The organism is Pseudaminobacter sp. Soil_N_29, assembly GCF_057656055.1.
Window position 1 is genome coordinate 148878 of sequence record NZ_JBDGLC010000004.1, and the last position, 55287, is coordinate 204164.

At 62.1% G+C, this 55287-nt stretch carries 55 protein-coding genes and 1 tRNA gene (1 of these 56 cut by a window edge); 39 read left to right on the plus strand and 17 right to left on the minus strand.

Features of this window, described 5'->3' with window-relative positions:
• The first annotated feature begins 81 nt into the window (after positions 1 to 81).
• Positions 82 to 1461 carry an Nramp family divalent metal transporter gene (locus AC3A4H_RS11425; RefSeq protein WP_487766797.1) on the plus strand — a complete coding sequence of 460 codons (1380 nt, stop codon included), beginning with the start codon at positions 82 to 84 and terminating at the stop codon, positions 1459 to 1461.
• 51 nt (positions 1462 to 1512) lie between these two features.
• Here AC3A4H_RS11425 and AC3A4H_RS11430 read toward each other — a convergent pair whose 3' ends face one another.
• The gene (locus AC3A4H_RS11430; RefSeq protein ID WP_487766798.1) at positions 1513 to 2925 is read right to left on the minus strand and encodes a UDP-glucose dehydrogenase family protein; all 1413 of its coding nucleotides are present in this window, start codon (positions 2923 to 2925) and stop codon (positions 1513 to 1515) included.
• 176 nt (positions 2926 to 3101) lie between these two features.
• Here AC3A4H_RS11430 and AC3A4H_RS11435 point away from each other — a divergent pair, with 176 nt between their 5' ends.
• From AC3A4H_RS11435 to AC3A4H_RS11470, 8 genes are read left to right on the plus strand one after another with little or no spacing between them, the layout of a single operon-like run.
• Positions 3102 to 4199, plus strand: a complete 1098-nt coding sequence (locus tag AC3A4H_RS11435; protein ID WP_487766799.1) for an NAD-dependent epimerase/dehydratase family protein — start codon at positions 3102 to 3104, stop codon at positions 4197 to 4199.
• Positions 4196 to 5296: an SDR family NAD(P)-dependent oxidoreductase gene (locus tag AC3A4H_RS11440; RefSeq protein ID WP_487766800.1), complete on the plus strand. Its 1101-nt coding sequence runs from the start codon at positions 4196 to 4198 to the stop codon at positions 5294 to 5296. The genes AC3A4H_RS11435 and AC3A4H_RS11440 overlap by 4 nt, the downstream gene beginning before the upstream one ends.
• The gene (locus AC3A4H_RS11445; RefSeq protein ID WP_487766801.1) at positions 5293 to 6594 is read left to right on the plus strand and encodes a TIGR04295 family B12-binding domain-containing radical SAM protein; all 1302 of its coding nucleotides are present in this window, start codon (positions 5293 to 5295) and stop codon (positions 6592 to 6594) included. Before AC3A4H_RS11440 ends, AC3A4H_RS11445 begins: the two co-directional genes overlap by 4 nt.
• Positions 6595 to 6614: 20 nt before the next feature.
• Positions 6615 to 7700 carry a glycosyltransferase family 4 protein gene (locus tag AC3A4H_RS11450; RefSeq protein ID WP_487766802.1) on the plus strand — a complete coding sequence of 362 codons (1086 nt, stop codon included), beginning with the start codon at positions 6615 to 6617 and terminating at the stop codon, positions 7698 to 7700.
• Positions 7697 to 8827: a CgeB family protein gene (locus AC3A4H_RS11455; protein ID WP_487766803.1), complete on the plus strand. Its 1131-nt coding sequence runs from the start codon at positions 7697 to 7699 to the stop codon at positions 8825 to 8827. The genes AC3A4H_RS11450 and AC3A4H_RS11455 overlap by 4 nt, the downstream gene beginning before the upstream one ends.
• The gene (locus AC3A4H_RS11460) at positions 8824 to 9918 is read left to right on the plus strand and encodes a CgeB family protein (RefSeq protein WP_487766804.1); all 1095 of its coding nucleotides are present in this window, start codon (positions 8824 to 8826) and stop codon (positions 9916 to 9918) included. The genes AC3A4H_RS11455 and AC3A4H_RS11460 overlap by 4 nt, the downstream gene beginning before the upstream one ends.
• The gene (locus tag AC3A4H_RS11465) at positions 9915 to 11057 is read left to right on the plus strand and encodes a CgeB family protein (RefSeq protein ID WP_487766805.1); all 1143 of its coding nucleotides are present in this window, start codon (positions 9915 to 9917) and stop codon (positions 11055 to 11057) included. The genes AC3A4H_RS11460 and AC3A4H_RS11465 overlap by 4 nt, the downstream gene beginning before the upstream one ends.
• Positions 11029 to 12060 carry a UDP-glucuronic acid decarboxylase family protein gene (locus AC3A4H_RS11470; RefSeq protein WP_487766806.1) on the plus strand — a complete coding sequence of 344 codons (1032 nt, stop codon included), beginning with the start codon at positions 11029 to 11031 and terminating at the stop codon, positions 12058 to 12060. Before AC3A4H_RS11465 ends, AC3A4H_RS11470 begins: the two co-directional genes overlap by 29 nt.
• Here AC3A4H_RS11470 and AC3A4H_RS11475 read toward each other — a convergent pair.
• Positions 12057 to 12260, minus strand: coding sequence for a hypothetical protein (locus AC3A4H_RS11475; RefSeq protein ID WP_487766807.1), 204 nt, complete (start codon positions 12258 to 12260; stop codon positions 12057 to 12059). The genes AC3A4H_RS11470 and AC3A4H_RS11475 overlap by 4 nt on opposite strands.
• 540 nt (positions 12261 to 12800) lie before the next feature.
• Between AC3A4H_RS11475 and AC3A4H_RS11480 the strand changes: the two genes are divergently transcribed.
• The 4 genes from AC3A4H_RS11480 (at position 12801) to AC3A4H_RS11495 (ending at position 17298) form a co-directional block, all read left to right on the plus strand.
• Positions 12801 to 13361, plus strand: a complete 561-nt coding sequence (locus tag AC3A4H_RS11480) for a (2Fe-2S)-binding protein (protein WP_487766979.1) — start codon at positions 12801 to 12803, stop codon at positions 13359 to 13361.
• Positions 13362 to 14390 carry an FAD binding domain-containing protein gene (locus tag AC3A4H_RS11485; protein WP_487766808.1) on the plus strand — a complete coding sequence of 343 codons (1029 nt, stop codon included), beginning with the start codon at positions 13362 to 13364 and terminating at the stop codon, positions 14388 to 14390.
• Positions 14387 to 16660, plus strand: coding sequence for a xanthine dehydrogenase family protein molybdopterin-binding subunit (locus tag AC3A4H_RS11490; protein ID WP_487766809.1), 2274 nt, complete (start codon positions 14387 to 14389; stop codon positions 16658 to 16660). The genes AC3A4H_RS11485 and AC3A4H_RS11490 overlap by 4 nt, the downstream gene beginning before the upstream one ends.
• Positions 16661 to 16821: 161 nt before the next feature.
• The gene (locus tag AC3A4H_RS11495; protein WP_348779385.1) at positions 16822 to 17298 is read left to right on the plus strand and encodes a hypothetical protein; all 477 of its coding nucleotides are present in this window, start codon (positions 16822 to 16824) and stop codon (positions 17296 to 17298) included.
• 121 nt (positions 17299 to 17419) lie between these two features.
• Here AC3A4H_RS11495 and ku read toward each other — a convergent pair whose 3' ends face one another.
• From ku to AC3A4H_RS11510, 3 genes are all read right to left on the minus strand, one after another.
• The gene (gene ku, locus AC3A4H_RS11500; protein ID WP_487766810.1) at positions 17420 to 18235 is read right to left on the minus strand and encodes a non-homologous end joining protein Ku; all 816 of its coding nucleotides are present in this window, start codon (positions 18233 to 18235) and stop codon (positions 17420 to 17422) included.
• A gap of 60 nt (positions 18236 to 18295) precedes the next feature.
• Positions 18296 to 18380 (minus strand) — tRNA-Leu (locus tag AC3A4H_RS11505).
• Positions 18381 to 18486: 106 nt separating this feature from the next.
• Positions 18487 to 19338, minus strand: coding sequence for an alpha/beta fold hydrolase (locus tag AC3A4H_RS11510; RefSeq protein WP_487766811.1), 852 nt, complete (start codon positions 19336 to 19338; stop codon positions 18487 to 18489).
• A 267-nt stretch (positions 19339 to 19605) separates the two neighbouring features.
• Here AC3A4H_RS11510 and ade point away from each other — a divergent pair, with 267 nt between their 5' ends.
• Positions 19606 to 21417 (plus strand): adenine deaminase, encoded by a 1812-nt coding sequence (gene ade / locus AC3A4H_RS11515; protein ID WP_487766812.1) that lies wholly within the window; start codon positions 19606 to 19608, stop codon positions 21415 to 21417.
• Between the two features lie 33 nt (positions 21418 to 21450).
• Here ade and AC3A4H_RS11520 read toward each other — a convergent pair whose 3' ends face one another.
• Positions 21451 to 22629 carry an alpha/beta hydrolase gene (locus AC3A4H_RS11520; protein WP_487766813.1) on the minus strand — a complete coding sequence of 393 codons (1179 nt, stop codon included), beginning with the start codon at positions 22627 to 22629 and terminating at the stop codon, positions 21451 to 21453.
• Between the two features lie 116 nt (positions 22630 to 22745).
• Positions 22746 to 24203 (minus strand): TrkH family potassium uptake protein, encoded by a 1458-nt coding sequence (locus AC3A4H_RS11525; protein ID WP_487766814.1) that lies wholly within the window; start codon positions 24201 to 24203, stop codon positions 22746 to 22748.
• A gap of 229 nt (positions 24204 to 24432) precedes the next feature.
• Between AC3A4H_RS11525 and ilvA the strand changes: the two genes are divergently transcribed.
• Both ilvA and AC3A4H_RS11535 read left to right on the plus strand, forming a co-directional pair.
• Complete coding sequence (ilvA, locus tag AC3A4H_RS11530) at positions 24433 to 25689, plus strand: threonine ammonia-lyase IlvA (RefSeq protein ID WP_487766815.1); 1257 nt, start codon at positions 24433 to 24435, stop codon at positions 25687 to 25689.
• Positions 25690 to 26030: 341 nt separating this feature from the next.
• A complete protein-coding gene (locus tag AC3A4H_RS11535; protein ID WP_487766816.1) occupies positions 26031 to 27407 on the plus strand; it encodes a DEAD/DEAH box helicase in 1377 nt (458 codons plus the stop codon).
• A gap of 83 nt (positions 27408 to 27490) precedes the next feature.
• Here AC3A4H_RS11535 and AC3A4H_RS11540 read toward each other — a convergent pair whose 3' ends face one another.
• Positions 27491 to 28465, minus strand: coding sequence for an alpha/beta hydrolase (locus tag AC3A4H_RS11540; RefSeq protein WP_487766817.1), 975 nt, complete (start codon positions 28463 to 28465; stop codon positions 27491 to 27493).
• A gap of 118 nt (positions 28466 to 28583) precedes the next feature.
• Complete coding sequence (locus AC3A4H_RS11545) at positions 28584 to 29405, minus strand: SDR family NAD(P)-dependent oxidoreductase (RefSeq protein ID WP_487766818.1); 822 nt, start codon at positions 29403 to 29405, stop codon at positions 28584 to 28586.
• Positions 29406 to 29627: 222 nt separating this feature from the next.
• On the opposite strand from AC3A4H_RS11545, the gene AC3A4H_RS11550 reads away from it, so the two are divergent.
• From AC3A4H_RS11550 to AC3A4H_RS11575, 6 genes are all read left to right on the plus strand, one after another.
• Positions 29628 to 30662, plus strand: a complete 1035-nt coding sequence (locus AC3A4H_RS11550; protein WP_487766819.1) for a cysteine synthase A — start codon at positions 29628 to 29630, stop codon at positions 30660 to 30662.
• Complete coding sequence (locus AC3A4H_RS11555) at positions 30662 to 31405, plus strand: alanyl-tRNA editing protein (protein WP_487766820.1); 744 nt, start codon at positions 30662 to 30664, stop codon at positions 31403 to 31405. The genes AC3A4H_RS11550 and AC3A4H_RS11555 overlap by 1 nt, the downstream gene beginning before the upstream one ends.
• Before the next feature lie 256 nt (positions 31406 to 31661).
• Positions 31662 to 32513, plus strand: a complete 852-nt coding sequence (sseA, locus tag AC3A4H_RS11560; protein WP_487766821.1) for a 3-mercaptopyruvate sulfurtransferase — start codon at positions 31662 to 31664, stop codon at positions 32511 to 32513.
• Positions 32514 to 32515: 2 nt separating this feature from the next.
• Positions 32516 to 33082, plus strand: coding sequence for a GNAT family N-acetyltransferase (locus tag AC3A4H_RS11565; RefSeq protein ID WP_487766822.1), 567 nt, complete (start codon positions 32516 to 32518; stop codon positions 33080 to 33082).
• Positions 33083 to 33208: 126 nt separating this feature from the next.
• Positions 33209 to 33766, plus strand: a complete 558-nt coding sequence (locus AC3A4H_RS11570; protein WP_487766823.1) for an OmpA family protein — start codon at positions 33209 to 33211, stop codon at positions 33764 to 33766.
• Positions 33767 to 34116: 350 nt separating this feature from the next.
• Positions 34117 to 34386 (plus strand): hypothetical protein, encoded by a 270-nt coding sequence (locus AC3A4H_RS11575; RefSeq protein ID WP_487766824.1) that lies wholly within the window; start codon positions 34117 to 34119, stop codon positions 34384 to 34386.
• A gap of 125 nt (positions 34387 to 34511) precedes the next feature.
• Here the strand turns inward: AC3A4H_RS11575 and ald are convergent, their stop codons facing one another.
• A complete protein-coding gene (gene ald / locus AC3A4H_RS11580; RefSeq protein WP_487766825.1) occupies positions 34512 to 35627 on the minus strand; it encodes an alanine dehydrogenase in 1116 nt (371 codons plus the stop codon).
• 148 nt (positions 35628 to 35775) lie between these two features.
• Between ald and AC3A4H_RS11585 the strand changes: the two genes are divergently transcribed.
• Together AC3A4H_RS11585 and AC3A4H_RS11590 are read left to right on the plus strand one after the other, a co-directional pair.
• Positions 35776 to 36249, plus strand: coding sequence for an Lrp/AsnC family transcriptional regulator (locus tag AC3A4H_RS11585; RefSeq protein WP_348779403.1), 474 nt, complete (start codon positions 35776 to 35778; stop codon positions 36247 to 36249).
• Between the two features lie 234 nt (positions 36250 to 36483).
• The gene (locus AC3A4H_RS11590) at positions 36484 to 38463 is read left to right on the plus strand and encodes a bifunctional 2',3'-cyclic-nucleotide 2'-phosphodiesterase/3'-nucleotidase (protein ID WP_487766826.1); all 1980 of its coding nucleotides are present in this window, start codon (positions 36484 to 36486) and stop codon (positions 38461 to 38463) included.
• 84 nt (positions 38464 to 38547) lie between these two features.
• Here the strand turns inward: AC3A4H_RS11590 and AC3A4H_RS11595 are convergent, their stop codons facing one another.
• Positions 38548 to 38910, minus strand: a complete 363-nt coding sequence (locus tag AC3A4H_RS11595) for a hypothetical protein (RefSeq protein WP_348779405.1) — start codon at positions 38908 to 38910, stop codon at positions 38548 to 38550.
• Positions 38911 to 39167: 257 nt separating this feature from the next.
• Here AC3A4H_RS11595 and AC3A4H_RS11600 point away from each other — a divergent pair, with 257 nt between their 5' ends.
• The 3 genes from AC3A4H_RS11600 (at position 39168) to AC3A4H_RS11610 (ending at position 40564) form a co-directional block, all read left to right on the plus strand.
• Positions 39168 to 39461 carry a Dabb family protein gene (locus tag AC3A4H_RS11600; protein ID WP_487766827.1) on the plus strand — a complete coding sequence of 98 codons (294 nt, stop codon included), beginning with the start codon at positions 39168 to 39170 and terminating at the stop codon, positions 39459 to 39461.
• A 401-nt stretch (positions 39462 to 39862) separates the two neighbouring features.
• The gene (locus tag AC3A4H_RS11605; RefSeq protein ID WP_348779407.1) at positions 39863 to 40111 is read left to right on the plus strand and encodes a ParB N-terminal domain-containing protein; all 249 of its coding nucleotides are present in this window, start codon (positions 39863 to 39865) and stop codon (positions 40109 to 40111) included.
• 90 nt (positions 40112 to 40201) lie between these two features.
• The gene (locus AC3A4H_RS11610; protein WP_487766828.1) at positions 40202 to 40564 is read left to right on the plus strand and encodes a hypothetical protein; all 363 of its coding nucleotides are present in this window, start codon (positions 40202 to 40204) and stop codon (positions 40562 to 40564) included.
• 43 nt (positions 40565 to 40607) lie between these two features.
• Here AC3A4H_RS11610 and AC3A4H_RS11615 read toward each other — a convergent pair whose 3' ends face one another.
• Together AC3A4H_RS11615 and AC3A4H_RS11620 are read right to left on the minus strand one after the other, a co-directional pair.
• Positions 40608 to 42140 (minus strand): acyl-CoA carboxylase subunit beta, encoded by a 1533-nt coding sequence (locus tag AC3A4H_RS11615; RefSeq protein ID WP_487766829.1) that lies wholly within the window; start codon positions 42138 to 42140, stop codon positions 40608 to 40610.
• Between the two features lie 137 nt (positions 42141 to 42277).
• Positions 42278 to 42718, minus strand: coding sequence for a VOC family protein (locus AC3A4H_RS11620; protein WP_487766830.1), 441 nt, complete (start codon positions 42716 to 42718; stop codon positions 42278 to 42280).
• Between the two features lie 217 nt (positions 42719 to 42935).
• Between AC3A4H_RS11620 and AC3A4H_RS11625 the strand changes: the two genes are divergently transcribed.
• The 6 genes from AC3A4H_RS11625 (at position 42936) to AC3A4H_RS11650 (ending at position 47209) form a co-directional block, all read left to right on the plus strand.
• The gene (locus AC3A4H_RS11625; protein ID WP_487766831.1) at positions 42936 to 43529 is read left to right on the plus strand and encodes a cold-shock protein; all 594 of its coding nucleotides are present in this window, start codon (positions 42936 to 42938) and stop codon (positions 43527 to 43529) included.
• A gap of 131 nt (positions 43530 to 43660) precedes the next feature.
• A complete protein-coding gene (locus tag AC3A4H_RS11630; protein WP_487766832.1) occupies positions 43661 to 44167 on the plus strand; it encodes a DUF192 domain-containing protein in 507 nt (168 codons plus the stop codon).
• A gap of 34 nt (positions 44168 to 44201) precedes the next feature.
• Complete coding sequence (locus tag AC3A4H_RS11635; protein WP_487766833.1) at positions 44202 to 44972, plus strand: alpha/beta fold hydrolase; 771 nt, start codon at positions 44202 to 44204, stop codon at positions 44970 to 44972.
• A gap of 320 nt (positions 44973 to 45292) precedes the next feature.
• Entirely contained in the window at positions 45293 to 45784 is a 492-nt protein-coding gene (locus AC3A4H_RS11640) for a Spy/CpxP family protein refolding chaperone (protein WP_487766834.1), read from the plus strand.
• 237 nt (positions 45785 to 46021) lie between these two features.
• On the plus strand, positions 46022 to 46870 hold the full coding sequence (gene cysE, locus AC3A4H_RS11645; RefSeq protein ID WP_348779415.1) for a serine O-acetyltransferase: 849 nt from the start codon (positions 46022 to 46024) through the stop codon (positions 46868 to 46870).
• 135 nt (positions 46871 to 47005) lie between these two features.
• Positions 47006 to 47209 carry a DUF3126 family protein gene (locus tag AC3A4H_RS11650; protein WP_348779416.1) on the plus strand — a complete coding sequence of 68 codons (204 nt, stop codon included), beginning with the start codon at positions 47006 to 47008 and terminating at the stop codon, positions 47207 to 47209.
• Positions 47210 to 47229: 20 nt separating this feature from the next.
• On the opposite strand, the gene AC3A4H_RS11655 is transcribed toward AC3A4H_RS11650, so the two are convergent.
• Complete coding sequence (locus AC3A4H_RS11655) at positions 47230 to 47964, minus strand: hypothetical protein (RefSeq protein WP_487766835.1); 735 nt, start codon at positions 47962 to 47964, stop codon at positions 47230 to 47232.
• Between the two features lie 163 nt (positions 47965 to 48127).
• Here AC3A4H_RS11655 and AC3A4H_RS11660 point away from each other — a divergent pair, with 163 nt between their 5' ends.
• Complete coding sequence (locus AC3A4H_RS11660) at positions 48128 to 48655, plus strand: gamma carbonic anhydrase family protein (RefSeq protein WP_487766836.1); 528 nt, start codon at positions 48128 to 48130, stop codon at positions 48653 to 48655.
• A gap of 120 nt (positions 48656 to 48775) precedes the next feature.
• On the opposite strand, the gene AC3A4H_RS11665 is transcribed toward AC3A4H_RS11660, so the two are convergent.
• Positions 48776 to 49399, minus strand: coding sequence for a transglutaminase-like cysteine peptidase (locus tag AC3A4H_RS11665; protein WP_487766837.1), 624 nt, complete (start codon positions 49397 to 49399; stop codon positions 48776 to 48778).
• Between the two features lie 304 nt (positions 49400 to 49703).
• Between AC3A4H_RS11665 and AC3A4H_RS11670 the strand changes: the two genes are divergently transcribed.
• Positions 49704 to 50174 (plus strand): nuclear transport factor 2 family protein, encoded by a 471-nt coding sequence (locus AC3A4H_RS11670; RefSeq protein WP_487766838.1) that lies wholly within the window; start codon positions 49704 to 49706, stop codon positions 50172 to 50174.
• Between the two features lie 9 nt (positions 50175 to 50183).
• Here the strand turns inward: AC3A4H_RS11670 and AC3A4H_RS11675 are convergent, their stop codons facing one another.
• Together AC3A4H_RS11675 and AC3A4H_RS11680 are read right to left on the minus strand one after the other, a co-directional pair.
• On the minus strand, positions 50184 to 50789 hold the full coding sequence (locus AC3A4H_RS11675) for a PilZ domain-containing protein (protein ID WP_487766839.1): 606 nt from the start codon (positions 50787 to 50789) through the stop codon (positions 50184 to 50186).
• A gap of 109 nt (positions 50790 to 50898) precedes the next feature.
• Complete coding sequence (locus tag AC3A4H_RS11680; RefSeq protein ID WP_487766840.1) at positions 50899 to 51534, minus strand: PAS domain-containing protein; 636 nt, start codon at positions 51532 to 51534, stop codon at positions 50899 to 50901.
• A 348-nt stretch (positions 51535 to 51882) separates the two neighbouring features.
• Between AC3A4H_RS11680 and AC3A4H_RS11685 the strand changes: the two genes are divergently transcribed.
• The 4 genes from AC3A4H_RS11685 to AC3A4H_RS11700 all read left to right on the plus strand — a co-directional run.
• Positions 51883 to 52617, plus strand: coding sequence for a rhomboid family intramembrane serine protease (locus AC3A4H_RS11685; protein ID WP_487766841.1), 735 nt, complete (start codon positions 51883 to 51885; stop codon positions 52615 to 52617).
• A gap of 107 nt (positions 52618 to 52724) precedes the next feature.
• Positions 52725 to 53156: a CBS domain-containing protein gene (locus AC3A4H_RS11690; RefSeq protein WP_487766842.1), complete on the plus strand. Its 432-nt coding sequence runs from the start codon at positions 52725 to 52727 to the stop codon at positions 53154 to 53156.
• A 237-nt stretch (positions 53157 to 53393) separates the two neighbouring features.
• Positions 53394 to 54896, plus strand: coding sequence for an Asp-tRNA(Asn)/Glu-tRNA(Gln) amidotransferase subunit GatB (gatB, locus tag AC3A4H_RS11695; RefSeq protein ID WP_348779424.1), 1503 nt, complete (start codon positions 53394 to 53396; stop codon positions 54894 to 54896).
• 2 nt (positions 54897 to 54898) lie between these two features.
• Positions 54899 to 55287: the 5' portion of a GNAT family N-acetyltransferase gene (locus tag AC3A4H_RS11700; RefSeq protein ID WP_348779425.1), read on the plus strand. Its footprint extends 103 nt past the window's final position; the window shows 389 of its 492 coding nt (coding positions 1-389); it begins with the start codon at positions 54899 to 54901; its stop codon lies beyond the right edge, outside the window.

Sequence of the window (55287 nt, forward strand, 5' to 3'; positions counted from 1 at the left end):
TCCATCGAGCTTTGCGGATTTTTTCACTCTCCATGCAACCGGTCTCCCAGGTTGAAAGGGAGCTTCCAGGAGCCGGAACCATTGGTCGGGCGGCAGGTTTTTCTCCTCGATCCTATTCCGCCCACACCGGCGGCTTTGGCGGCGGATCGGCCTGGCAAGAGCCCTACGTTAATGACCCGGAAGCTGGACAACCGACCGGCAGTCTCATCCAAGCCCGGATTGCTCGGTGCCTTGGGGCCGGGCCTGATCACCGGCGCTTCGAACGACGACCCCAGCAGCATTGCGACCTATTCCCAGACTGGCGCGCAATTCGGCTATCTCCCAACCTGGGCGCTCCTGGTCTCCTTTCCCTTAATGGTTTCCGTGCAGATCGTAAGCGCACGGCTGGGCCGGGCGACAGGAAAGGGCATCGCCGGCAACCTGCGGAAGCACTATCCGGTCTGGCTGGCGTATGGATGCGTCTCGCTGCTGCTGATCGCAAACACGATCAATCTCGGGGCAGACATAGGTGCGATGGCCGATGCCGTTCGCGTCATCATCGGAGGCCCGCAGCTCGGTTACGTTCTTTTCTTCGGCTGCTTTTGTGTGATCATGCCGGTCTACATACCTTACCGGCGTTATGTGAACGTCTTGAAGACGCTCAGCTTTGCTGTCCTGGCATATGTCGCGACCTTTTTCATGGTCGAGGTCGATTGGCGGGCGCTGGCAAGTGGAGCCCTGCTTCCGCACATTGCCCTCGAAAAGGATTATCTCGTCGCGATAGTCGCCATATTCGGCACGGCAATAAGCCCATACCTGTTCTTCTGGCAGTCTTCGCAGGAAGTGGAGGACATTCGAACCATCGCAGATCGCAAACCCTTGGTACAGGCGCCCGAACAGGCCCGGAAGGCGAATTCCCGCATCACCCAGGATACTTTGGTCGGAATGGGAGTATCGAACATCGTTGCGCTGGCCATCATGGTTACGGCTGCCGCGACGCTCCACGTCAGCGGCGTGACGACTGTCCAAAGCTCGTCACAGGCCGCAGAAGCGCTCAAGCCAATGGCGGGTTTCATGGCGGGAACGATCTTTGCGCTGGGCATAGTGGGCACCGGCCTCATGGCGGTACCGGCACTTGCTGGATCCGCAGCTTACGCGGTGGGCGAAACCCTGCACTGGCCCACGGGCCTGGACCGCAAGCCCAGGCAGGCGAAGGCGTTTTACGGCACTATCGCAGTCGCAACGGCGGTAGGCATCGTGCTGAATTTCAGCCCTGTCAGTCCCATCGAAGCGCTCTACTGGAGCGCGGTGATCAACGGCGTGGCCGCTGTTCCGATATTGGCAGTCATGATGCTGATGTCTTCGGATCGACGCGTAATGGGCGATGCTCCGATCGGCCCCTGGCTCAAACTGCTCGGATGGATCTCGACAGCGGTCATGGGATTGGTCGCGTCGGCCATGATCCTGGCGATGCTCCTTTAGCGACTGTTTCCCAGCAGAGGCAGCCAGCCGCCGATCTTAGACGAACGTAGATCAGGTGGTTGGTGGTTGAACCGTTTCGTCCGCGGGGCCAATAGGGGAAAGCCGGTCCAAAGCAGGAATGGCACCGGATTTCCTTGGTTGAAAGCCGTTCACCGAGCCATGGAGGGGGGCTCGTCCGAGGCACACATACTTCAAGCCTGCGCGCGCCACCTCGGGCAGAGAAAACAGATTTCGATAGTCCACCAACGTCGCGCCGCGCATAAGCTGCGCCAGGCGCTTCAGGTCGAGACCTCTGTATTCCTGCCATTCGGTTAGAACCAAGGTAAGATCGGCTCCATGTACCGCCGAATAGGGCGTGTCGAAAAAGCGGACCCCTGGCAAGCATGATCGAGCCGAGCCAATGGCCTTCGGGTCATGGGCTCGTATCCTGATGCCTGCGCTCTGCAGAATGGGGATGATGGTCAGTGCCGGCGCTTCGCGCACATCGTCTGTATTTGCCTTGAAGGCCAACCCCAGGACCGCGACGCAGGTGCCCGGGCCATGATGCTCGATCTCTGAAAAAACCCGCTCGGCAAGCATTACCTTCCGGTGCTCGTTTCGTTGAATGAGCGTCTCGACAAGGGCTTGGGGCGCGGCATTCTTCCTGCCGATGGCTGCGAAGGCTCTTGTGTCCTTCGGAAAGCAAGAACCGCCAAATCCAGGTCCCGGGGCGAGAAAGCGGGCGCCGATGCGGCTGTCCAGACCGAGCGCATGAGCCACAGTCTCCACTTCTGCGCCGAGTTGTTCGCAGAGATTGGCCACGTCGTTGATGAAGCCGATTTTCAACGCGAGGAATGCATTGGACGCAAACTTGACGAGCTCGGCGTTGACCGTGCTCGTTTCCACCAGCGGAACGCCCCGGAGGGTCAAGGGTTCGTAGAGATTGCGCAAGCAGGCCGCGGCTCTCGGGTCGTCGGCTCCGACGATGATCCGGTCCGGCCGAAAAAAGTCTTCGACAGCGGTGCCTTCCCGCAGGAATTCCGGATTTGAGCCGACCGAGAAGTCAAGGCGCGCGCGGGTCTTGGCTATGATTTTCTGAACGCGGCGACAGGTACCGATGTCTACGGTGGATTTGATGATCACGACGGCGCCGGATTTGAGTTGCCGTGCAAGCTGTCTCGCCGCGTTCTCCACGAAACCGTGGTTGATATTCCCGTTGGAGTGGGAGGGTGTGCCCACGGTGATGAAAACCGCGTCGGCGCGATCGATCCCATCATAGCTGTCGGAAAAGTCGAGTTGGCCGAGCTCGATGTTGCGGGAAATCAGTTCGTGCAGGCCGGGTTCGAATATCGGCAGCCGTCCCTGCCGCAAGGTCTCCAGCTTGCGTTTATCGAGGTCGACGCACGTGATCAAGTGCCCCAGTTCGGCAAAGCATGCACTCGCAGTAAGCCCCACATAGCCGCCGCCGATCATCGTGAGTCTCATGGCATTTCCCATCCCAACAGCTCGCAGCCGGCAAAAAACGGCAGTCTAACTTCCGGAGGGCGCGTCTGTTCCGTCCGAGCATCAACAAAGCTTCCCGGGAACAAAGAAGCTGCTCATGTGTTGGGGGGACGATCCCATATCAAGAGCGGCCCATATCAAGAGCGGCAGGCGAGACAGTGAAAAAGGTTCTGGTCACGGGTGGGAGCGGCTTCATCGGACGCTACGTCGTCCGGGAGCTTCTATCCGCCGGATACGAAGTTCTCGTTTTGGACAATCTCATCGAACAGGTGCATGGCGATCGGCCCGAAGACCAGCAAACGGAAATCCTCAAGGCCGACATCCGCGATGAAGACGCGGTGCGCCGGGCCGTGAGCGGTCAGGACGCTGTAATTCATCTCGCCGCCGAGGTGGGCGTCGGCCAATCCATGTACGAGATCGCGCGCTATGTGGGCACGAATGATCTCGGCACGGCCGTGCTGCTGGAAGCCTTGATCGAAAGCTCTGTGCAACGGATCGTCGTGGCCTCGTCGATGAGCGTCTATGGCGAAGGCTCGTACAGGGACAGTGCCGGCAACCAGATCAATGCCAGGCGCTCGCAACAGAGAATTGGAATTGGCCTTTGGGACCCCATCGGGAGCGACGGGCAGCCACTGAGGCCGGTGCCGACCGATGAGAACAAGGCGGTCGATCTGGCCTCCATTTATGCCCTCACCAAATACATGCAGGAGCAGGCTGTCCTGATCTTTGGGCGGACCTATGGGATCGGCGCGGTCGCGCTAAGGCTGTTCAATGTGTTCGGACCCGGCCAGGCGCTGTCCAATCCCTACACTGGTGTTCTCGCCAATTTCGGTGCGCGCCTCATCAATGGCTATGCCCCGACGATATTCGAAGACGGTCTGCAGCGTCGCGATTTCGTGCATGTCAGGGATGTCGCACGCGCCTTCAGGCTCGCGTTGGAGCGCCCCACTGCGGCGGGGCAGACCTTCAACATCGGAAGCGGACGCGCCTATACAATCCGTGACGTGGCGACGCTTTTGGCCGGGGCCATGGGCAAGAACTCTCTAGAGCCCGAAATCCTCGGCAGGGCCAGGGCCGGCGACATAAGGCACTGCTTCGCCGATATCGGTCGCGCCCGGAATGTCCTCGGCTACGAACCCCTCCAGAAACTGGAAGACTCGCTCGAAGAACTGGTTGATTGGCTTTCTGCCTCAGAAGCCAGTGACAGCAGTTCCGAAATGAGACAGCAGCTCAGTTCAAGGGGGCTGATCTCATGAGGCCCACCCCGCCGAAGGCTTCTGTGCTTTCCCGCCGACCCTCCACTGTTCTCATTACCGGCGGGAGCGGGTTCATCGGGTCCAATCTCGCATACAGCTTCCTGTGCGAGGGGCGGTCCGTAGTGATAGTGGACAATCTGAGCCGCCCGGGCGTTGCAGAGAACCTGGCCTGGCTGAAGGATCATTTTCCCGATAGGGTCAAGTTCCTGCAGGCAGACGTTCGCGATCGCGCGGCGATAGCGCCTGCCTTCGAAGAGGCTGACGCGGTCTTCCATCTGGCGGCACAAACCGCCGTCACGACCAGCCTGAAAGCCCCGCTTGATGATTTCATGGTCAATGCGCTGGGCACGCTGAATGTGCTTGATATCGTGAGGTGCGGCGGGCGGCGCATTCCCGTCATCTTTGCCAGCACCAACAAGGTATATGGAGATCTCTCCGATCTTGAGCTCATGCGATCGCCGGGCGGCTACGTCCCACGCGACGCAGCCATCCGGAGCAGGGGCATCGACGAGGCAGCCGGGCTGAGCTTTTGCAGCCCCTATGGTTGCTCGAAGGGGGTTGCCGATCAGTATGTGCTGGACTTCGCAAAATCATACGAGATCCCGACTGCCGTCCTGCGCATGAGCTGCATATTCGGTCCTCGCCAGTTCGGAACCGAGGATCAGGGATGGGTGGCTCACTTCATCCTGCGCGTGTTGAGCGGAGAACCGGTGGTCATCTTCGGCGATGGCGAGCAGGTGCGCGATATCCTCTATGTCGGCGATGCGATCAGCGCCTACAGGGCGGTTCTGGATGCAATCGATCGCCTTCAGGGGCAGGCCTTCAATCTTGGCGGCGGCCCTCAAAATGCGATCAGCCTCAATCTCCTGCTGCAGGAACTGGCTTCAATCACCGGGGTCGAGGCCGAGGTTAGGTACAGCGAACAGAGACGGGGCGACCAGCTCTATTTCGTGGCGGATACGCGAAAGCTGCAGGCCGCAGTGGGGTGGGAAGCCAAGGTCGGTTGGAGGGAAGGGGTCCGGCAACTCACACAGTGGCTTTCGGCGCACCGCGTCCCCGCAGGCTTGTCGAGACGCCTGAAAAAGGTGACGGCATGAAAGTCGCGCTCGTGAACCCCTGCTGGAGTTATGAAGGCAGCATCTATTTCGGCTGCCGCCAGGAGCATCTTCCCCTTGAGCTTGGTTATGCGGCCGCGATGCTGAAAACCGACGGGCATCAGGTTCGCTTGCTTGACGGGCAGCTCCAGCAGCTCAGCAACGCCGAACTCGCGAAAGCGACGGCGGGCTTTTGCCCGGATTTCGTCGTGGTAACCACGGCCCCCACCTATTTGTTCTGGCGATGCGCTCCGCCGGAACTCCGGATCCCGGCTGATTTTCTGAACGCCCTTGCAGCCAGCGGCTTTGAAGGAAGGACAGTGGCTGTGGGTCCCCACGCCTCTGCGACCCCCAAGGCGACGCTGCGCAAGCTGGGCACTGACATCGTCATCCGCGGCGAGTGCGAGGAGATCATCCTGGCGCTGGCTTCCGGCGAGGACTGGTCGTCTGTGAGTTCCACCGCGCGCCTGGAGGGTGGTGAACTCATCCTCAACGGGACAAATCACGCCAGCCCGTTCGTCGAACATCCTCCGCTAGAATGGCCAGATGAGTGGATAGGCGCGCATCGCCATCACCATCACCGTTTCGATGAAAAGAACCCGGCGGTTCCGGGTGCCGAGGTCGAAGCGTCTCGCGGCTGCCCCTACAACTGCAGCTTCTGCGCAAAGATCGACTTTCGCGACGGCTACAGGCGCCGCAAGCTTGACCTGCTGCTGACCGAAATAGATCGCCTGATCGACCAAGGCGTTGGTTATATCTACTTCATCGACGAGATTTTCCTGCCGCAGAAGGCGCTGTTGGAGGCGCTCGCCGATCGCGACGTGCGGTTCGGCGTTCAGACGCGCATAGATCTGTGGAAGCCCGAGCTGCTCGCGCTTCTGGGTGAGGCCGGATGCGTTTCCATCGAAGCGGGATTGGAAAGCCTCACTGTCGAAGGTCGCGAGATGCTCGCGAAGCGCTGCCGGCTCGACACCGAAGAACTGGTGCAGCTTTTGATCACTGCGCGCCGGCATGTGCCTTTCGTGCAGGCAAATCTGATCGGTGTCCCCTCCGACAGCCCGGAAATGATTGCCTACTGGCGCCAGCGACTCATCAGCAGCGGCATATGGGCCAATGAGCCGGTTCCGCTTTATCCCTATCCCAGCTCGCCGGAATACCGGAAGCTCTGGGGTGAGCCCGATGAGCGCGCCTGGGAGAGGGCGCATGAACATTACCTGGCGTCTTTCAAGAATTTCAGCGACCTGCAGGACCAGGCACCGCTGCCTCTGGCCGTGCTGGAGGAAACATGCTCCAGCACTTGAGAACGCCGCAGAAGATACTGATGACGATCGATGCCGTAGGCGGGGTGTGGCGCTACGGGCTGGACATGGCAGAAGGCCTCAAGCAGGCTGGTGTCGAAACGGTGCTGGTTTGCCTTGGCCCGGGCCCTTCATGGGGGCAGATGGAGGAAGCCCGCCGTATCGGCAAGATCATCTGTCTGGATGAACCGCTCGACTGGACTGCCCAAACCGAGCACGACCTCCTGCCTCTTTCCGACGCGCTGGAGGCTCTGGCCAGCACGGAGAGCGTCGATCTTCTGCACCTGAATGCGCCGTCTCAAGCATGGCGGCTGAGATGCAGGCGACCGGTGGTTACCGTATCCCATTCATGCCTGCCGAGTTGGCACCACTGCGTGCTTCGATCGCCTGTGCCGGAGCACCTCGCTTGGCATGGAAAGATCAACCGCGAGGGGATCTCTCTCGCGGATGCGGTGGTCACACCTAGCGAAAGCCATGCCGCCAACTTGCAGGCCTGCTACGGAACCATCTCGAATCTCCATGTCGTGCCAAACGCGGTGCGGCCCGTGCCGCAAGATGCGGCGAAGAAGCCTTTCGTCCTGGCGGTCGGCCGCTGGTGGGACAAAGGCAAGAACGGCCGCGCCATTGATGAAGCGGCAATCGGCACGGCGTGGCCAGTGAAACTGGCGGGTGCAACTGTCTCGCCCAGTGGCGATACCTTCACAGCCTCCCATGCGGAACAGTTGGGGGAACTGCCTTATGCGCGGCTGCGCGAACTGATATCTGCGGCCGGAATTTTCGTGTCGCCGTCCCTGTACGAGCCTTTTGGACTGGCGGCGCTCGAGGCCGCGCATTCGAGAGCGGCCCTGGTGCTTTCCGACATTCCAACCTATCGCGAACTCTGGGAAGGAGCTGCGTTGTTTGCGCAGCCGGATTGTCCCGGCGCATTTGCGCAGGCCATCAATCGGCTCATCTCAGAGCCGCGGTTGAGACGGCGGCTCGTTCAACGAGCTCACGAGAAAGCGCAGTCGCTGTCGCCTGAACGGCAGGTCGCGAGCATGTTGAAGGTCTATTCGGCCGCGACGTCAGCGGCCGTCGACCGCAGGCTGACCACCATGGTGGAGCAATGAGGTTTCTGTTCTACACGCAGTCGCTGATTTCCGATTGGAACCATGGTAACGCGCATTTCCTGCGCGGCATCATGCGTGAACTCATCGCCAGGGGGCACGAGGCGCTTGCGCTCGAACCCGAGGCATCATGGAGCCGGCGCAACCTGATCGCCCAGTGCGGCCGAGCTGCAATAGATCGCTTCCGCAGGGATTTCCCCGAACTGCGGACAATGATCTATGACGACGATTTCGCCCATGAAGAGCTGATCGCCGAAGCCGACGTCGTTCTCGTCCACGAATGGAACGAGCCCTCGCTGGTGGAACGCATCGGCCGCGCCCGCCGCCTGGGCGGCAGGTTCACTCTTCTTTTCCACGACACCCACCACCGCGCCGTCTCCGCGGCGCAGGATATCGCCAGTTTTCCCCTCGATGACTTCGACGGCGTCCTTGCCTTTGGCGCAACCTTGCGGGAGCGCTACGATCGCGCCGGCTGGGGGCGCCGCGCGTTCACCTGGCATGAGGCGGCGGATGATCGGCTATTCCGGCCTCTTGAAGGAACCGATCCGCCGGGCAAGCTGGTGTGGATCGGCAACTGGGGCGACGAAGAGCGAACGGAGGAACTTGAAACCTTTCTGATCGAGCCGGTTCGGCGGCTTTCCCTGGACGGAAACGTGTATGGCGTGCGTTACCCGCCTTCCGCCATCGCCAAGCTCGAAAGAAGCGGGCTGCAATATCGCGGCTGGATTGCAAATGCGGATGTTCCACGAGAATTCGCACGGCACAGGGTGACGGTTCACGTGCCCCGACGACCCTACGTGACTTCGTTGCCAGGGATCCCGACGATACGTGTCTTTGAAGCATTGGCATGCGGAATACCGCTCGTTTCATCGCCGTGGAGCGACGACGAAGGCCTGTTTCGTGCCGGCCGCGATTTTCTCGTTGCCCGAGATGGCCAGGAGATGGCCGACTATCTTACGCAAGTGCTCAGCGATAAAGACTTTTCTGCCGAACTCTCAGCGGCCGGCCTGGAAACCGTCAGGAAGCGGCACACGTGCCGGCACAGGGTGTCCGAGCTCTTTTCCATACTGGATGAAGTTGGCGCCTATCTTCCGTCCGATCACGCCCGGTCAAGGGAGGCTGCGGGATGAACATTGCGTTCTACGGTTCAAGCCTGCTTTCGTCCTACTGGAATGGCGCGGCGACCTACTATCGCGGGCTGCTGCGTGCACTGGCGGCGCGCGGCTACGAAATCACCTTCTTCGAACCCGACGTCTACGATCGTCAGCAGAACCGCGACATCGACCCTCCGGACTGGTGCGAGGTCGTGGTTTACGATGGAACGCTGGCAGGGCTGGCGATGGTGGCGGATCGTGCCGCTCATTTCGATGTCGTGATCAAGGCAAGCGGCGTGGGGTTCGAAGACGATGCCCTGATGGAGCGGGTGTTCGCCGCAGCGCGCCCATCGGCATTGAAAATCTACTGGGACGTCGATGCACCGGCGACGCTTGCGCAATTGCGCAGCAGTCCGGACCACCCGTTGCGCCAAGCGCTGCCGATGCTCGATCTGGTGCTCACCTACGGCGGCGGAGAGCCGGTTGTGAAGGCCTATCGCGCACTCGGTGCGAGCGCTTGCGTGCCCATCTACAACGCGTTGGACGCCAAAACGCATCATCGGGTTGCCGAAGATCCGTTTTTCGCGGCGGAACTGGCCTTCCTCGGCAATCGCCTTCCCGACAGGGAACGCCGCGTCGAGGACTTCTTTCTCCGCCCGGCTGGCCTGTTGCCGCAAGCTGCATTCCTGATCGGCGGGGCCGGCTGGTCGGAAAAGCCGATGCCCGACAATGTCCGCAACATCGGCCATGTGTCCACGCGCGATCACAACGCGTTCAATTCAACCCCCAAGGCCGTGCTCAACATCAGCCGCGACAGTATGGCCGAGACGGGCTTTTCGCCGGCGACCCGCGTTTTCGAAGCGGCAGGAGCCGGCGCGTGCATCATCACCGACGCGTGGGAAGGCCTGGACCTGTTCCTCCACGAGAACAGCGAGGTTCTGGTCGCACGAGACGGCAAGGACGTTGCCGATGTATTGTCAGGGTTGAGCGACGAAAGGGCCCGGGAGATCGGTGAAGCCGCGCGCGAGCGTGTGCTGCGCGAGCATACATACGAGCTTCGCGCCGCCGAGGTCGACAAGCTGCTCCGAGCACAGTTGCAGCGTCGTTCCATGGAGGCTGCAGAATGAACGCCGGAGGCCTTCACATCGTCGTTCTAGGGCTTTCGTTTTCCTCCTCATGGGGAAACGGCCACGCAACCACCTATCGCAGCCTGATAAGGGGCCTGCGAGCCATTGGGCAGCGCGTGTCCTTCCTGGAGCGGAATACCCCTTGGTACGAGGCACACCGCGATCTCCCGGCTCCCGACTTCTGTGATCTCGCCTTTTACGAAGACGTGGAAGAACTTCGCAGCCGCTACGGAAACCTGATCGCAAGTGCCGATGCTGTGATCGTCGGATCATTCGTTCCCGACGGAGTGAAGGTCATCGACCTGGTGGCCCAGCTTCGGCCAAAACGTTTCTGCTACTACGATATCGATACGCCGGTGACCCTGGCGAGGCTTGCCGGGCGCGATGCTGGGGCAGAGCAATATGTAGCTCTCAGGCAGTTGCCGCTCTTCGACATCTGTCTTTCGTTCACTGGCGGTCCCACCTTGAGACATCTGGAAGAGTTGGGCGCGGGTCGCGCCGTCGAGCTCTACTGTTCGGTCGATCCATCGCGTTATCGCAACACGGCTGAACCCATCCGATGGGATCTCGGCTATCTCGGCACCTATAGCGACGACCGGCAGGAGAAGCTGGAAAGTCTACTCCTGAACGTCGCAAGAGCGATGCCGAACAGGCCTTTCGTGGTGGCGGGATCACGATACCCGGCCGGCATAAAGTGGCCGCCCAATGTCGACCGCATAGAACATCTGCCGCCCGAGCAGCACGCGTCGTTCTACAGTCGCCAGCGCTTTACGCTGAACATTACCCGGCAGGACATGGTGCAGGCGGGCTGGTCGCCGAGCGTGCGCATATTCGAGGCGGCCGCATGTGAAACGCCGATCATTTCCGACTACTGGCACGGGTTGGACGAGCTCTTGCCGATCGGCGTCGCGGTGATAGTAGCGCGCTCCACGGCTGATGTGGTGGCGGCTCTCGACAGTGTTTCCGAGCGCGAGCGCGCGAGCATAGCCGAAGAAGCAGGCGCAAGGGTCATGCGAGGCCACACCGCTGAAAGGCGAGCCCGGCAGTTGCTCGACGATCTGCTATCCATCGAACCACGCAGCGCAGGCCAAGTCCGAACGGGAGGGCCAAATGCGGCGAATCCGGTCGCAACAGCCTAGTAGTTCAATATTGGTGGCAGGGGGCGCCGGTTTCATCGGCACCAATCTTTGCGAAACACTGCTGCGGGAAGGTCACGAGGTATTTTGCGTCGATGATTTCGTGACCGGCACCGTCGCGTCGATTTCACGTCTGTCGCAACACGCCAAGTTCACCTCGATTGTCCACGACATATGCCATCCGCTCGTTATCGATCGCAAGCTGACCGCGATCTACAATCTTGCCTGCGCGGCCTCGCCGCCGGCCTACCAGGCAGATCCGGTTCACACGATGATGACGAATGTGTTGGGAACGAAGAACCTTCTCGATCTCGCCCAAGAGCACGGCGCCGTGCTGGTCCAGGCGTCCACCAGCGAGATTTACGGAGATCCAGAACAGCACCCGCAGCAGGAGACATACCGGGGCCTCGTAAACTGCACGGGCCCGCGTGCTTGCTACGACGAAGGCAAACGGGCGGCAGAGGCGCTGTGCTTCGACTATCTGCGGGCCGGCAGGGCAGATGCGCGGGTCTCAAGGATATTCAATACCTACGGCCCCTATATGCGGCCTGACGACGGGCGCGTGGTGTCCAACTTCATCGTTCAGGCGCTCTCCGCGCGGCCGATAACAATCTATGGCGAGGGATGCCAGACGCGGTCCTTCTGCTATGTGGCCGACCTTGTGGACGGGCTCAGGCGGCTGGCAAATGTGGAGCCCAACCCGCAGACCGCCATCAATCTCGGGAACCCTCAGGAGTATACGGTTTGTGAGCTCGCGGACGAGATCATACGGCTGATCCCCCATCAGGTTCGGAAGGTGAACAGGCCGCTGCCGATCGACGATCCGAAACACAGGCGGCCGGACATCCGCCTCGCCAAGGAGATTTTGCAATGGTCGCCTCGGGTTCAATTGTCCGAGGGTTTGGCCCGAACCATAGACTGGTTTCGCCAGTGTTTGCCCGCTGCGGACGCCAACGAGGCGCACGAGCCGGCAAGGACCATGATGGGCGAGGGCGCCGGTGGCTAGCGCCAGGCTTTTTCGTTCTTTTCCTGATAATCGCGAAACGCCTTGGCCAGCCCGCCAAGCACTTCGGCCGAGGTTTCGAACATTGCCTTCAGTTGCGGCTCGTTGATCTTCTCTATGTCTTCGCGAAGATGGTCCTTCAGTTCCTCAAGCGCCTTTTGCATCTTCTGGACATGGTGGCGAGGATCGGAAGCGGTTTCCACGGCGATCTCCTTGTGTTGGCGTTCTGAACGGGTCGGAACCCTGTTCCGGAGTCTACTGAATTAGAACAACGGTTCCGGATTAGAGTTCCGCGACTGGGGAGGAGCGGCGGAGACCGTTACGCAGGAGGAAAACGGAACCAGGCGCCGCCGGGTGAGTTGAGTGACCGGGTGCGGGACGTCTGAGAAAGGCTGTGTCCCGGGCAGGAGAACAGTCGGGAGCCCGAGTTAACGATGGAAAAGATACCCGCCAATAAGGCAAAGCAGGCCCGACGTGGTGTCCACGTCTTGGTCATTCTCCTCGTTGCGCTGGTGCTGGCAGGAGTGGTTTGGATAGGGGTCGAATACTTCGTGCCCCGCTGAAGACACTTGGGGCCAGAGGCACCCAAGAACGTGGCAGCCCGGCCTTCGCCGCTCCCGAGACTTCTTTCACAAGTGATGGAACCACGACCGCGTGGAGCGATTACGCCCCATCGCTGCGGAATTCTGGGGAGCTTGATGCCGAACCGTCCTTCGAAAACCGGCTTGAGCCGGCGCAACTTCATGGTCGGAACGGCTACCGCTGCGGCCTCCATACCGTTGCTGGCCACACGTGCCGCAGGCTCCCCGCCGGAACAATCACCTCGCCATTCAGGGCCGGTCAGCTTGACCATAAACGGTCAGCGCCACGACCTGGCTCTCGATCTCAGGACAACTCTTCTCGACGCGCTCCGGGACCATGTCGGGCTGACAGGAACCAAGAAGGGCTGCGACCACGGCCAGTGCGGCGCCTGCACCGTCCTGGTGGACGGAACGCGTGTCCTTTCCTGCCTGGCATTTGCGGTCATGGCCAGCGGACGTCAGGTCACGACGATCGAGGGATTGGCCAAAGAGGGCGGCCCTCTTCACCCGATGCAGCAGGCCTTCGTGGATTGTGATGCGTTCCAATGCGGCTACTGCACGCCGGGGCAGATCATGTCAGCCATTGGATGCGTGCGGGAGGGGCACGCCGCATCTGAAGCGGACATAAGGGAATACATGAGCGGAAATCTCTGCCGATGCGCGGCCTATCCGAACATCGTGGCCGCCATTGTCCAGGCGCGAGACGAGACAAAGGGGGCCTAGATGCGGCCCTTCAGCTACAGCAAGCCCGAAAGCGTCGCCGAGGCGATAGAGATCGCAGCGGAACTGAGCGACGCCGAGACGCCGCCGACACGATCCCGCGCTCAATTCATTGCCGGCGCTACGAACCTGGCCGACTACATGAAGCTCGGCGTGGCGGAACCTGAGCTTCTGATCGATTTGAACGGGCTTTCCGATCCCGCGCTGAGGCGCATCGACGTCTCGGACGAAGGCATCCGTTTCGGCGCCCTGGTCCGCATGAGCGAAGCCGCCGATGACGAGACCGTGAAACGGCACTATCCCGTGATCGCGGAGAGTCTCAAATTCGCCGCGAGTGGACAGATACGCAACGCGGCCACACTGGCGGGCAACATTCTCCAGCGCCCCCGATGCGAGTATTTCCGGGATATTTCGTGGCCATGTAACAGGCGCAGCCCCGGATCGGGTTGCGCAGCCATGGAAGGCATAAACCGGCAACATGCAGTGCTCGGCACAAGCGAGCACTGCATCGCCACCTACCACGGAGATTTTGCGCAGGCTCTGATCGCGCTTGGCGCGACCGTGGAGATCGAGGGCCCCGGTGGCACGAGGCAGCTCAGCTTTTCTCGTCTGCATCGGCTCCCCGCCGACACTCCAGACATTGAGACCAACCTCGCGCCGGACGAACTCATAACCGGCATCTCTGTTCCGGCCGGACCCTGGACGCAACGATCGCGATACCTGAAGGTTCGCGACCGCGAGTCCTATGCCTTTGCACTCGCGTCTGCTGCCGTCGCGCTGCAGCTGTCGCAAGACACGGTTCAAGAAAGCCGCATAGCGCTCGGTGGGGTGGCAACCATTCCGTGGCGCGCCCGCCAAGCGGAGGACGCCTTGCGTGGCCGCCGACTGGACGAGGACGCCGCCCACGCAGCAGCCGAGGCGGCGTTTGCCGGTTCCAGGCCGCGGGTTGGGAACGCCTTCAAGGTGCCGCTGGGCAAGCGAACCCTCGTGCGAGCTCTGCTTGAGGCGCGCGACATGAGGATTTCGACATGAGCAAGGAAGCGCCCGCGCCCAAGGAAAACATGGGGACGCCTGTTCCGCGCATCGACGCGGTGCTCAAGGTTACGGGCCGGGCGTCCTATCCTGCCGATATTCCACTGTCCGATGTCGCCTATGGCGTGCTGGTCACCAGCACCATTGCCAAGGGTGCCATAGCTGCGCTGCACACAAGCGAGGCCGCCCGGGTGCCCGGCGTTCTCGGCATTTTCAGCCATGGCGACATGGCCGGCGTAGAGCCGCCGAAATTCGGAAGCGCGGCAAGTTCGATCGGACCGCTCCACAGCGATCGGATATTCCATGATGGGCAGATCATCGCGCTGGTTGTCGGCGAAACCTTCGAGTCGGCCAGGGAAGCAGCCATGCTCGTCCGTGCCGAATACGACAAGGAGCGGCCGAGCGCCGGCTTCGACTCGCCAGACACGGAAACGACGCCTGCAGCCGGCGCGACACCATTTTTCGGCGAAGATGTCCACGCCGGCGACTTCGACGCTGCGTTCGCCGCCGCTCCGGTCAAGATCGATGAGCGTTATTCCACCCCCACGCAGCACCACAACCCGATCGAACTCTTTTCGACTACTGCCGCCTGGAGCGGCGACCAACTGACCGTGTACGAGCCCACCCAGAACGTGACCGGATGGAAATCGGAGCTTGCACGCCAACTCGGCATCAGCCCCTCCAAGGTGCGTATCGTGAGCCCCTTTGTCGGGGGCGCATTCGGTTCGAAGGGGCCGATGACGGCGAGAACTGCAATTGTTGCCGTCGCCGCGCGGCGCCTGGGCCGCCCCGTTCGTTGCGTGGTGACCAGGATGCAGGCTTACGGGACCCAGACATATCGCGCCGAGACCAGGCACCGCGTCAGGATCGGAGCCGACAGGGAAGGCCATATCACGGCGTTCGGGCATGAGGGCTGGGAGGTCACTTCCCGACCAGATCCCTATGTGGTGGGCGGCACGACAGCGACCGGCCGGATGTATGCATATGGCTCGGTCGCGACGCACGTGTCCCTGGTTCACGCCGACCGTAACACGCCGGGCTACATGCGCTCGCCGCCCGAGACGCCTTACGTCTACGCGCTGGAAAACGCTATGGACGAAATGGCCGGCGCACTTGGCATGGATCCGGTTGAATTCCGCCGGATCAATGAGCCGGTCAGGGAGCCGATCGGCGGCAAGCCGTTCTCGAGCCGCTCGCTCGTCAAGTGCTATGATGAAGCGGCCAAGGCCTTCGGCTGGTCCGACCGCAACCCCGCGATAGGCTCCATGCGCGACGGGGACTGGCTGATCGGCATGGGATGCGCGACGGCCGTCTATCCGACGAACGTCGCTCCTTGCGCGGCGCGGGTTCAGCTGACCGCGGAAGGCAATGTGCGGGTGCAATGCGGCTCGCATGAAATCGGCACGGGTATCCGCACCGTCGCCGGCCAGATGGCCGCCGAGAGGCTGGGGGTCGATATGGCCAAGGTTACCGTCGAGATGGGCGACAGCGCCTTGCCACCGGCGCCCGTATCAGGTGGATCCAACTCGACGGCGAGCGTTTGCTCCGCCGTCATGAAGGGCTGTGAGGCCATTCGATCCCGGCTGTTTTCGGCAGTGACCGGCGAGGGGGCGCCCCTTGCGGCAGCCCACAGCAGCGAGCTGGAGCTCGCCCACGGGAAAGTGATCGCCGAGGACGGGAGAACGGTCGATCTGGCCGACGCCTTTGCAATCCTGCAGACCCAGGTCATCGAAGAGTATGCTGAGTTCGCTCCAAAAGGTGCGTCGCCGCAAGCGCTCAAAAAGCTATATGCGGGGCGCCCCGAGTTCCGCGGGGGCGACCGCGATGACGCGGTCAAATACGCTTTCGGAGCCGAGTTCATCGAAGTTCGCATTCACAGCCGGACGCGCGAGATACGGACCCCGCGCATAGTCGGGGCCTTTGCTGCCGGGCGCATCATGAATACGCGGACCGCCCGGAGCCAGCTGATGGGCGGTATGATATGGGGCATAGCATCGGCGCTTCACGAGCAAACCGAACTTGATCCCCGCAATGCCAGATATGTGAACAAGGATCTGCAGGACTACCTTGTGCCGGTCAACGCCGACATCGGCGAGGTCGAAGTCATCCTGGTTCCGGAGTTCGATCCGGACGTAAATCCGGCAGGAGTCAAGGGTTTGGGCGAACTTGGCAACGTCGGTACGGCAGCGGCCATAGCGAGCGCCGTCTATCATGCCACCGGAATTCGGATACGAGACCTGCCGATCAGGCTGGACGATCTGCTGGTCTAGGCCTCCAGGCCGGGGAGGTGCGAGCGGAACCTTTTTGTTTGGGTCGCGTTTTTTCTGGACGTCCGAAAAGGGCCAGCCCGCACGATAATCGCTTAGAGGCCCATCCCCCCACGATCATCGCAGGCATTGAGCTCCACGGACAGTTTCCCTTGGAGAAGACAATGAGACGCTATCTCTCGACACTCGCATGCTCGGCATTGCTCGGCATTGGCACGCTCTGCGGCACTTCCGCTTTCGCCGGGGTCATGGTTCCCGATATCGCCCCGATGGCTGGGCCGAGCCAGGGCGGTCTTGACACGGCCCTGCTGATACAAAGGCCATCCGACGGCGCAAGCGGCCTTCAGTTCGTTCACGGCGGTGGCGGTGGCGGTGGCCATGGCGGCGGCGGCGGTATGGGCGGCGGCCACGGCATGGGTGGCCACGGCATGGGCGGAGGCATGGGTGGCAACTTCCACGGCATGGGTGGTTTCCATGGCATGGGCGGCTTCCATGATGGCCGCTTTGATCATGGCCGCCACTTCCGCAACGATGGCTTCTTTAACGGTGGCGGCGCCTTCTTCGGATTCGGCCCGTGGTATCCTGTCTGCGACCCCTATTACGCTAACGTCTACGGGACCTGCTATCCGGGATACTACTGATCGCGCCGGATCCCGCGCGCTACCTGCCCAGACTTGCTAGGGGCAGCCAAGACACCGGAGCCCGCCACCTGGACACATGCGGCGGGCCCTCATGTTTGCGCGTCGGCGAAAGCCGAACGGTTCAGCTCTTTCGCTTCTTTCCGTTCGGGCGGATTATACCTTCCTGCTCCAGGCTCCGGCGCAGCAGACCGGCCAGGTCCTTCACGCTCTCCTTCGGGCGCGGGGCGGGCTTCGGCATCGCCTTGCCTGTGCGTTTCGACTCGACAAGTTTCCGCAGCGCGTCCTCGTACTCGTCCTCGAACTTTGATGGGTCGAAGTGGGTCGCCTTCTTGTCGATGAGAAGACTGGCGATCTCGGTCATTTCCGGGTCGATCTTCACGTCTTCAAGATCTCCGAAGACCTTGGATGCCGGCACGACCTCCTTGGCGTCGCGCAGGATCGTCAGCAGGATCCCTTTGCCCAGAGGCTCCAGCAGAACGTGCCGCTCGCGTTGCCACAGCACGACCGTGGCGAGCGCGACCTTGTTCGTCTTGACCATCGCGTCCCGAAGCAGGCTGAACGGATCCGTGGAAGGCTTGTCGGCCGGCGAGAGGTAATAGGGCTTTTCGTAGTAGAGCGGGTCGACTTCGGTCCGGTCGACGAAGCCGTCAATGGTCATCACGTGTTGGGAAAGCGGCTTGAGGGCTGCGATTTCCTCGGGTTCGAGCAGCAGATATTCGTTCTTGTCGACCTCGTAGCCCTTGACCTGGTCGTCGGGCTCCACGGTCTTTTCGGTCACTTCGTCGACATAGGCGGCTTTGACCGGCTGCCGGGTCTTTCGGTTCAGGATCCTGAAATGGATCGTTTCCGCCTCGGTCCAGGCACCCGTCAGCCTCACGCCGCAGCTGACATTGCCAAGACGAAGAAAGCCCTTCCACAGGGACCGCACGGCACTCATGACACGCTACTCCACCACAGGGCTGGAGAACGGCTGCCTGCTTCAATCGTTCCGTTTTACTGGTGCGGACGGCGGGACTCGAACCCGCAAGGCCAGAGGCCGGCAGATTTTAAGTCTGCTGCGTATACCATTTCGCCACGTCCGCCTCGGCCGACACTGGTAAACATGCCGGGCGAGATTGCAAGCCCCGGCAATAGACGGGGCCCGGTGGGCAGGCGCGGTTGCTGGCATCCGCAGCAATTGGCGGGTCGTTACTTACCGTCGATGAAGTCGAGCACCGATTTGCTGTAGCCGTCCGGGTCCTGCAGCATGGCGAAGTGGCTGACATCGGGCAGGATGATCAGCTTCGCGCCGGGAATCGCCGAGGCCATGTATTCGGTGTGCTCGCGCTTGATCGCCTCGTCATGGTCGCCGGCCACGATTGCGGTCGGTACGGTGATCTTCTCCAGCTGGTCCCCGGTCCAGGCCGGCTGGCTCGCCCACATGTGGCTTATCTGCTCCACGAAGGCGTCGTATTCGTGCGGCGTCCTGGACAGGCGGGCATAATCCTTGCCCGAGCGGTCGATATAGGCGGCAAAGGTCTTGTTGGTGAGCACGCCGGGATCGACGCCATCGGTGGTCACGTTTGCGGCTTGCGCATAGAGCCTGGTCAGCCGCTCGGGATGGTTCATGGCGATGTCGAGGCCGATGATGCCGCCATCGCTCCAGCCCACAAGCGCCGTCTTGTCGATCTTGAGGTGGTCGAGAAGGGCCAGATAGTCGGATGCCATCAGGTCGTAGCCGAAGGGCTGGTCATCGCGGGTCGAGCGGCCGTGGCCGCGGCTGTCGGCAACGATCACCTTGTGCGTCTTCGACAGCGTCGCCACCTGGCTTGCCCAGATGTCGGCGTGACCGAGCCCGCCATGGATCAGCAGGATCGGGCCGCCGGAGCCATAGACGGCATAATACATCTCGATGCCGTTGACCTTTGCAAAGCCGCTTTCGTTGGCCGGCGGCATGGGCGCCGGCTCGGGCAGGGTTTCCCAGCGCTCCAGCGCCTGGCAAGCGCCGGAGGAAAACAGGGTCAGCAACGCAAACGCCAGTGCAGTCCACAAAGCACGCATTTCCGCCTCCATTGCGATGAAGCAGTGAAGTCACCGCCTTTGCGCAAAAAATGTCAATGGCCGCTCGCTGAAGGCCAAAGTTCCATGCGGGGAAGGCGGCCGGTAGACAGACGAATTCTGGCAGTGAAATTCATGACTTACCGGCCTATCCTGAATCAAAACATCTGCACGAAGCTGATTGCGCGTTCCGGCGGTGGAATTGCCGCCGGACTGGCTGGTCAAATCGCCGAAGCCTTGGCACAGTCGGGGAAAGAGGAGCTGCATATCATGGCCAAGAATCAGGCTTTCCACGCACCCAAACCCTGGTCGGAAATGGCGCCGGCGCTTGTCGACGTGGCGATGGGGCGAAAGCCTGCTGACCTCGTCGTGCGCAATGGCCGCTGGGTGAACGTCCATTCCGGCGAGGTTATCCCCGGCACAGACCTGGCCATCACCGGCGGGCGCTTCGCCTATTGCGGCCCCGATGCCAGCCACGCCATCGGGCAGGGCACCAAGGTCGTCGATGCCGGCGGCCGCTATCTCCTGCCGGGCCTGTGCGACGCGCATATGCATGTCGAAAGCGGCATGGTGACGGTGACCGAGTTCGCGCGGGCGGTGATCCCGCATGGCACCACCTCGATGTTCATCGACCCGCACGAGATCGCAAACGTGCTGGGCCTCGAGGGCGTGCGCCTCATGCATGACGAGGCAATGGCCATGCCCATCAATGTGGGTGTGCAGATGCCTTCCTGCGTGCCTTCCGCGCCGGGGCTGGAGAATGCCGGGGCATCGCTGCAGCCGGAGGATGTCGCCGAGGCCATGACCTGGCCCAACATTGTCGGGCTCGGAGAGGTGATGAACTTTCCGGGCGTTGCGGCCAACAACCCGGTCATGGTGGGCGGTATTGCCGAGACGATGAAGGCTGGCAAGACCGTCGGCGGGCACTATGCGTCGCCCGACCTCGGCAGGCCCTTCCACGGCTATGTCGCCGGCGGGCCGGAGGACGACCATGAAGGCACGCGCGTTGAAGACGCCATCGCACGCGTGCGCCAGGGCATGAAGGCCATGCTGCGCCTCGGCTCGGCGTGGTACGACGTCGCCACCCAGATAAAAGCGGTTACGGAACAAGGGCTTGACCCGCGCAACTTCATCCTCTGCACCGATGACAGCCATTCCGGCACGCTGGTGCATGAGGGGCACATGGACCGCGTGGTGCGCCACGCCATCGCGCAAGGATTGAAGCCGGTGACGGCGATCCAGATGGCCACGATCAACACCGCGCAGCATTTTAGGATGGAGCGTGAGTTGGGCTCCATCGCGCCCGGCCGCCGGGCCGATTTCCTGATCGTTTCCGACCTGGCGGAAATGAAGATCGATGAGGTCTATGGCCGCGGCGTTCGGCTGGCCAAGAGCGGAAAGCTGGAAGTCGATATCCCCGCCTACGACTATCCGGACAGCGCCAAGAACACGGTCAAGCTTGGCAAGCGACTGGAGGCGCGCGACTTCGACATCGAGGCGCCCGAAGGTGCCAACGAGGTTCGGGTGCGCGTCATCGGTGTCATCGAGAACCAGGCGCCGACGCGGGCGCTCGAGGCCGACCTCTCGGTCGAGAATGGGCTCGTCGCCATGGACCGCCCCCACGATGTCTGCCAGATCGCGCTGGTGGAACGCCATCGCGGCACCGGCAGCGTCACCAACGGTTTTGTCTCGGGCTTCGGCTATATGCAGGATTGTGCCCTGGCCTCCACGGTGGCGCATGACAGCCATCACATGATCGTGGTGGGCACCAACAAGGAAGATATGGCCGCTGCCGCCAACCGGCTCGGCGAGATCGGCGGCGGTGTCGTTCTCTATTCCAAGGGTAAGGAACTGGCGGCGGTGGAAATGCCGATCGCCGGTCTGATGTCGGACGAGCGCGCCGAAATCGTCGCGGAAAAGGCCGAAAAGCTTGTAGAGGCGATGCGCGCAATGGGGTGCACGCTCAACAACGCCTATATGCAGCACTCGCTGCTGGCGCTGGTGGTGATCCCCGAACTGCGTATCTCAGACGTCGGCATCATCGACGTGACGAGGTTCGAGAAGGTCGACCTGTTCGTCTGAGCGGCGGCCAGCCGCTTGGGAGAACTTGGCGGCCTACGTCTTCGGGCCGCCAACCACCACGCTCATCACCTCGAACGGCGTGGTGATGACGATCTCGGCGGCCGAGGTGATCGTCTGGGTGATGCCGCCGGCGAGCGTTCCCAGGCGATCCCCCACCCCGCGTTCGTTGGTGCCCAGACCGGCATCCTCGTGCAGCTTGTCGCCCAGAAGCTTCACCAGAACCGGGTTGTCGGCGAACTTGGTGTGGTTCAGCGAGTCGCCGGCGGAAACCTGGCTGAGATCCACGACCGTCACACCGAGGCTCGCAATGTCGGCGGCATCCTTGTAGCCGCCGAGCCGCGGCTTGTTGCCGGCAATGATGCGTGACACTTCCAGTGCGCGGTCGTCGCCCGACAGAAGCAGGAAGAATGGCTTGTCGGGCTTGCCGTAGCGACGCATCTGGCTCTTGAACACGTCGACATCGATATCAGGCGAGGCCAACACCACGTCGCCAAGACGGTCGCCCAGGTCGGGGTCGCCAGCAGCGGCGAGCTGCCGCAACGCTTCCATCGTCACCCAGTTGCCCATCGAATGGGCGATGATATCGATGCGCTTGGCGCCGGATCTGGCCACCAGGCGCAGCGTCTCCTCCAGCGCGTCGCGGGCGGCGGTGGCGCTGTTGGTGTCGTAGACGTAATCGACCACTTTGCCGCTGGAGGCCCAGGAGAACAGAACCGGCGTGCCGGAATAGCCGGAATCGTGCGCGATCTGCGTGAGGCGATAGACGGCGCTGTCGAAGGCGGTGTTGTAGCCATGCACGAAAACCAGCGCGCGGCCGCCCCGCGAGCTGATGTCTGCGCGCAGGGATTTTGAGAACTCTTCGGCCTTGTCGAAGGTCGAGACCTTTTCCGCGATGAAATATTTCGCGGGGTCGGGGCTTTGGCCTCGCTTCCGGCGCTCGATGTTTCCCGGCTTGTGGCCGGCCGGAACCGTCATGTCCACGCGTGCGAAGCTGACCGTGGGCGCGCGCTCGCCCGCATAGACTTCCTTGCGGTCTGTAGCCTTTGCGCGCGTGGTGGCGACGAATATTTCATGCCGGCCCGCGATGGCGCCCGCAGGAGCCTCCACGACACGGCTGCTGACCAGTTCGCGCATATCCTGGCCGGCACAGCCCGAGATGAGCATAGCCAGCGCAATTACGCCCAACCCCGCCGCCACACTTCGAGACATCATTTGCTCCGGCCCATCCCCGGCTACCTGATAGCCGCTGGCGCTCGCAGGGTCCAGCCGGGCAGAGGGCGCCGCCAAGCGTGGGCTGTCGGGTGTTGCAGCCGGGAGACGGGCGGCCGTCAGCGACCCCAGAAGGTCGGGGTGAAGATGACCAGCACGGAAAGGATCTCGAGACGGCCAAGCAACATGGCGGCCGAGAGAATCCATTTCGCGGCATCTGGCAGCGTCGCGAAATTGCCCACCGGGCCGATGATCTCGCCCATCCCGGGGCCAACATTGGTCAGCGCTGTCAGAGCGCCGGTTATGGAGGTCATGAGGTCCAGGCCGGTTGCCGCAAGCAGGATTGTGCCGATGGCCCACAGAACCAAGAAGGCAGCGATGAACAGAACCACGCTGCGCTGCATGTCCTCGCTTATCGAGCGGTCGCCATAGCGCACAGGCTGTACCGTGTTGGGATAGATCAGGCGGCGAAGGCCGTTCGCCATCAGCTCGAACAGGATCAGGAACCGATAGGCCTTTATGCCGCCGGTGGTCGAGCCCGAGCAGCCGCCGAGGAAGGTGGCGACGAACAGGCAGGCAACGGCAAACGGCCCCCATTTCGTGTAGTCGTCGCTGGCGAAGCCGGTCGTGGTGATGATCGATATGAAGTTGAAGGTCGAGTGGGTGAGGGCGTCAAAGAAGGGGATACCGAGTTTCACTCGCAAATAGATCGCAACCGACAAGGCGAAGACGACGCAGTAGCCGGCGAAGACGCGGATCTGCGGATCCCTGAGGGCGTCGGTGCGGCCGCGCACCACAAACAGGATCATGATCGAGAACGGCAGGCCGCCGATGAACATGAAGATGGAAGCGATCCACAGGATCGAAGGCGTGTTGGTATAGCGCGCAAAGGATGTGTCGTGGGTCGACATGCCGCCGGTGGCAAGGGTCGACATTGCATGGTTGATCGCGTCGAAGCCCGTCATGCCCGCCGCGGCGTAGCAGATGGCGCATATCGTCACCAGCGACGTGTAGATGACGATGAGGCTGAGCGCGAAAGTGTGGAATCGCGCGAAGGGACGGTCCTCGATGTCGGACGACTCGATCTTGAAATAGGACACGCCGCCGATGTTGAGGAAGGGCAGCAGGAAAAGGCCGAGTGCGATAACCCCGAGGCCGCCAATGAATGTCAGCAGCGAGCGCCACAGCAACAGGCCGGGCGGCGCCTTATCCAGCCCGTTGATAACGGTCGAGCCGGTGGTGGTGATGCCCGAGACGGATTCGAAGAACGCGTCGGCAAGGCTCAGCCCGAGCGACGAGGCCAGAAACGGCACCGCCCCGGCGATGGCCAGCGTGAGCCACAGCAGGTTGACCAGAAGGAACCCGAAACGCGTGGTGGCCTGCGGCGGGCGCCCCTGCGTCGCCAGCGCAACCGCCATGGCAAGCCCGCCCATGAACAGGGCGGAGAACGCGAAGGCGCGCCAGTCCTTGCTGCCGTAATAGAGATCGACCGCCGCCGGAATCAGCATCGCGGCAGAGAGATACATGGCGAAGATCGCAGCAACGTGGATCGCGGCGCGAACGGCGGTTCTATTCACGGAAAGCTCGGCACCCTGGTTACTCGGAATTCCCCGTGCCATGAACGTGGCGACAAGGTGGCGGGGCGGCGACAGTGGCGTCATCCTGGCTAATATGCAATAGGCGGAACCGGCCATCGACAGCTACGTGTCGTTGCGGCCTGGCGACTGCGGCAGTTGTCGTATTCGCATATGCCGGCCGGCGTTGACCTCCGCGTGGCGCCTTCGACCAGAATGGAGCGATTTGGCGATGACGAATTTTGTCGAGCGGGTGGATGACGCGACCCGCACACTGCGCGAGCTGTTTGCCGAAACGCCGCTTCAGGAAAACGCATATCTGTCGCGCAAGACCGGCGCCCACATCTTCCTGAAGCGCGAGGATCTGTCGCCGGTGCGCTCCTACAAGATCCGTGGCGCCTTCAATTTCTTCCGCAAGGCGCTCGCCGGCGGCAACCGCGCCGAACTCTTTGTCTGCGCTTCGGCCGGCAACCACGCCCAGGGCTTTGCCTATGTCTGCCGCCATTTCGGCAAGAAGGGCGTCGTCTTCATGCCGGTGACCACACCGCAGCAGAAGATCGACAAGACGCGACTGTTCGGCGGCGAGTTCGTGGAAATCCGCCTCGTCGGCGACTTCTTCGACGATTGCTACCGCGCGGCCATCGACTTCACGGAAACGTCGGGTGCGCATCTGGTGCCACCCTTCGACCACAAGGACATTATCGAGGGGCAGGCGAGCGTGGCCGCGGAGATCGCCGCGCAGATGCCCGATGGGCGCGAGCCCGACATGGTGTTTTTGCCGATCGGTGGTGGCGGACTGGCGGCAGGCGTAACGCGTTACATGCGCGAGAAGGGAGCCACCACGCGCTTCGTGTTCTGCGAACCGTTCGGCGCACCAAGCCTCAAGGAAGCGCTGAAGCTGGGCAAACGGGTGAAACTCGACAAGGTCGACAATTTCGTCGACGGCGCGGCGGTGGCCGAAATCGGTCGCGAACCGCTGCGCTACCTCAGGGAGTTTGACGAAGCCTCCGTCAGGCTCGTGCCGGAGAACAGGCTGTGCGCTACGATGATTGAGATGCTCAATGTCGAGGGCGTCGTACTGGAGCCGGCCGGTGCGCTCTCCATCGATGCGCTCAAGGATTTTCCCAAGAAGGAAATCAAGGGCAAGACTATCGTGCTTGTGATCTCGGGCGGCAACTTCGATTTCGAGCGCCTGCCCGATGTGAAGGAGAGGGCGCTTCGCTTCGAGGGGCTGAAGAAGTATTTCATCTTCCGCTTCCCGCAGCGTCCGGGCGCGCTGCGCGATTTCCTGGAGCTTCTCGGTCCCGACGACGATATCTCCCGCTTCGAGTATCTGAAAAAGTCGGCTCGCAACTTCGGCTCGGTGCTGATCGGCATCGAAACCAAGGACGCCCGCAATTTCGCGGTGCTGGCGAAGCGATTCCATGAAGCGGGCTGGGCTTACCAGGACATCACAGAGAACGAGACACTGGCCGAATTCATCATTTGAACTGTCGCAGCCGACAAGACCTCCACGGGTCTTCTTTCGCACTGCAACATATATTGGTTGCTTTTTCCGGCCGAATGGGCCATATGCGGCAACATGGGCGCTTGGGCCGGGCTTCCGGCTTTCCCGACAGATGGGACAGGTTGCGTCTGCTTTCCTCCGTTTCGATCGAACGGTCACCGGAGAAAAAGCCCTGCGGACACGGTGTTCGCGGGCACGACAGCGCAACCGTGCGGGCTTTTTTCAGCTCGCCGCCTTGTCGTTTCCATAGAGACATTTCGCCGGCAGGTAGCGCCTTGCCGCGATCATCGTTTGCGGCCGTAGCCGCGTGAAAGAAGAACAGATTGACGAACGAAAACATTGTCGAGTCGGCGGGTTTCGCCGAACTCGGAATTTCCGGCCCGCTGCTCAAGACCACCGCAGGCGCCGGCTTTGACACGCCGAAGCCGATCCAGGCCGGCGCTATTCCCCCGCTTCTCGAAGGCCGCGATGTGCTGGCCGTGGCCCAGACGGGCTCGGGCAAGACGGCTGCCTTCAGCCTGCCGATCCTGACGAAGATCATCGCGCTTGGCACCAAGCGCCTGCCCAAGACGGCGCGCGCGCTGATCCTGGCGCCGACCCGCGAGCTTGCCGTGCAGATCGAAGAGACGATCCGCGTGCTCACCAAGGGATTGCACGTGTCGACCGCGCTGGTGCTCGGCGGCGTGTCGCGCTTCAGCCAGGTCAAGAAGATGGCGCCTGGCGTCGACGTGCTGGTCGCCACCCCTGGCCGGCTGGTCGATCTCGTCCGCGAGGGCGAGGTGAGCCTGCAGGAAACGCGCTGGCTGGTGCTCGACGAAGCCGACCGTATGCTCGACATGGGCTTCATCCATGATGTGAAGCGGCTGGCCAAGGCCACCCACAGGGACCGCCAGACGGCGCTGTTCTCGGCCACCATGCCCGAAGAAATCGCGGCGCTGGCCGAAGGCATCATGAAGCAGCCCGTGCGCGTCGAGGTGGCGCCGCAGGGCACAACGGCCGCCGAGATCAAGCAGAGCGTCGTGCTTGCCCGCACCAAGCAGAAGCGCAAGATCCTCTCCACCATGCTGGCAGATGAAGCGATGCGTCAGGTCATCGTGTTCGCGCGCACAAAGCACGGCGCCGACCGTGTCACCCGCGATCTCGAGCGCGACGGTTTCGAGGCCGCTGTCATCCACGGCAACAAGTCGCAGAACGCACGCCAGAAGGCGCTGAACGGTTTCCGCGACGGCTCCGTGCGCATCCTCGTCGCCACCGACATTGCCGCCCGCGGCATCGACGTTCCGGGCATCAGCCATGTCGTTAACTTCGACCTGCCGGACGAGGCGGAAAGCTATGTCCACCGCATCGGCCGTACCGGCCGCAACGGCGCCGACGGCATTGCCATCACGCTGTGCGACCCCACCGAAAACGCCAAGCTGCGTCAGGTTGAGAAGATCATCCGCATGAAGCTGCCGGTGGCAGCCGACCATCTCGACCAGCCGGACCCGAAGCCGGAGCCGCGTGCGGCGATGGAGCCTGCGAACGATCGAAACGCCCCGCGCGCCGACAAGCGCCCGCAGGGGCAGAAGCCGCGCGGCAACGGTTTCGGCAAGAAGCCGTTTTCCAGCCGGCCGGCCGACGACAGGCCGGAGGGACGCAAGCCGTCCCGGCCCAAGCGCCGTGGCTTCGGCGGGCGCAAGCCGGCGACGCGAGCCGCCTGACGGCTAATAGTCTGTCGGCCTCGCCGACATGGCTTATGAATGAAGACATTCAGGCGGCCGGAGCTTTTTGCTTCGGCCGCTTTCTATTGCACCACGGCCTTGATCCAGACTTCGATCCGCTGCGCCAGGAAACGCGTCGTGGACGGCGACCGCACGTCGCCGGCTATGACGTGGTTGTCCGGGTCGCCGGATGTTTCGACCGGCACGAGCTCATGATAGCTGCCCCAGCGCGCCGCTATCTGGCGCGTCAGGTCCTGGCGGGTGACGCCGTCGAGATCCGAGAAGATGAAGAGGGCAGGGATCGTGATGTTCTCCACCGGCGTCTCGCTCGCGAGCTTGGTCAGGGCGGCCATCGGCAGCGTGGCGCTGGTCGGGTAACGCGTGGTCCAGAATTGTTCGTGTTGCGAATTGCGCGGCTGGAAGCTTCGCTCCTTGCCGGCGACCAGTTCGGCGATCTGCTTGCCCCAGGGCAGCGTCAGGATTTCGGCGCCTGCGGCCCGAACGCCGAAATTCGGCGAGATCAAAGCCATGGCCACGACGCCATCCGAAGCGCCTTGCTCGGCGGCCGCCTGTACGGCCAATGCCGCACCCGTCGAGGTGGCGATGACGACGACCTTTTCACCGATCTCGCGGCCGATGGCGATGGCCTCGGCATAATCGTTGATCCAGTCGTTGACGGTGGCCGTGCCCATGGCAGCTCCGTCCTGCCCGTGACCGGTCAGTCGCGTGTAGAAGAGGTTGGCATCGAGTGCGTCGGCCACTTCGTCGGGCAGCGGTCGCACCTCGGCCTTGGAGGCGGAAAAGCCGTGGACGTAGACGATGGAAATCGGCGTCTTCGCGTGGATCAGCGGATTTGCCCAGACGATCTCCTTTTCCAGCCCGTTGCGGATGCCGGCCAGCTTGCCTTCGGTTCGCTCGAGATAGGCCTCCGGATCGTCGCCGATGGCGCTCGGGTCGAAGGTGATGCGTGTGTCGACCGTCACGCGCGGGCCGAGCGCATACGCTGCGACGAGTGCTGCAAGCAGGATCAGAATGGCAATGGTTATGCGGCGGCTCAAGGCAAGTCCTCCAGAAGCCGATCGGTCGCCGATGCGGCCGAATCGAGTCCCTGACCTACAGATTTCCTGAATCCACGCCAAGCGCCAATAGTGATGGACAGCGTAAGGCCTTGGCTGCTCAGTCTCGCGGCTTGCGACCGGCGGCCATGGGGCGCTTGTCCCATCCGGTCATCTTGTGGATCAGCCAAAACCGCAGTTCGAACGGCAGCATGCGCAGCAGCTTCAGCGAAATGGTAAAGCGGCGCGGGAAACTGGTTTCGAACCCGCCGCTGCGCACAGCGCGAGCTATTCGCTGCGAAGCGTCTTCCACGGGAATGAGCGCGGGCATCGAAATACGCGTCTTCTGCGTCAGCGGCGTGTCCACGAAGCCGGGATTTACCACCTGCAGTCGCACGTTCATCTTGTCGAAGTCGTGCTTCAGCGCCTCGGCAAGGTTGTTCAGCGCCGCCTTCGAGGCTCCATAGGCGCCGGCCGACGGCCAGCCGAAATAGGAAGACGCCGAGCCGACAAGCACGACGTGGCCGCGCCCGCGATACCGCATGCGTTCCACTACCGGCACCAGCCCATAGAGGACGCCGAACAGATTGACGTCGAAAGTGTTGATGATGTGGAGGGCGTCCAGGCGTTCGCCGCGCGTCGGGAAGTAATTGCCGGCGCTGAAGATGGCCAGCACGATCTCGCCCACGTCGCGCTCGATGGCCGCCACGGTGTTCCGCATGCCATCTTCATCCGTCACATCGCAGAAATACGGCACGATGCGCCCCGGCAAGTGTGCAGTTTCCTCGACCAGCGTGTGAAGGCGGTCTTCGTCTCGGGAAGTAACGGCGACAGTATAGCCAGCGGTTGCAAGATCACGTGCAAGGAACCGCCCGATGCCGGTGCTGGCGCCGGTAATCCATGCCACGCCGTCCTTCGGGTCGGCCCGGTAAAGTACTGCCATGCCGTGAATCGCCCCTCTCAGTCCCCAATATAAGTACCCCTGCCGTTCGGCGATGGGAAGGGGGCCATCGAGTCAATTGGCCAGTAGCGGGCGACAATCGTTTCCCCCGCGTCCCGCTCGACGGAAATTGAATCGGGCTTGCCTCTGGACCAGGCAATTTCATCTCTTGAAAGCCCGGTCGCTGGTTTTTACTCTGTCGCTTGAAAGAAAAGGAATTTTTCCATGCATCGTTCGGTGATCGACGTAATCGGCAACACGCCTTTGATCAGGCTCAATCGGGCTTCGGAGGAAACCGGTTGCGAAATCCTCGGCAAGGCCGAGTTCATGAATCCGGGGCAGTCGGTCAAGGATCGCGCCGGCCTGTTCATCATTCGCGACGCCGAGGAAAAAGGTTTGCTGAAGCCGGGCGGCGTTATCGTCGAGGGCACGGCCGGCAACACCGGCATCGGCCTAACCGTGGTCGCCAAGGCGCTCGGCTACCGCACGGTCATCGTCATTCCCGACACGCAGAGCCAGGAAAAGAAAGACGCGCTGCGCCTGCTCGGCGCGGAACTGATCGAGGTTCCGGCCGTGCCCTACAAGAACCCGAACAATTATGTGAAGGTTTCGGGCAGGCTTGCTGAGCAACTGGCCAAGAGCGATCCCAACGGCGCGATCTGGGCAAACCAGTTCGACAATATCGCCAATCGCGACGGCCACATCCACACCACGGCGCAGGAAATCTGGAAGCAGACCGAAGGCAAGGTCGACGGCTTCGTCTCGGCCGTGGGCACCGGCGGCACGCTTGCCGGTGTCGCCGCGGGCTTGAGAGAAAAGAACCGCAACGTGAAGATCGCGCTCGCCGACCCGCTGGGCGCGGCGCTCTACAGCTATTACACCACGGGCGCGTTGAAGTCCGAGGGCAGCTCCATCACCGAGGGCATCGGGCAGGGGCGCATCACCGCCAACCTGGAAGGTTTTACCCCCGACTTCTCCTATCAGATCCCCGACGCCGAAGCGCTGCCGATCATTTTTGACCTGGTGCAGGAGGAGGGGCTGTGCCTCGGCGGCTCCACTGGCATCAACATCGCGGGCGCCGTCCGGCTGGCGCGCGATCTCGGTCCCGGCCACACCATCGTGACGGTGCTGTGCGACTATGGCACGCGCTACCAGTCGAAGCTGTTCAACCCCGACTTCCTGCGCACCAAGGATCTGCCTATCCCCGAATGGATGGATCGCCAGACTGAAATCCCGGTGCCTTTCGAGGCGGTGGCGTAATGGCGCACGACACCTACGCAGTCTTCCGCGACGATGCCTATCTCGCGGAAGCCGAAGCCCAGGTCGTGGCCGTGAACGACCGCGGCGGCATCATTCTCGACCGCACGATCTTCTACGCCACCTCCGGCGGCCAGCCGGGCGACACCGGCTTGATGACCCGCGCCGATGGCAGCCGCATCGCCATTGCGGCCACCATCACGGGCGAAACCAAGAACGAGATCATCCACGTTCCCGCGGCGGGACAGCCGCTGCCCGAACCGGGTGAGAAGCTGGCGCTCTCAATCGACTGGCCTCGGCGGCATCTCTTGATGCGCATGCACACGGCCTGCCATCTGCTCACGGTCGTGTGCCCGTTTCCGATCACCGGCGCTTCGGTGGCGGAGGACGATTCCCGCGTCGATTTCGACATTCCGGATGCAGGCTTCACCAAGGAAGACGTGACGGCCCGGCTGATGGAACTGATCGCCGCCGACCATCCGGTGTTCACAAGGCTTATTTCGGATGACGAGCTTGCCACCAATCCGGGCCTCGTGAAGTCCAAGAATGTCAGGCCGCCGACCGGAAACGGCCAGATCAGGCTGGTCTGCATCGGCGAGGACGGCTTGGTCGACAGCCAGCCCTGTGGCGGCACGCATGTGCGCAGCACCGGCGAGATCGGCGAAATCCATATTGGAAAAATTGAGAAGAAGGGCCGCGAGAACCGTCGCTTCCGAATCCGCTTCGGACCGCCGCCTGCCCAGTGAAGGTGACGGGGCGGTTCGCCCAGGCACGTAAGGTTACATGGCGTCTCGGGGGTAGGCGGCGCTCTTGCAACCGAAATTGATTCAACGCGATGCCAATATGTTGCATCATGCCGGCGAGAGGAGTCGCCGGCCGGTTCAACCTCATGTTGCGCTGGATCAAGGCGCTTCATGAAACGCCGTTATAGCTTGGCGCCAAAATGGGAAACACGGCCGCATGCCTGTCCGGCGCCCATCGCGGCCACCGAGGGAGTGAGAAATGTCCGAGACCAGTCCGTTCGTCGTCGATGCCGATTGGCTCCAATCCCGCCTCGGCACGCCGGGACTGTCGATCGTCGATGCTTCCTGGTACCTGCCAGCCCAGAAGCGTGACGCGCGGGCCGAATACGATGCGGCGCATATCCCCGGCGCCGTCTTTTTCGACCTTGACCTCGTGGTCGATGCGGAATCCAGCCTTCCCCACATGCTTCCGCGCCCGGGGATATTTGCCCAGCACGCCAGTTCCATGGGCATCTCCGCTGACGACACGATCGTGGTCTATGATGGCCCGGGCTTCTTTTCCGCTCCGCGGGTCTGGTGGATGTTTCGCGTGATGGGGGTTTATCAGGTCTTCGTGCTGGACGGCGGCTTCGACCGCTGGAAGGAGGCGGGGCGGCCGGTGACGACGGAGCCGACCAAGATCGCTTCGGGTTTCTTCCATGCCAATTTCGACGCCAGCCGCGTCGCTTCGCTGGCCGACATGCGCCGCATCGTCGAAACGGGAGAGAGCCAGATCGCCGACGCGCGCTCGCACGCCCGGTTCACGGCAGCTGAACCGGAGCCCAGGCCCGGCCTGCGCTCCGGCCACATGCCGGGCGCGAAGAACGTGCCCTATTCGTCACTGTCCGAGAATGGCGAGTTCCTTCCGCTGGAGCGCCTTGTAGAGGTGCTGGAGGACGCCGGATTGGACCTGACCAGGCCGGTGGTTACTTCCTGCGGATCCGGCGTTACGGCAGCGGTAATCACGCTGGCGCTCGAAAGCCTCCGCCACCGCGATCACAAGCTCTATGACGGCTCCTGGGCCGAGTGGGGCGGGCAAGCAGACACGCCGGTGGTGACCGGCGAGGACTGAGCATGACCGAACATGAGAATTCAACAACCGTGCCCGTCACGGTGACTTTCCTCGAAATGGCGGCGCCTTTGGCCCACTACCCGCCGCTGCCGCTCAACAAGCAGATCGCGCTTTTGCGGGCACGCAACATCCCGCTGCATTTCTATCGCTATCTGATGGACCGCGTGGGCCGCAAATGGCACTGGGTGAACGCCCTGCGCCTGACGGACGAGGAACTCGCCGCCAGCCTCCACCGCGAAGACCGCGATATACGCGTACTCTACCTTGAAGGGGCGCCAGCCGGTTTCTTCGACATCAAGCCGCATCTGCCCCACGAGGTCGAGCTTGCCTATTTCGGCATGATGGATCACGCCATAGGCCAGGGGCTGGGACGGTGGTTCCTCGGCGCTGCCATCGAGACCGCCTGGTCGTACAAGCCCCAGCGCGTAACTGTCCAGACCTGCACCATGGATCATCCCGCAGCGCTTCCGCTCTATCAGAAGCTGGGCTTTGCGCCTGTGGGCCAGAAGCACGAACTGGTGCGCACCATGACCTTGGCCGAGCGATCGGACAGCGTCATGCGGCCCTGAGCATCCACTCACAGCCGTTAACCTCTCTTGCACGAAGCTGAAGGCGCCGTTCATCGGTCCTTCAGCATCGCCGGGTCATGTTCGCGCCATCAATTCGGCCCCAGGCCATCCATGCAGGAGACACACATGATCAATCGCCGTCATTTCGCAGCAGCCATGGTCGCGCTGCTTGTCTTTCCGACCGTCGCGCCGGCCCAGAACATGATGCCTTCTGCCTCGCAGATCGAACGCCGTCTGGAGGAGGGGCCGACGCGCAAGCTGCGCCGCGACCAGCGCGTCACCGTGCGCGAGTTCAAACGCCGGCCGGAACTGCGCCGCATGGCACCATCGATCGACATCCAGGCGATCAACTTCGAGTTCGGCTCGGCAGAGGTGCCACATTCGCAATACGGCAAGGTCGAGCAGATCGCCAACGCGCTCGAGCGCATCATTCGCCGCCGGCCGCACACGCGCATCCTGATCGAGGGGCATACCGACGCCGTCGGCTCCTTCGAAGCCAACCAGATCCTGTCCGAGCGCCGGGCGGAATCGATGAAGCGGGTGCTGGTGCGCGAGTTCCGCATCCCGTCCCACGTGCTGGAGACGGTTGGCTACGGCGAGGAATTTCTGCTGGTGCCGACGCAGAACGAGAACTGGCAGAACCGCCGCGTGACGCTGCGCCGCATCGACGATTTCCTGCGCTAGAAGCCCGCTTTCTCGACCTCCCACAACAAGGCCCGCCGACGGTTTTTCGTTGGCGGGCTTTTTCTTTTGCCCCCGCTGAAAAGCTTGTTTTTTCAGAGAATAAGCAGTGACACGCGTCCGTGAAATCGCGCAAACGGCAGTCGCGGTGTTGTGATTGGGAAGTGTGCCGAAAAATACATATCTCCTGAGCGTGGAAGAAATGAACCTTGGATAAGAAGTTTTTCTGACCAGCTCAGCATGACGCAAAAGACGGTTCAACCCGGTCGCCAAGTTTCGCTGGCTTCCAGGCGTTTCTCCGCGGCTGTGTTTCAGAATGGAAGCAGCCATCGATATTGATAAGGAGAAGGCAGATGAATAAGTTTCTATTCGCTTTTGCAGCAGTTCTTCTTGGTTCCGGCGCCGCCCTGGCCGATTCCGCACCGGCCACGGTAATCGTTCATCCGAGCCATGTTGTTCGCGAGACCTACGCGCAGGCCCTGTCCACGGGAGATACCGCGCCTACGGTGAAAGTGGTGAAGCAGTCGCGCATCAATTATGCCAGCGCAGCGGCCATGCAGGCTCTGGGCCACGCCCCCGTGTTCAATCCTCACGGCGGAGATGCGGCGCCTCCAGCCCGTTGAGCCGGTCACCCGCACTGCGATCCTTGAGCGGATGTGAGTTTCGAGGGCGACGGAGTTGGTCCGCCGCCCTCTCGCTTTCCAGAGGTTCTGCGCAGTTGCGGCTTGCATGAAGCGGGCCGAAATGGTCACGCGGCCAGCACTGCTTTCGGCTCGGCCGCTTCATAGCCGAGCGCTTCCGCCACGGCGCGATTGGTTATCCTGCCCTTGTGAACGTTCAGCCCGTTTCGCAGGTGCGGCTCGTCCACCAGCGCCTTCAGCCCCTTGTCGGCCAGTTGCAGGCCGAAGTGCAATGTTGCGTTGTTCAGCGCATGTGCCGACGTCACCGGCACCGCGCCCGGCATGTTGGCCACGCAGTAGTGGATGACGCCATCGACCTCATAGGTCGGATTGGCGTGCGTGGTCGCGTGCGAGGTCTCGAAGCAGCCGCCCTGGTCGATCGCCACATCCACCAGCACCGCTCCCTTCTTCATGCCCGACAGCATTTCGCGCGAAACCAGCTTCGGTGCGGCAGCGCCTGGAATCAGCACCGCGCCGATCACCACGTCGGCCGAGAAGCATTCCTCTTCCAGCGCTTCGACGGTGGAGTAGCGGGTATGGACCCGTCCGGCAAAAATGTCGTCGAGCTGGCGCAGGCGCGGAATGAAGCGGTCGAGCACGACGACCTCGGCGCCGAGGCCGACGGCCATCTTGGCGGCGTTCAAGCCGACCACGCCGCCCCCGATGATCACGACCTTGCCCGGCAGAACACCGGGCACCCCGCCCAGCAGCACGCCGCGCCCGCCGTTCGGCTTTTGCAGCGCGGTGGCTGCCGCCTGGATGGCCAGCCTGCCCGCCACTTCCGACATCGGCGCCAGCAGAGGCAGGCCGCCCCGCTCATCGGTCACCGTCTCATAGGCAATCGCGGTGACGTCGGACGCCAGCAGGCCCTTGGCCTGCTCGGGATCGGGTGCGAGATGGAGAAAGGTGTACAAGATCTGCCCGGCGTGCAGTTGCACCCATTCGCTCGGCTGCGGCTCCTTCACCTTGACGATCATGTCTGCGCGGGCAAACACCTCCTCGGCGGTTCTCGCGATGGCTGCTCCGGCAGCGCGGTAGGCATTGTCGTCTGCGCCGATGCCGGCACCGGCACCTGTCTCGACAAGGATTTCATGGCCATGGGCGGCGTATTCGCGCACCGCGCCCGGGGTCAGTCCTACACGGAATTCGTTGTTCTTGATTTCCCTGGGGCATCCAACGCGCATGTGGGTCCTCCACTGTTGTCCCTTTACGTAGGGTAAGGTGATGAAATCACAGATTCGCTCGCGCATCCTTGCGAATTTTGTTGCGTGGCGCTGATGGCGCGGATAATTCTTGCGTGAAATAGATAGTTATTCGAAGGAATGCCGAAAAGTGTCACTCGATCGCATCGATATTGCCATATTGGACGCTCTGCAGCGCGATGGGCGCATTCCCAATGCTGCCCTGGCCGAGAAAGTCGGGCTGTCGCAGTCGGCCTGTTCGCGCCGGCTCGACAACCTTGAAAAGAGCGGCGTGATCCGGGGGTACCATGCGCGGCTTTCCAATGCGGCGCTCGGGCACCAGATGACGGCGATCGTGCACATTTCGCTTTCGGGGCAGTTCGAAAAGACGCTGTCGGACTTTGAAGCCGCGATCAAACGCTGCCCCAACGTGCTCTCCTGCCACCTCATGTCGGGCGAATACGACTACATCCTGCGCATCGCCGCCAAGGATCTGGCGGACTACGAACGCATCCACAAGGAATGGCTGACCGCCATGCCGCACGTGACGAAGATCAACTCGTCCTTCGCGCTGCGCGAGATCATCGACCGCACCGCCCTTGGCATGAAGCCCGAACTGGCCTGAGGGCCGTTTCCTTCCATGACGCCGCCATTGTGGTGAGCGTCTTCGTTTTGCGAGGGTGCCAGGTCGGGCTGGTTGGTCCGGCTTTCGCGCATCCGAAATTGCCATGCCTGTGCTGCAGTCAGCGGCCTGTCATTGCCCCGTCATCCTCACCTGCTGGACTCGCCAGGAATTCGGCGCGAAACTCCGGGTTTCGACGTCGATTTTTTTTGAGCCTTTTCACAGGAGAGAAAACGCATGTCGCAAGTGCTTCCCTCGATTTCGCGCCGGTCGTTTCTAGCAGGCTCCGCCGCTGCCGGCGCCCTGGTGATGTTGCATCCCTTTTCGGCGCGCGCACAGGCCAACCAGGCCCATCTCAGGATCATGGAGACCACCGATATCCATGTGAACGTGCTGCCCTACGACTACTACGCCGACAAGCCGAACGACACGATGGGGCTTTCCCGCACCGCTTCGCTGATCGATGCCGTGCGCAAGGAAGCCACCAACACCATGCTGGTCGACAATGGCGACCTTCTGCAGGGCAGCCCCATGGGCGACTACATCGCTTATGAGAAGGGGTTGAAGGAAGGCGACGTCCACCCAATCATGAAGGGCATGAACCTGCTCGGTTACGAGTGTTCGACGCTCGGAAACCACGAGTTCAACTACGGCCTGTCCTTCCTCGACAAGGTGCTGGCCGGCGCCAACTTCCCATTCGTTTGCGCCAACCTGATCCGCGGCACGGAGCTCGCCTCCAACCCTCGCGACGACAAGCTCTATCTCAAGCCCTACGTGATCCTCGACCGGAAGATCAAGGACGGCGCCGGCGAGGAGGATCCGATCCGCATCGGCGTCATCGGCTTCGTTCCGCCGCAGATCATGATCTGGGACGCCAAGAACCTTTCGGGCAACGTCATGACCCGCGACATCGTTCAGGCAGCCAAGGCCTGGGTGCCGCAGATGAAGGAGGAGGGCGCCGACGTCGTGGTCGCGCTTTCGCACTCCGGCATCGATGTGAAGCAAAGCGACATGATGGAAAACGCCTCCTTCTTCCTGGCCGGCGTGGAAGGCATCGATGCGATCTTCACCGGCCACCAGCACCTGGTCTTCCCCGGAAGGAAGGATTTTCAGGGCCTCGAGGGGGTGGATGCCGAAAAGGGCACGCTGATGGGCAAGCCTGCCGTGATGGGCGGCTTTTGGGGCTCGCATATGGGGCTGGTCGATCTGTTGCTCGAACGCGACGGCAGCAAGTGGCGCGTGGTGTCGGCAACCTCGGAGGCGCGGCCGATCTACGAGCGCGTCGACAACAAGAACAAGGCCCTCGTTGAGGACGACAACCGCATCGCCGACGCTCTCAAGGAAGACCACGAGGCAACGCTGGCCTATGTCCGCCGGCCGGTCGGCAAGACCACGGCGCCGCTCTATTCCTATTTTGCACTGGTTGCCGACGATCCGTCGGTGCAGATCGTGAGCCAGGCGCAGATCTGGTACATCAAGGACCTGCTCAAGGAAACGAAGTGGAAGGACCTGCCGGTGCTTTCTGCGGCGGCGCCTTTCAAGGCGGGCGGCCGCGGCGGTGCCGACTACTACACCGACGTGCCGGCCGGCGACGTGGCGATCAAGAACGTGGCCGATCTCTACCTCTATCCCAACACCGTGCGGGCAGTGGAAATCACCGGAGCGCAGGTCAAGGAGTGGCTTGAGATGTCGGCTGGCATCTTCAACCAGATCGAACCCGGCAAGACCGGCCAGGAGCTCATCAACAAGGACTTTCCGTCCTACAATTTCGACGTCATCGACGGGGTGACCTACAAGATCGATCTGTCGCAGCCGCCGAAATATGACCCGAAGGGCAAGGTGACCAATGCGGGGTCGAGCCGCATCCTCGAGCTCATGTTCGACGGCAAACCCATTGATCCCCAGGCGAAATTCGTGGTTGCCACGAACAATTACCGCGCCGGCGGCGGCGGCAATTTCCCGGACATCAACGAAACCAAGATCATCGTCGAGGCGCCTGACACCAACCGCGACGTCATCGTGCGCTACATCGTGGAGCAGAAGACCATCAATCCTTCCGCCGACAGCAACTGGTCGTTCGCGCCGATGCCAGGCACAGCCGTGATTTTCGAGACCGGGCCAAAGGCGAAGGAGTTCCTCGACCAGGTACAGAGCGTGAAGATCGAAGCCGCAGGCGAGGGCGCCGACGGCTTTGCGAAATATCGCATCATGCTCTAACCGTTTTCGCCTGGGCAAAGCAGACATAGCAAAGGGGCGGCAGGATGACCTGCCGCCCCTTCTGCAACCTGCGCTAGGCGGGGACTAGCGCTCGAGGATGACATCCTGCGGATTGACGATGACCGAGGAAGGTGCGGCATCGCCGCCGCGCATATTGGGTGTGCTGGTTGCAAAGCCGCCAAAACCTGCGCGGCCCGTGATGTCGAGGCTGGTGGGCGGGTTGACGACAACGGACGAAGGTGCCGCGTCGCCGCCGCGCATGTTGGGTGTGGTAGTTGCGAACCCGCCAAACCCGGCACGGCCTGTTATGTCAATGTTCGTCGGTGGATGGAACAACACCACAGGCGGGGCCGCGTCGCCGCCGCGCGGATTGAAGAACTGGGCTGAAGCCATGGAAGCACTTGCGGCTACAATGCCCAGGGCGATGGGGATAATGATTTTTTTCATTTTTGTTCTCCGTTTTTCTTTGCCCATCAAGTAATGGGCCAAGAATTTCGAAGATAAGTTGAGGGGGGCTTATTCCTATCTTCGCTCACATACCAAAAAGTAGGCCTGCCATTCCTCAACATCAAATCACTGACTCGCGATTGTCGAGCGGGGCTGAGGCAGGAGTCCGTGATGAGGAAACTGGCACGCGCATATGCATTGACGAGCGCCGCCGCGAGACCCCAAAAGGGCGCCTCCCAGACTCGAAGGAGGCGAAATTGATCCGGCACATTGTATTCTTCAGCGCCAAGCGAGGGCAGGACGTCGAGACTATCCGCAACGGGCTGCTCGCGCTTGCTGCCATACCGCATTCCAGCCACTTCGAAGTGACGGTCAACTCCAAGGTCGACCCGATGTGCGATGCGATCGACTTCGTCGTTTACGCCGAATTTGCTGATGACACGGCGCTGGCCGCCTTTAAGGCGCACCCCATCTATGATGAAACGACCCGCAAGGTCAGGCCCATGCGCGAACTGCGCTTTTCGGCCGACGTTGTCGCTGACCAAAGATAGCTAACACCCTTCTCGATCTGGTGCGACCGCCGCCATGCCGAAATTGGGACAGCTGTTCTCTTTCGGCGACGTTGTTGGCCCAAACCGGGTCACACCCTGTCAATCGCGCAGCCTGTTCATCGTTGCCGCCGCGAGCAACACGCCGGAAAGTCCCGCAGTTGTCGCGGCCAGGGCTCAAAAATCATGATTGGCACGGATGTTGCTGCTGAATTGATGTGCGTCGCTCTCGCGCCAGCCGTTGGGGGGCTCGCCCGATGACGCCGACGCAGCCTTCAGGGGAGGGCACCCGGTCGGAGCGCAGCGTAGCAGCGCGCTCTGGCCGGGTCACTCTCGGTAACGGGCATGGACATCCGGCGCCAAAGCACTAATCATGGCGAAGCTCCACATCTGTTGGCGAGGCCATGCTCAGACCTCAGAAAATTCCCATCAGCCAGATCTATGTCCCGGCCGCGCGCCGCAAGACGCTTCATCCGGAAACGGTGCGGTTCATTGCCGAAAGCATCGTGGAAAACGGACAGCAGACACCGATCCAGGTGCGCTTCGACGGCAAGCGATATGTTCTGATTGAGGGGCTGCATCGTTTGGAAGCCATGAAGTGGCTCGGGGAAACGACCATCGAGAGCTATCTGGTGCAGGCGCGCCGCCACTGACGTCTTCCAATCCAAAGCCGCCGCAAATAGCGTCAAGCCTCTCCCGTGATAATCTGATCGTGGCCTTGAGTGAGGCGGGCCTGTCTTCGTGTGTCCGGTCGCCGCGAAAAAGTCGCCGAAGCCGTAAGGCTGGCGCAAGCGACCGCCTCCATTCTGCAAAGCGTTCGTTGCTGTATCTGTGTTTGGGCAATTGGCGAGGGGCTGCCGATGCAGAACATTATCGAAGATTGTCTGAAGCCGCGCCTGACGGAAAGCGTCGATATTCTCACGGCGGTCAACATCCTGCGTGCGCGCGGCTACGATCAGGACGATCTGATCGCCGAGATTACCAGGCTCTTCTACGTCGATCTGGACGAATACAACCTTGTCATGCGTCGGCTGGCCTTCGCCGGCGTACGCTATGATGGGTTTGCATTCCAGGACGATGCCCTTGCGGTCGGCTCGGCGGCCTGAGAAGTAATAATCTGACGCGCCAGCGGACCGGCGCTAACCTCTCTCAAAGCGGAATGTTGTCGTGCTTCTTCCAGGGGTTCTGCAAATCCTTGTTGCGCAGCATGCGTAGCGCCCGCGCCACCCGCCGGCGGGTGGAATGCGGCATGATCACCTCGTCGACATAGCCGCGCTCGGCCGCCACGAAGGGGGAGAGGAATCGATCCTCATAGGCCTTCGTGTGCGCCGCGATCTTCTCGGCATCGCCGATGTCCTTGCGGTAGATGATTTCGACCGCGCCCTTGGCTCCCATAACCGCGATCTGCGCCGTCGGCCAGGCATAGTTCATGTCGCCGCGCAGGTGCTTTGAGGCCATCACGTCATAGGCGCCGCCGAAGGCCTTGCGGGTGATCACGGTCACCTTCGGCACCGTCGCCTCCGCGTAGGCGAACAGAAGTTTGGCCCCGTGCTTGATCAACCCGCCATATTCCTGGCTCGTGCCCGGCAGGAAGCCCGGAACGTCGACGAAGGTGACGATGGGGATGTTGAAGCAGTCGCAGAAGCGCACGAAGCGCGCCGCCTTGCGGCTGGCATCGGAATCAAGCACCCCGGCCAGCACCATCGGCTGGTTGGCCACAAAGCCGACCGTGCGGCCCTCTATGCGGCCGAAACCGACGACGATGTTCTTCGCAAAACTCGGCTGGATCTCGAAGAAGTCGCCTTCATCGGCGGTCTTCAGGATCAGTTCCTTGATGTCGTAGGGCTTGTTGGCGTTGTCGGGGATCAGTCGGTCGAGCGACAGGTCGTGCTCGGTCACCGACTGGAAGCACTCGATCTCGGGAATCTCGGCGGTGTTGGAGGCCGGCAGGAAGTCGATCAGCCGGCGCATCTGTAGCAGCGTCTCGACGTCGTTGTCGTAAGCGCCGTCGGCGATCGAGGATTTCGTCGTGTGGACGGAGGCGCCGCCGAGGCTCTCGGCCGTCACCGTCTCGTTGGTCACGGTCTTCACCACATCCGGCCCGGTCACGAACATGTAGGACGTATCGCGCACCATGAAGATGAAGTCGGTCATGGCAGGCGAATAGACGTCGCCGCCGGCGCATGGGCCCATGATGACGGAGATCTGCGGAATGACGCCCGAGGCGAGCACATTGCGCTGGAACACCTCGGCATAGCCGCCAAGCGCCGCCACGCCCTCCTGGATGCGCGCGCCGCCAGCGTCGTACAGGCCGATGATCGGCGCGCGGTTGCGCAGCGCCATGTCCTGCACCTTCTGGATCTTTTCCGCATGCGCCTCTGAAAGAGATCCGCCGAAGACGGTGAAATCCTTGGCAAAAAGGAAGACCGGTCGCCCGTTGACCGTGCCCCAGCCGGTCACGACACCGTCGCCGGCGACCTTGGTCTTCTCCATGCCGAAGTCGGTCGAGCGGTGCTCGACGTACATGTCGAACTCCTCGAAGGAGCCTTCATCGAGGAAGATTTCGATGCGCTCGCGGGCTGTCAGCTTGCCCTTGGCGTGCTGGGCCTCCACGCGGGCCTTGCCGCCGCCGGCACGCGCGATTTCGCGCCGGCGCTCGAGTTCCTTCAGCACGTCTTTCATTGCGAAACGCTCCCTCGGGCCCAAACCTTGCATGAAGGTGTTAGCACGACCGCAAGGGCGCGCAAACATCGCCGCGAGCGCGAGCGCCCCGCTTGCCCGCCCGCCTCCCTGGAAAAACGCGGGCGCGGTTTCGCCTATTACCAGGTGCCGGTGTTCTGCATGGACGCCCAGGGCTCGGCCTTCTCCTTCGCCTCGCCCTTCTGCAGCAGTTCAATCGAAATGCCGTCCGGCGACTTGATGAACGCCATGTAGCCGTCGCGAGGTGGGCGATTGATGGTTACGCCCTTGTCCATCAAGTGCTGGCAGGTGGCGTAGATGTCGTCCACCTCATAGGCGAGATGCCCGAAATTGCGGCCGCCGGTGTAGTTTTCCGGATCCCAGTTGTAGGTCAGCTCGAGAAGCGGCGCCTTTGCGGAGGCGGCGGCACCCTCGTCGTGGCTGGCGGCGAGATAGATCAGCGTGAACCGGCCCGCTTCGCTTTCGTAGCGGCGCATCTCCTTCATGCCGAGCTTGTTGCAGTAGAAATCAAGCGATGCCTCGATGTCGGCAACGCGAACCATGGTGTGCAGATAGCGCATTTTTTCAGTCCTTATGTGGAGCTTACGAACATATGGCAGCGGTGCTGCGGCGCGGCAACGGACAAAGCCTTTGCCGCCGGCTCACTGAAGTTGATCCACAGTATTACGCAGGCTTCAACGAAAAATCCGGCCCCCGGCTCTTGCACACGAGCAAACCCAAAGTGTTAATCTGCATTTAAGAATCAGTTGCGTCGTTACGAGAAAAAGGTGCGGTCGAATGGGGGACAGAGCCTCTTTCGCGGGGCGGGACTTGGCCGGAGAAGCGGCCTTGAAACGCGATGAGATCGACGATGGCGTCGATTTTGTCGAGGTCTCGGGCGCCATCAAATGGTTTGACGTAGCCAAGGGCTACGGCTTTATCCGTCCGGACGGCGGCGGCGCCGACATTCTCCTTCATGTGACCTGCTTGCGTCGCGACGGCTTCCAGACCGCGCTCGAAGGCGCACGCGTCGTCTGTCTGGTTCGTCAGGGCGACCGCGGCTTGCAGGCCTTCCAGGTCCTGTCGATGGACAATTCGACGGCGGCGAATCCTGCCGAGAACAATGTGCAGCGCACCCATGTGGCGGTGACCGCGGAGAGCGGGCTCGAGCGCGCGTTGGTGAAATGGTTCAACCGCACCAAGGGCTTTGGGTTCCTGACCCGCGGCGAAGGCACGGAAGACATCTTCATCCATATGGAAACCCTGCGCCGCTACGGGCTGACCGAGCTTCGCCCCGGCCAGGTGGTTCTTCTGCGCTACGGCAAGGGTGACAAGGGCCTCATGGCAGCCGAAATCCACCCCGACATCGGCACACTGCCCATTCCGCACTAGGCTTAGCCTCCGCCTGTCCGGCCCGGCCGTCGTTCCACATTGCTCTCCATCTGCATGCGGCGGGCGGTTGCTTCTGGTACGATGGCGGCCGGGCCGGCTTTTTGATGGCCCGCGATAGAAGAGACATTCTTATGATCCGCAGGTTCTGGTTGGCCGGCGCGGTGCTTGCCGCAATCGTCGGCATAGTCACCTCTCTCGTTTTCCTGCAGCCGTCCGCCGCTGACGGGCAGCCCATGCTTTTGCCCACCGACGCGACACCGCTCGTGGCGGTCACCGACAGCGGCGAGCGCGCCTTTTCCATCGAGATTGCCGACGACGATGCCGAGCGCGCCGCCGGCCTGATGTTTCGCGAGCAGATGGGAGACGACCATGGCATGCTGTTCGTGTTCGAACAGACGCGGCCGGTCGGGTTCTGGATGAAGAACACCCCTATGCCGCTCGACCTCATCTTCATAGGCCAGGACGGCAAGGTGAAGGCGGTGCGCCGCGGCGAGCCGTTCTCGGAGGCCTTGATCGCGCCCGACGATCCGGTGCGGTTCGTGCTTGAATTGAAAGCCGGCATGGCCGAAAAGGCCGGCATCCAGGAAGGCGATCTCTTCCGCCATCCGGTCATCGGCGCTGTCCAGCCCGGCAACTAGGCTCGGCGCGCCTTTTCAGTTAGGGCTCGCAAGCGTGACGCAGTTTTTTTCCCACGACGGTTTCGAACTCGCCTTCATCGACCGTGCACCGCATCACGGTGAGGCTGAACCCGTTCTCCTCATTCACGGCTTCGCCTCCAGCCACATCGTAAACTGGGTTGCGCCGGGCTGGGTCAAGACGCTGACCGAAGCGGGCTATCGCGCCATAGCGCTCGACAATCGCGGCCACGGACTGTCGACCAAGAGCTATAACGCCGACGACTATACGCCGGAGAAAATGGCGAGCGATGCCGTGGCCCTGCTCGACCATCTCGGCATCGAGCGCGCCCATGTCATGGGCTATTCGATGGGCGCTCGGGTTTCGGCCTTCATGGCACTGGCGACGCCAGAGAAGGTCGCGACGCTCGTGCTGGGCGGTCTGGGCATCGGTATGATTGAGGGCGTCGGCGACTGGGATCCCATCGCCGAGGCGCTTTTGGCACCCGATCCCGCAGCCATCGGCCACACGCGCGGGCAAATGTTCCGGGCCTTCGCCGACCAGACCAAGAGCGACCGTGCAGCGCTTGCCGCCTGCATTTCCACCTCGCGCGAACTGCTGAGCGAAGCGGAAGTTGCCCGCATCATGCAGCCGACGCTGATCGGAGTGGGCACCAGGGATGACATCGCCGGTTCCCCTGAAGAACTGGCGGCGCTCATGCCGAATGCGGTCGCCTTCGACATTGAGGGCAGGGACCACATGCTCTCGGTCGGCGACCGGACCTTCAAGAAGCGCGTGCTGGAATTTCTCGCGGAAAACCGGCTGTAAACCGGCTGACCGGCACCGCGCCGCACCGTAACAGAAGTCCGGGATCTCGGCTTCCCGCTGGATGCGAGATGCTCCGGCTGGCTGCCGTCGAGCTTGGGGCGGCGTTTCCCTCCTGCCGCCTGGCCATGCCGCAAACGTGATCGCCGCGCATTCGGTTCGCGGCGGCATGGCAAGGCAAATTGCGTTGGATCAAGGAACGGCTCTGTGCCGTTGGCAGAATGCCGGAGGTTGCTTCCGGCAACCTTTGGGTCCCACTTCCGGACCCGCAGAGCCCAACTAGGCCGATCACCATCTTTCTCGGAAAGAAAAGGAAGATCAACATGTTGCGAACAGCACTTGTCGGGTTGACAGCCCTGCTCATCGCTGGGCCAGCGCTGGCCCAAACTCAGACGCCATCCGAACGCGCCCAGGAGCTGCTGAACTCGGTCGATTGGAAGGCCTTGACGGATGCCAGAATTGACGTGGTCAAGACCGCGCTTCAGCTCACGCCCGAACAAGAAAAACTATGGCCGCCCGTGGAGCAAGCTATCCGTGCGCGGGCAGAAGCCAGACATGCCCGCCTTGAGGCCATGGCAAAGCCGCGCGAGGAGAAGCGCGACGTATTCGAATTCTTGAACGACCGTGCCGACAACATGGCCAAGCGTGCCGCCACGCTCAAGCAGCTCGCGCAAGCCTGGCAGCCCCTCTATCAGAGCCTCGACGACAAGCAGAAGATGCGGCTGCGCGTTCTGGCAATGCATGTCCTGCACGAGATGAGGGGCGCTGCCGAAAGCCACATGCGGGGCATGGAGGATGACGACGCGGAAGATTGACGCGCCGCATTGTCCTCATCCCTGCCGTGGCAGGGCGCCTCACTTCGCACGATAAGATTCTGGAACTTCAAAAATGCCCGCCCGGCCCCGGTGCGGGCATTTTTTTCCTTTTTTGACCTCGAGCTCCAGCAAGCACGATCCCTTGAAGCTCGGTTCAGGAAAATTGGGTTCAAACCTGGTATCTTCTGACCTATATGTCAGCCTGACGTTGATGCCGCCTGGCAACGGAGACTTCCCATGACGACTAGCAGCGCAACTCGCCACGGAGCGCTTCAACCCATCGACCCGATCTGGAGATCGGTGCAGGAGGAGGCAAGGGAAGCCGTATCGCGCGACCCGGTGCTTGCCGCCTTCCTCTACTCCACCATCCTGAACCAGGACAGGCTCGAGGATGCGGTGATGCATCGCCTGGCAGAGCGCCTGGCGCACCAGGACCTCGGTGCCGATCTCATCCGCCAGGCCTTCAAGGCCATGCTGGCCGACAATCCGGGCTGGGCGTCGACAGTGCGGGTGGACATCCAGGCCTATTACGATCGCGATCCTGCCTGCGACCGTTTCCTGATGCCGATCCTCTATTTCAAGGGCTTCCACGCCATCCAGACACACCGGCTGGCGCATTGGCTGTGGAACTGCGGCCGGCGTGATTTCGCGCTCTATCTTCAGAGCCGCTCCTCTTCCGTTTTCCAGACCGACATTCATCCGGCTTCGAAAATCGGCAAGGGCATTTTCATCGACCACGCCACGGGGCTGGTCGTGGGCGAGACGGCGGTAATCGAGGACGATGTTTCCATCCTGCATGGCGTCACGCTGGGCGGTACCGGAAAGGCGGGAGGTGACCGTCATCCCAAGATCCGGCACGGCGTGCTGATCGGCGCCGGCGCCAAGATTCTCGGCAACATCGAAGTGGGTCACTGCGCGAAGGTTGCAGCCGGATCGGTTGTGCTGTCTTCCGTCCCGCACAACAAGACGGTGGCCGGCGTACCGGCCCGTGTCGTGGGTGAAACCGGTTGCGATCAGCCTTCGCGCCAGATGGATCAGTTCCTGCCCTCGCAGGCCATGGACCACGTCGTCAGTTTCGACATCTAAGCTCCGGGGTTCCTGGCAGCTGCTGGCGGGCGCTGCCATTTGTCCGGTGAGTTTGTGCCGTGCGCCTTTACATTGCCGTTCAAGGCGTGTCAGAAGCGCTGTTCATCGAACCACCCCGCCACCGGGAGAAGAGTGTTGAAGCCGGAAGAAATCAGAAAACTCGACGCATATTTCAAGCGGACCTTCCAGAATCCGCAGTTGCAGGTCAAGGCGCGGCCGCGCAAGAACGACTCGGCCGAAGTCTATATCGGCGACGAGTTCCTCGGCATCGTCTTCAAGGATGAGGACGACGGCGACTACAACTTCTCGATGGCCATTCTCGACGTCGATCTGGACTGACACCGTCCCTGCCGGCCGCGTCAGCGGCCGGTCTTCACGTATTGCGCGGCCTTGGCCCGCACACTCGCCTCCAGGCGCTGCCAGTCCTCCAGGAGTTCTCTGGAAAATCGGTAGCTGAGGCTCAGTTCGTCGCCGAGGTGAATGTCGCGCTCGCACGGGGCAAGCGATTCCTCCGCACTCGGGCCGACAAGGCAGCGCGCCACGAAAGGCTCCTCGCCTGGGCGTTCGGCAACCGCCAGTTCTTCATTGATGTAGCCAGATTTCTCGGTGAATCCGTAGAGCACGAGTCCGCCCGGACCGGCCGTTCCCGGCCGCTCGATCAAGGAACTGTAGATCGGCGCAAAGCGTCCGCTCATGTCGCGCGACATCATCCGCTCGTCGAAACTGAGAAACAGGATGTGCCGGCCGCCGTCGGCGTTGTTGAAGTCGTCGCGGGTCGCCGCCGTATACCCCTCCATTTTCGGCCAACGCAAATAGAGGTCGAGCCGCGTTGCGACGCCGTCGCGTCTTGCCTTTTCGAAGCGGATCGCATTTGCCGGCGCCGAAATCACGTTGTTGCCGATCACGACCTCATGCAGACGCGTGTCGTCGGTGTGGCCGGCCAGCGCCAGAGACCGGCCGAGCCAGTTGCCGCCGTAACTGATGGCGGCGGATACTAGCCCGAGCGCGGCGAAGATGTGGAAGACCTTCTTCATCAGCGCATTATCGACGGATCTGACGGCTTCTTGCGGCTGCGGCACGGCGGCCCGCTTCATGGTGGCTCTCCTGGTGGCCGACGCTGCCAACCTTGCAATCTCATGGTAAATGGCTGGTAAACGAGGGCCCGGTGGAGCGGCTCGGTCACGGCTTGCCGCTGGGCGCTCCGCCCGGCTAGGCTGTTCTCCAGGCCGCGCGCCACATCTCAGGCAGGGAGAAGAAATGCCTCTTTACGCAATCGATGGGACGAGACCCGAATTCGAGGACGAGCAAAGCAGCTGGATCGCGCCCGACGCAACCGTGATCGGCAGCGTCGGAATCGGCCGCGACGTGGGCATCTGGTTCGGCTCGGTCATCCGTGGAGACAATGAGCGGATCGAGATCGGCGCCGGCAGCAATATCCAGGAACATACGGTGATGCACACCGATCCCGGCTTTCCGCTCACGATCGGGCAGGGGTGCACCATCGGCCATCGGGCCATTCTTCATGGCTGCAGCATTGGCGAAAACAGCCTGATTGGAATGGGCGCGATCGTGCTGAACGGAGCGAAGATCGGCAAGAACTGCCTGGTCGGGGCGGGCGCCCTGGTCACCGAGGGCAAGGAGTTTCCGGACAATTCGCTGATCGTCGGTTCGCCGGCAAAAGTGGTGCGCATGCTGGACGATCAGGCGGTCGAACGACTGCGTGCGTCGGCGACGCACTATGTCGAGAACGCCAAGCGCTTCAAGGCCGGGCTGCAAACGCTCTGAGCCGGCCCCGCGGCTTTCGTTTCGGGCAAGAAAAAGGGAGCCGGCCCTATTGGGGAAGCCGGCTCCCAAAGCCCGGTCTTTGGGGAAGGGGGGACAGGACCGGGTTTTCTGTCGTCCCGCTCAATACAAGCTTGCCACTGCGTCGGCACGGCCGTCGTTAATCTGCATCCAAACGCCGGAATGCCGCTCCGACTGGCGCTTCAGATAGGTGTATTCGGTGTCGGTCCAGGCCAGCACTCGCGGCTCCAGATTGTCGAGAATGAAGTCGCCATGGCTGGTCCGGACGGTCAGAACGGCGTGGCCGTCCCCGTTGGACTGGCGCACCACCGTCATCAGCAGGTCGCCGGCCTGAAGGCCGAGCGCCATCAGGCGGCGGCGCTTCTCCAGCGCGTAGTCCTCGCAGTCGCCGAAGCCGTTTTCGGGATAAGCCCAGTGCTCCTCTTCGCCGTAGTTCTCCATGTCGGTGCGCGGCTGGATCTGGCTGTTGACCTCGTTGTTCACGGCAACGATCGCAGCCCAAAGCTTGCGCGTCAGCTCAAGCTCGGAGTTCCTCTCCGTCTTCTGGCTGCACTCCTTCGGCAGCTGGCGGCAGAGATCATAATGCCCCACCGGCTGCGTCGTGCGTGCGCCCACCTGCATGAATGCTTCGGCGGCGTAAGCCTCTCCGGCCAGCCCGCCAAGGCCCAGAAACGCCGCTACGACCAACGCCAGTCTTTTTGTTCTTGTCACTGTGACACATCCCATTTGCGGTCACACTGACACGAGCGGATTTATTCCACGCAAAACATCGCGTTAGATGTTGAGTGAAATGCGCGTCAAATGAAGTAGTTATTTGAGGAAACTAAGAATAAAACTGAATGCAAGTTTTCTGAAAATTTGAACGGATTTTGATGGAGACCGTTCACCTTCGTGGCTCCGAGTGCCAGGCCGGTTGCAATTGCTCGCGGCAGGGGCGGCGCGTATGCTGTGCTGATTAGCGTGCGCGCCCGAGCTTAGCTGCTTGGGAGTTATCTCAAATGCGACTTCAGTCCGCACGGAGGAGTGCGCAATGAAGAACGACGTCAGCAAGGCCGATCTCCAGGATCAAGACAGGCAGGCAATCAGGGCGCTGATTGCGCGGCAGTTTTCAAGCTTGAGCTGGACGCCAAACCATCCAGGCGACTTGGATGCATTCTCGGCAGACTTCGTGCCCGAAGCGTTTCTCTATGCCAGCGCCCGGCCTGCGCGCGGCCAGACGGTCCAGTCGTTCATGGATCGGATGAAGAACCTGGAGCAGACCACGCTAAGAATGTTCCAGGAATCGCTTGAGCGCTGCGAGATTTGCGTGTTCGGCAATGTCGCGATAGCGGCCGCAGTTTGCGAGCAGGTCGAGAATGCCGGCCGGGCAAATCGCAGCGTGGAGATGTTCCTGCTGGTGCGCAACGACGATGGTTGGCGCATAGCTTCTCAGGCCTGGGACGTGGAAACCCAGGCAAAACGCATTCCAGAGCGGTTCTTTCCCGACGAGGCGGAAGATTAGCAGAGCGCCTCAGGAAAACTCGGAATCGAGGGTTTCCGGCCTCTGGACCACTGCGAACTCGATGGCGATGCCCTCTTCGAAGTGGCGAACCACCTGGCCGCGCATGGTTCCGAGCATCACCTGCACGCCCAATGCAGGCTTCACGTCTATTTCGATGGCTGCGCCCGACAGCGACAGATCGATGATCCGGCAGTCATACTGGCGACCGTCCGCCAGCCGCAGCGTGCTCATCGGCTTGCGCGGCGACACGCGTTCGTGCCTGCGGTCTTCCGGCAGGTCCAGTTCGTGCTTGTTGGCCAGCCAGGTCAACTGCGCGGCGAGCTTGTCCCGCTTGCGGTCCGAGGCCGCGATGGTCATGGCAAAGCCGTTCGGCAGCAGTCGGGTGATGGCGCCTTCCACGCGGCCGATGTGATCGAGATAGGCGATCACCTTTTGTCCGGGCTGGCCCATTCCGTTGCACAAAAGGGCTACGCTGCCCGGCGACATATCTATGACCTTGCAGGGATGCTCGCTGCGGTCTTCCAGCATCAGCCGCCCATGGATATGGACGCGAACGCGTTGGAAATTGCGCTTCTCGACCGTTGACGGCGCTTGGCTGATCGCCGCTGCTCTCATGACTGCCCCTGTCGCATGCAAACGGCCACGCGCTTTCGCGCGGCGGCAGGGTTAATTTAGTCGCCTAGAGGTTAACAACGGGTAAGACGGCCCAGGCGGGCAGGGCCCACTACTCCTCGCGGCCGCCCTTCAGCACCACCAGATGGCGGACGCGCTTCGCACCCAGCGACTTCATCGAATCGGAAAGGGCGTGGTCGCTCGGCGCCAGCGAGGGCACGGGGATCTCGGGCCGGTTCTTCAGGAACATCGGCTCACGGTCGGGATCGATTACGCGCACCGAGTCGATCATCGCGTCGACGAGCGGGTCGGCGCCCAGCCAGAACGGCCTTTCGCAGGGGCTGACGATGCCCAGCGCGCGTGGGCTTTCAGGTCCGCCGTCCAATGGCAGAAGCAGAAGCTCGAAGGGGTTGATGCGGCTGTTCGAGGAGTATCCGTCGAAAGCGATGGTGACGACGGACTTGGCATGAAAAACACCATGGGTCAGGCGGGCGACCAGCCTCTGATCCTTTTCGCGCCACAGCGACGGGAAGCAGAAGCCTTTCAATTCGCGCCCATAGGTCGCGCACAGGCGAGTGCCGGCCAGGCGGAAAACGGCCTCGCCGCGGCTGTCCTGCTCCAGGATAAACGTGTCGGCCAGCAGGGTCTTGATCTCGGCCGGCTCGATTTCGGTCCGCTTGGGCGCGGGACGCCCATTCCGCAATCGGTTCCAATAGTGGAACAGTTTGATCGATCCGTCTTGTTTCATGCTGCTCCGCTCCGCGCAGTCTGTCGTCTTGTGTCCCATCGGCGAACAGAAAGGCGTTGTTCGAGGAACTACATGCTTGGCGAGGCAGGTTGCGTGCCAGACCTGTTATCGGTTTGTTAACCGTTCCGGGCTGTTAAGGTTAACAAATGGTTGATGTTGCCCGACAATCCATGCTGTGGCACGCTGAAGTCATCGGTAGCCAAGGCTGCCGCAGCACTTCAGTCAAAAGATTTGGGGCGAGCAGGGGGGCTCGACCAGCCGTCCAGAGGAAAACTTTGGACGGCTTTTCTTTATGATTCGCCTGTGCTGCGTTAAAGGCGACGTATGACACGACGCTCGGAAGCCGGAATGCAGGCCAACAATCCCCAGGATCCCCCCCACACAAACCGCCCCACGCCGGGCGGCCGCGAGCCCGTCTTCAATCTGCCGAGCATTGTCTTGCTGGCCGTCGCGCTCTGCGTGGGTGTCCACTTCTTGCGGCTCTATGTGCTTACGCCGCAGCAAGATCTGGCGCTGCTGTTGCGTGCCGCCTTCATACCGATCCGCTATTCAGCGCCGGACGGAATCGACATCTACGCCTTCACCAGCCCGTTCACCTATGCCTTCCTGCATGGCAGTTTCGCCCACCTCATCGTCAACATGATCTGGCTGGCTGCATTCGGCTCGCCCTTGGCCAACCGGCTGGGCCCTGCGCGTTTTGCCCTGTTCTGGGCGGTTTGCGGTCTGGCCGCGGTGGCGCTTCACTACAGCGTGCACCAGCTCGATCCTTCGCCGGTGATCGGGGCCTCCGGTGCGATTGCCGGCATGATGGGAGCGGCTGCCCGATTCGGGTTCGTCATCGATCGGTCGTCGGGCAAAGCCGCCTTTTCCGGCAACCCGCTGCCGGTGAAGATGGTGTTCCGCTCGCGCACCGTCATGACCTTCCTGATCGTCTGGATGGTCATCAATTTCGTCACCGGCGTTGTAAGCTTCGTGCCCGGGGTGTCGGACCGGATCGCCTGGGAGGCGCATGTCGGCGGCTTTGTCGTGGGCTTCTTCGGCATCCAGTTCTTTGATCGCAGGCGCCGAGCCGCAGAACGGTAGAACTGCCCTCCCGTCGGCGGGCGCCTCCTTCGACCTTGAAATGAAAGGCGCGTGGGCGCACGATAACGCCCTTGGCCATTTCGGGCTGCAAGTCAGAGGAGGCCGCCATGACGGTGAAGGCGATTCTCGAGGCGAAGGGGCACGAAGTTTTTACGCTCGGCCCCAACGAGCGGTTGGCAGAAGCAATCAGGCGGCTTGCAGAGCACAAGGTCGGCGCCCTGGTGATCACCAACAACGATCGCAAGGTGGTCGGCATTCTGTCCGAACGCGATGTCGTTCGTGTACTGGCCAGGGAAGGGGCGGCGGCGCTGGAACAGCCGGTGCGCGCGGTGATGACGCCCAAGGTCAATATCTGCAACGAAAACCACACCGTCCACGAGATCATGGAGATCATGACCAAGGGGCGGTTCCGCCATCTGCCGGTGGAAAAGGACGGCCGGCTGGACGGCATCATTTCGATCGGCGACGTGGTCAAGCGGCGGATCGAAGACGTCGAGCGCGAGGCCGAGGAGATGAAAACCTACATCGCCACGGCCTGATGCGAGGGTGCCGACCGGTGTCCGAGGCGCCGCCCGGCGCGAGCCGTCGTAGCGCGCAGAGTGGGTTTCCCAGCCCAGCTTCGATGCCGATATGCGTGCCTTTCGAAGCTGCAGACCGTGCCGGTTTTGCGGAAAGCTTGCAACAGCCGGCCGATTGATCTAGCGAAAGTCAGCTTTCTGTTGATCCGCTAGCATCGGCTGATCCGCGGATTAGGTCCCAAACGTTTCCGGAACGCCATGACAATCATTGACACCCGCACGCCAGAACCGAAACGCCTGATCCCCGGCGCCACCGGCGATTGGGAGGTCATCATTGGTTTGGAGGTGCACGCGCAGGTAACGTCGAACGCCAAGCTGTTCTCCGGCGCTTCGACCTCCTTCGGCGCGGCTCCCAATGCCAATGTCAGCCTCGTCGACGCGGCCATGCCCGGCATGCTGCCGGTCATCAACGAGGAGTGCGTCAAGCAGGCAATCCGCACCGGCCTCGGCCTCAAGGCCCAGATCAATCTCAAGTCCGTGTTCGACCGTAAGAACTACTTCTATCCCGACCTGCCGCAGGGCTATCAGATCTCGCAGTTCAAGCAGCCGATCGTCGGCGAGGGCACGGTGATCGTTTCCGTCGGCCCCGACAAGAAGGGCGAGTTCGAGGATATCGAAGTCGGCATCGAGCGCCTGCATCTGGAGCAAGACGCCGGCAAGTCCATGCACGACCAGCACCCGACCATGTCCTATGTCGATCTCAACCGTTCCGGCGTGGCGCTGATGGAGATCGTGTCGAAGCCCGACATGCGCTCGTCCGACGAGGCCAAGGCCTATCTCACCAAGCTCCGCACCATCCTGCGCTATCTCGGCACCTGCGACGGCAACATGGACGAGGGCTCCATGCGCGCCGACGTCAACGTCTCTGTGAGGCGCCCGGGCGAGCCTTTCGGCACGCGCTGCGAGATCAAGAACGTCAACTCCATCCGCTTCGTCGGCCAGGCCATCGAATATGAGGCGCGGCGCCAGATCGCGATACTCGAGGATGGCGGCTCGATCGAACAGGAAACCCGCCTGTTCGACCCCAACAAGGGCGAGACGCGCTCCATGCGCTCGAAGGAAGAGGCGCACGACTACCGCTACTTCCCCGATCCGGACCTGCTGCCGCTCGAGTTCACCCAGGCCTATGTCGACGCCCTGGCGAAGGACCTGCCGGAACTGCCGGACGACAAGAAGCAGCGCCTGGTCGATGCGCTCGGCCTCTCGGCCTACGACGCTTCGATCCTGGTCTCGGAAAAGGCCATTGCCGACTATTTCGAGAAGGTAGCGGCCGGCCGCGACGGCAAGGCTGCCGCCAACTGGGTCATCAACGATCTGCTGGGCGCCTTGAACAAGGCCGGCAAGTCCATCGAAGACGCTCCGGTTTCGCCCGATCAGCTCGGTGCAATCATCGACCTGATCAAGGAAGGCACCATCTCCGGCAAGATCGCCAAGGACCTGTTTGAGATCGTCTGGAACGAGGGCGGAAATCCGCGCGAGCTGGTCGAGAGCCGCGGCATGAAGCAGGTCACCGACACCGGCGCCATCGAGAAGGCTGTCGACGAGGTGATCGCAGCCAACCCGGACAAGGCCGAGCAGGCCCGCGCCAAGCCCAGCATGGCCGGCTGGTTCGTCGGCCAGGTCATGAAGGCCACCGGCGGCAAGGCCAATCCGCAGGCGGTCAACGACCTGGTCAAGGCCAAGCTCGAGATCGTCGAGTAGCGATGTTCGTCCGTTCTGCGAGCGAACGCGACCTGCCAGCCATTCGCGAGCTTCTGGTCGAGACGAGGCAGGCGACCTACGATGCGATCTACGGCGAGCACCAGATTGCCGAACTGACCGACGATTGGCACTCGATCGCGTCGCTGAAGGCGCGGTTGAGCCGGCCGAACTCCGAGTTCGTGGTCGTCGACGACGGCGAGCGGCTTGGCGGCATGGCATTTGCCACCGCCACCGGCGACCAGACGGTCGTGGTGCTTCACCAGCTCTACGTGCACCCGGCGTGCCATGGGCGCGGCCTTGGCCGCCTCCTGCTCGAGGAAATCGAAGGCTGCTTTCCCGACGCATCCCGGATACGCGTCGAGGTCGAAGCGGCCAACGCGCCCGCACTGGC

Bases quoted from the DNA above. Each gene is read 5' to 3' on its own strand.
- AC3A4H_RS11510 (WP_487766811.1), bottom strand. From the start codon at position 19,338: ATGCGTGCTTTGTGGACTGCACTGGCGTTTGCGTTGCTGACCCTGTTT.
- AC3A4H_RS11605 (WP_348779407.1), top strand. From the start codon at position 39,863: ATGCTCAGACCTCAGAAAATTCCCATCAGCCAGATCTATGTCCCGGCC.
- AC3A4H_RS11630 (WP_487766832.1), top strand. From the start codon at position 43,661: ATGATCCGCAGGTTCTGGTTGGCCGGCGCGGTGCTTGCCGCAATCGTC.
- AC3A4H_RS11450 (WP_487766802.1), top strand. From the start codon at position 6,615: ATGACGATCGATGCCGTAGGCGGGGTGTGGCGCTACGGGCTGGACATG.
- ald (WP_487766825.1), bottom strand. From the start codon at position 35,627: ATGCGCGTTGGATGCCCCAGGGAAATCAAGAACAACGAATTCCGTGTA.
- sseA (WP_487766821.1), top strand. From the start codon at position 31,662: ATGTCCGAGACCAGTCCGTTCGTCGTCGATGCCGATTGGCTCCAATCC.
- AC3A4H_RS11675 (WP_487766839.1), bottom strand. From the start codon at position 50,789: ATGAGAGCAGCGGCGATCAGCCAAGCGCCGTCAACGGTCGAGAAGCGC.
- AC3A4H_RS11660 (WP_487766836.1), top strand. From the start codon at position 48,128: ATGCCTCTTTACGCAATCGATGGGACGAGACCCGAATTCGAGGACGAG.
- AC3A4H_RS11615 (WP_487766829.1), bottom strand. From the start codon at position 42,140: ATGAAAGACGTGCTGAAGGAACTCGAGCGCCGGCGCGAAATCGCGCGT.
- AC3A4H_RS11470 (WP_487766806.1), top strand. From the start codon at position 11,029: ATGCGGCGAATCCGGTCGCAACAGCCTAGTAGTTCAATATTGGTGGCA.
- AC3A4H_RS11655 (WP_487766835.1), bottom strand. From the start codon at position 47,964: ATGAAGCGGGCCGCCGTGCCGCAGCCGCAAGAAGCCGTCAGATCCGTC.
- AC3A4H_RS11550 (WP_487766819.1), top strand. From the start codon at position 29,628: ATGCATCGTTCGGTGATCGACGTAATCGGCAACACGCCTTTGATCAGG.
- AC3A4H_RS11460 (WP_487766804.1), top strand. From the start codon at position 8,824: ATGAACATTGCGTTCTACGGTTCAAGCCTGCTTTCGTCCTACTGGAAT.
- AC3A4H_RS11685 (WP_487766841.1), top strand. From the start codon at position 51,883: ATGCAGGCCAACAATCCCCAGGATCCCCCCCACACAAACCGCCCCACG.
- AC3A4H_RS11570 (WP_487766823.1), top strand. From the start codon at position 33,209: ATGATCAATCGCCGTCATTTCGCAGCAGCCATGGTCGCGCTGCTTGTC.
- AC3A4H_RS11480 (WP_487766979.1), top strand. From the start codon at position 12,801: ATGGTCGGAACGGCTACCGCTGCGGCCTCCATACCGTTGCTGGCCACA.
- AC3A4H_RS11445 (WP_487766801.1), top strand. From the start codon at position 5,293: ATGAAAGTCGCGCTCGTGAACCCCTGCTGGAGTTATGAAGGCAGCATC.
- AC3A4H_RS11545 (WP_487766818.1), bottom strand. From the start codon at position 29,405: ATGGCAGTACTTTACCGGGCCGACCCGAAGGACGGCGTGGCATGGATT.
- ku (WP_487766810.1), bottom strand. From the start codon at position 18,235: ATGAGTGCCGTGCGGTCCCTGTGGAAGGGCTTTCTTCGTCTTGGCAAT.
- AC3A4H_RS11555 (WP_487766820.1), top strand. From the start codon at position 30,662: ATGGCGCACGACACCTACGCAGTCTTCCGCGACGATGCCTATCTCGCG.
- AC3A4H_RS11520 (WP_487766813.1), bottom strand. From the start codon at position 22,629: ATGATGTCTCGAAGTGTGGCGGCGGGGTTGGGCGTAATTGCGCTGGCT.
- AC3A4H_RS11495 (WP_348779385.1), top strand. From the start codon at position 16,822: ATGAGACGCTATCTCTCGACACTCGCATGCTCGGCATTGCTCGGCATT.
- AC3A4H_RS11670 (WP_487766838.1), top strand. From the start codon at position 49,704: ATGAAGAACGACGTCAGCAAGGCCGATCTCCAGGATCAAGACAGGCAG.
- AC3A4H_RS11665 (WP_487766837.1), bottom strand. From the start codon at position 49,399: ATGGGATGTGTCACAGTGACAAGAACAAAAAGACTGGCGTTGGTCGTA.
- AC3A4H_RS11430 (WP_487766798.1), bottom strand. From the start codon at position 2,925: ATGAGACTCACGATGATCGGCGGCGGCTATGTGGGGCTTACTGCGAGT.
- ilvA (WP_487766815.1), top strand. From the start codon at position 24,433: ATGACGAATTTTGTCGAGCGGGTGGATGACGCGACCCGCACACTGCGC.
- AC3A4H_RS11490 (WP_487766809.1), top strand. From the start codon at position 14,387: ATGAGCAAGGAAGCGCCCGCGCCCAAGGAAAACATGGGGACGCCTGTT.
- AC3A4H_RS11690 (WP_487766842.1), top strand. From the start codon at position 52,725: ATGACGGTGAAGGCGATTCTCGAGGCGAAGGGGCACGAAGTTTTTACG.
- cysE (WP_348779415.1), top strand. From the start codon at position 46,022: ATGACGACTAGCAGCGCAACTCGCCACGGAGCGCTTCAACCCATCGAC.
- AC3A4H_RS11455 (WP_487766803.1), top strand. From the start codon at position 7,697: ATGAGGTTTCTGTTCTACACGCAGTCGCTGATTTCCGATTGGAACCAT.
- AC3A4H_RS11565 (WP_487766822.1), top strand. From the start codon at position 32,516: ATGACCGAACATGAGAATTCAACAACCGTGCCCGTCACGGTGACTTTC.
- AC3A4H_RS11640 (WP_487766834.1), top strand. From the start codon at position 45,293: ATGTTGCGAACAGCACTTGTCGGGTTGACAGCCCTGCTCATCGCTGGG.
- AC3A4H_RS11625 (WP_487766831.1), top strand. From the start codon at position 42,936: ATGGGGGACAGAGCCTCTTTCGCGGGGCGGGACTTGGCCGGAGAAGCG.
- AC3A4H_RS11595 (WP_348779405.1), bottom strand. From the start codon at position 38,910: ATGAAAAAAATCATTATCCCCATCGCCCTGGGCATTGTAGCCGCAAGT.
- AC3A4H_RS11440 (WP_487766800.1), top strand. From the start codon at position 4,196: ATGAGGCCCACCCCGCCGAAGGCTTCTGTGCTTTCCCGCCGACCCTCC.
- AC3A4H_RS11485 (WP_487766808.1), top strand. From the start codon at position 13,362: ATGCGGCCCTTCAGCTACAGCAAGCCCGAAAGCGTCGCCGAGGCGATA.
- ade (WP_487766812.1), top strand. From the start codon at position 19,606: ATGGCCAAGAATCAGGCTTTCCACGCACCCAAACCCTGGTCGGAAATG.
- AC3A4H_RS11680 (WP_487766840.1), bottom strand. From the start codon at position 51,534: ATGAAACAAGACGGATCGATCAAACTGTTCCACTATTGGAACCGATTG.
- AC3A4H_RS11465 (WP_487766805.1), top strand. From the start codon at position 9,915: ATGAACGCCGGAGGCCTTCACATCGTCGTTCTAGGGCTTTCGTTTTCC.
- AC3A4H_RS11620 (WP_487766830.1), bottom strand. From the start codon at position 42,718: ATGCGCTATCTGCACACCATGGTTCGCGTTGCCGACATCGAGGCATCG.
- AC3A4H_RS11575 (WP_487766824.1), top strand. From the start codon at position 34,117: ATGAATAAGTTTCTATTCGCTTTTGCAGCAGTTCTTCTTGGTTCCGGC.
- gatB (WP_348779424.1), top strand. From the start codon at position 53,394: ATGACAATCATTGACACCCGCACGCCAGAACCGAAACGCCTGATCCCC.
- AC3A4H_RS11590 (WP_487766826.1), top strand. From the start codon at position 36,484: ATGTCGCAAGTGCTTCCCTCGATTTCGCGCCGGTCGTTTCTAGCAGGC.